The organism is uncultured Sneathiella sp., from assembly GCF_963976355.1.
GTDB lineage: Bacteria > Pseudomonadota > Alphaproteobacteria > Sneathiellales > Sneathiellaceae > Sneathiella.
Window position 1 is genome coordinate 229,994 of record NZ_CAXBKA010000004.1, and the last position, 57,671, is coordinate 287,664.

Annotated in this window: 55 protein-coding genes (2 of these 55 running past the window's edge); 23 read left to right on the top strand and 32 right to left on the bottom strand. The window is 50.2% G+C overall.

The window, feature by feature from the left end:
- Positions 1-132, top strand: partial view of a DUF4823 domain-containing protein gene (locus AAC599_RS11350; protein WP_340150513.1) — the 3' portion only. It extends 189 nt beyond the left edge of the window; the window shows 132 of its 321 coding nt (coding positions 190-321); the start codon falls outside the window, past its left edge; it ends in the stop codon at positions 130-132.
- Between the two features lie 403 nt (positions 133-535).
- Here AAC599_RS11350 and AAC599_RS11355 read toward each other — a convergent pair whose 3' ends face one another.
- Positions 536-1,450, bottom strand: coding sequence for a LysR substrate-binding domain-containing protein (locus AAC599_RS11355; RefSeq protein ID WP_340150514.1), 915 nt, complete (start codon positions 1,448-1,450; stop codon positions 536-538).
- A gap of 125 nt (positions 1,451-1,575) precedes the next feature.
- Between AAC599_RS11355 and AAC599_RS11360 the strand changes: the two genes are divergently transcribed.
- From AAC599_RS11360 to AAC599_RS11380, 5 genes are all read left to right on the top strand, one after another.
- Entirely contained in the window at positions 1,576-2,541 is a 966-nt protein-coding gene (locus AAC599_RS11360) for an NrtA/SsuA/CpmA family ABC transporter substrate-binding protein (RefSeq protein ID WP_340150515.1), read from the top strand.
- Positions 2,542-2,549: 8 nt separating this feature from the next.
- On the top strand, positions 2,550-3,422 hold the full coding sequence (locus AAC599_RS11365) for an ABC transporter permease (RefSeq protein WP_340150516.1): 873 nt from the start codon (positions 2,550-2,552) through the stop codon (positions 3,420-3,422).
- Positions 3,423-3,438: 16 nt separating this feature from the next.
- Positions 3,439-4,236 (top strand): ABC transporter ATP-binding protein, encoded by a 798-nt coding sequence (locus AAC599_RS11370; protein ID WP_340150517.1) that lies wholly within the window; start codon positions 3,439-3,441, stop codon positions 4,234-4,236.
- Between the two features lie 15 nt (positions 4,237-4,251).
- On the top strand, positions 4,252-5,094 hold the full coding sequence (locus AAC599_RS11375; protein ID WP_340150518.1) for an alpha/beta hydrolase: 843 nt from the start codon (positions 4,252-4,254) through the stop codon (positions 5,092-5,094).
- A gap of 562 nt (positions 5,095-5,656) precedes the next feature.
- Positions 5,657-6,397, top strand: coding sequence for an enoyl-CoA hydratase-related protein (locus tag AAC599_RS11380; protein ID WP_340150519.1), 741 nt, complete (start codon positions 5,657-5,659; stop codon positions 6,395-6,397).
- Between the two features lie 49 nt (positions 6,398-6,446).
- Here AAC599_RS11380 and AAC599_RS11385 read toward each other — a convergent pair whose 3' ends face one another.
- Positions 6,447-8,423 carry an AMP-binding protein gene (locus AAC599_RS11385; RefSeq protein WP_340150520.1) on the bottom strand — a complete coding sequence of 659 codons (1,977 nt, stop codon included), beginning with the start codon at positions 8,421-8,423 and terminating at the stop codon, positions 6,447-6,449.
- A 344-nt stretch (positions 8,424-8,767) separates the two neighbouring features.
- On the opposite strand from AAC599_RS11385, the gene AAC599_RS11390 reads away from it, so the two are divergent.
- Positions 8,768-9,619 (top strand): DUF2189 domain-containing protein, encoded by an 852-nt coding sequence (locus AAC599_RS11390; protein WP_340150521.1) that lies wholly within the window; start codon positions 8,768-8,770, stop codon positions 9,617-9,619.
- Positions 9,620-9,643: 24 nt separating this feature from the next.
- Here AAC599_RS11390 and AAC599_RS11395 read toward each other — a convergent pair whose 3' ends face one another.
- Entirely contained in the window at positions 9,644-10,087 is a 444-nt protein-coding gene (locus AAC599_RS11395) for a nuclear transport factor 2 family protein (RefSeq protein WP_340150522.1), read from the bottom strand.
- A gap of 131 nt (positions 10,088-10,218) precedes the next feature.
- Here AAC599_RS11395 and AAC599_RS11400 point away from each other — a divergent pair, with 131 nt between their 5' ends.
- Genes AAC599_RS11400 through AAC599_RS11410 form a run of 3 tightly spaced genes read left to right on the top strand, consistent with a single transcriptional unit; the run spans position 10,219 to position 13,333 of the window.
- Positions 10,219-11,451 (top strand): cyclopropane-fatty-acyl-phospholipid synthase family protein, encoded by a 1,233-nt coding sequence (locus tag AAC599_RS11400; RefSeq protein ID WP_340150523.1) that lies wholly within the window; start codon positions 10,219-10,221, stop codon positions 11,449-11,451.
- The gene (locus AAC599_RS11405; protein ID WP_340150524.1) at positions 11,448-12,812 is read left to right on the top strand and encodes an MFS transporter; all 1,365 of its coding nucleotides are present in this window, start codon (positions 11,448-11,450) and stop codon (positions 12,810-12,812) included. Before AAC599_RS11400 ends, AAC599_RS11405 begins: the two co-directional genes overlap by 4 nt.
- 29 nt (positions 12,813-12,841) lie before the next feature.
- A complete protein-coding gene (locus AAC599_RS11410) occupies positions 12,842-13,333 on the top strand; it encodes a DUF3833 domain-containing protein (RefSeq protein WP_340150681.1) in 492 nt (163 codons plus the stop codon).
- Positions 13,334-13,360: 27 nt separating this feature from the next.
- On the opposite strand, the gene AAC599_RS11415 is transcribed toward AAC599_RS11410, so the two are convergent.
- The gene (locus AAC599_RS11415; protein WP_340150525.1) at positions 13,361-14,056 is read right to left on the bottom strand and encodes a DUF6134 family protein; all 696 of its coding nucleotides are present in this window, start codon (positions 14,054-14,056) and stop codon (positions 13,361-13,363) included.
- Between the two features lie 94 nt (positions 14,057-14,150).
- Entirely contained in the window at positions 14,151-15,011 is an 861-nt protein-coding gene (locus AAC599_RS11420; protein ID WP_340150526.1) for an alpha/beta hydrolase, read from the bottom strand.
- A gap of 106 nt (positions 15,012-15,117) precedes the next feature.
- On the opposite strand from AAC599_RS11420, the gene AAC599_RS11425 reads away from it, so the two are divergent.
- The 3 genes from AAC599_RS11425 (at position 15,118) to AAC599_RS11435 (ending at position 18,099) form a co-directional block, all read left to right on the top strand.
- Complete coding sequence (locus AAC599_RS11425) at positions 15,118-16,143, top strand: amidohydrolase family protein (RefSeq protein ID WP_340150527.1); 1,026 nt, start codon at positions 15,118-15,120, stop codon at positions 16,141-16,143.
- A gap of 220 nt (positions 16,144-16,363) precedes the next feature.
- Positions 16,364-17,398, top strand: a complete 1,035-nt coding sequence (locus tag AAC599_RS11430) for an amidoligase family protein (RefSeq protein ID WP_340150528.1) — start codon at positions 16,364-16,366, stop codon at positions 17,396-17,398.
- Between the two features lie 35 nt (positions 17,399-17,433).
- Positions 17,434-18,099 (top strand): type 1 glutamine amidotransferase, encoded by a 666-nt coding sequence (locus AAC599_RS11435; RefSeq protein WP_340150529.1) that lies wholly within the window; start codon positions 17,434-17,436, stop codon positions 18,097-18,099.
- 23 nt (positions 18,100-18,122) lie between these two features.
- Here the strand turns inward: AAC599_RS11435 and AAC599_RS11440 are convergent, their stop codons facing one another.
- The 16 genes from AAC599_RS11440 to AAC599_RS11515 all read right to left on the bottom strand — a co-directional run bounded on the left by AAC599_RS11440 (position 18,123) and on the right by AAC599_RS11515 (position 36,146).
- Positions 18,123-21,356, bottom strand: a complete 3,234-nt coding sequence (locus AAC599_RS11440) for an error-prone DNA polymerase (RefSeq protein WP_340150530.1) — start codon at positions 21,354-21,356, stop codon at positions 18,123-18,125.
- A gap of 4 nt (positions 21,357-21,360) precedes the next feature.
- Entirely contained in the window at positions 21,361-22,866 is a 1,506-nt protein-coding gene (locus tag AAC599_RS11445; RefSeq protein ID WP_340150531.1) for a DNA polymerase Y family protein, read from the bottom strand.
- Entirely contained in the window at positions 22,823-23,488 is a 666-nt protein-coding gene (locus AAC599_RS11450) for a hypothetical protein (RefSeq protein ID WP_340150532.1), read from the bottom strand. Before AAC599_RS11450 ends, AAC599_RS11445 begins: the two co-directional genes overlap by 44 nt.
- Before the next feature lie 321 nt (positions 23,489-23,809).
- On the bottom strand, positions 23,810-25,048 hold the full coding sequence (locus AAC599_RS11455; protein ID WP_340150682.1) for a methyl-accepting chemotaxis protein: 1,239 nt from the start codon (positions 25,046-25,048) through the stop codon (positions 23,810-23,812).
- Positions 25,041-25,535, bottom strand: a complete 495-nt coding sequence (locus AAC599_RS11460; RefSeq protein WP_340150533.1) for a PAS domain-containing protein — start codon at positions 25,533-25,535, stop codon at positions 25,041-25,043. The genes AAC599_RS11455 and AAC599_RS11460 overlap by 8 nt, the downstream gene beginning before the upstream one ends.
- A 420-nt stretch (positions 25,536-25,955) precedes the next feature.
- A complete protein-coding gene (locus AAC599_RS11465; protein ID WP_340150534.1) occupies positions 25,956-26,354 on the bottom strand; it encodes a GtrA family protein in 399 nt (132 codons plus the stop codon).
- 19 nt (positions 26,355-26,373) lie between these two features.
- Entirely contained in the window at positions 26,374-27,918 is a 1,545-nt protein-coding gene (locus tag AAC599_RS11470; protein ID WP_340150535.1) for an AMP-binding protein, read from the bottom strand.
- A gap of 95 nt (positions 27,919-28,013) precedes the next feature.
- Positions 28,014-28,811 (bottom strand): GNAT family N-acetyltransferase, encoded by a 798-nt coding sequence (locus AAC599_RS11475; protein ID WP_340150536.1) that lies wholly within the window; start codon positions 28,809-28,811, stop codon positions 28,014-28,016.
- Positions 28,811-29,551 (bottom strand): SDR family oxidoreductase, encoded by a 741-nt coding sequence (locus AAC599_RS11480; protein ID WP_340150537.1) that lies wholly within the window; start codon positions 29,549-29,551, stop codon positions 28,811-28,813. Before AAC599_RS11480 ends, AAC599_RS11475 begins: the two co-directional genes overlap by 1 nt.
- Positions 29,541-29,780, bottom strand: coding sequence for an acyl carrier protein (locus AAC599_RS11485; protein ID WP_340150538.1), 240 nt, complete (start codon positions 29,778-29,780; stop codon positions 29,541-29,543). Before AAC599_RS11485 ends, AAC599_RS11480 begins: the two co-directional genes overlap by 11 nt.
- A 1-nt stretch (position 29,781) precedes the next feature.
- On the bottom strand, positions 29,782-30,456 hold the full coding sequence (locus AAC599_RS11490) for an acetyltransferase (RefSeq protein ID WP_340150539.1): 675 nt from the start codon (positions 30,454-30,456) through the stop codon (positions 29,782-29,784).
- A complete protein-coding gene (locus tag AAC599_RS11495) occupies positions 30,453-31,388 on the bottom strand; it encodes a hypothetical protein (protein WP_340150540.1) in 936 nt (311 codons plus the stop codon). Before AAC599_RS11495 ends, AAC599_RS11490 begins: the two co-directional genes overlap by 4 nt.
- The gene (locus AAC599_RS11500) at positions 31,378-32,358 is read right to left on the bottom strand and encodes a class I SAM-dependent methyltransferase (RefSeq protein WP_340150541.1); all 981 of its coding nucleotides are present in this window, start codon (positions 32,356-32,358) and stop codon (positions 31,378-31,380) included. The genes AAC599_RS11495 and AAC599_RS11500 overlap by 11 nt, the downstream gene beginning before the upstream one ends.
- Positions 32,359-32,369: 11 nt before the next feature.
- Complete coding sequence (locus tag AAC599_RS11505) at positions 32,370-33,062, bottom strand: class I SAM-dependent methyltransferase (protein WP_340150542.1); 693 nt, start codon at positions 33,060-33,062, stop codon at positions 32,370-32,372.
- Entirely contained in the window at positions 33,040-33,972 is a 933-nt protein-coding gene (locus tag AAC599_RS11510) for a glycosyltransferase family 2 protein (protein ID WP_340150543.1), read from the bottom strand. The genes AAC599_RS11505 and AAC599_RS11510 overlap by 23 nt, the downstream gene beginning before the upstream one ends.
- Positions 33,973-34,157: 185 nt before the next feature.
- Complete coding sequence (locus tag AAC599_RS11515) at positions 34,158-36,146, bottom strand: sigma 54-interacting transcriptional regulator (RefSeq protein WP_340150544.1); 1,989 nt, start codon at positions 36,144-36,146, stop codon at positions 34,158-34,160.
- 209 nt (positions 36,147-36,355) lie between these two features.
- Here AAC599_RS11515 and AAC599_RS11520 point away from each other — a divergent pair, with 209 nt between their 5' ends.
- From AAC599_RS11520 to cynS, 4 genes are read left to right on the top strand one after another with little or no spacing between them, the layout of a single operon-like run.
- Complete coding sequence (locus AAC599_RS11520) at positions 36,356-37,750, top strand: CmpA/NrtA family ABC transporter substrate-binding protein (RefSeq protein WP_340150545.1); 1,395 nt, start codon at positions 36,356-36,358, stop codon at positions 37,748-37,750.
- 3 nt (positions 37,751-37,753) lie between these two features.
- Entirely contained in the window at positions 37,754-38,584 is an 831-nt protein-coding gene (ntrB, locus tag AAC599_RS11525; protein WP_340150546.1) for a nitrate ABC transporter permease, read from the top strand.
- A gap of 8 nt (positions 38,585-38,592) precedes the next feature.
- Positions 38,593-39,525 (top strand): ABC transporter ATP-binding protein, encoded by a 933-nt coding sequence (locus AAC599_RS11530; RefSeq protein WP_340150547.1) that lies wholly within the window; start codon positions 38,593-38,595, stop codon positions 39,523-39,525.
- A gap of 27 nt (positions 39,526-39,552) precedes the next feature.
- Complete coding sequence (cynS, locus tag AAC599_RS11535) at positions 39,553-39,993, top strand: cyanase (RefSeq protein ID WP_293958666.1); 441 nt, start codon at positions 39,553-39,555, stop codon at positions 39,991-39,993.
- A gap of 79 nt (positions 39,994-40,072) precedes the next feature.
- Here the strand turns inward: cynS and AAC599_RS11540 are convergent, their stop codons facing one another.
- Complete coding sequence (locus tag AAC599_RS11540) at positions 40,073-40,375, bottom strand: AzlD domain-containing protein (protein ID WP_340150548.1); 303 nt, start codon at positions 40,373-40,375, stop codon at positions 40,073-40,075.
- Complete coding sequence (locus tag AAC599_RS11545; RefSeq protein WP_340150549.1) at positions 40,365-41,012, bottom strand: AzlC family ABC transporter permease; 648 nt, start codon at positions 41,010-41,012, stop codon at positions 40,365-40,367. Before AAC599_RS11545 ends, AAC599_RS11540 begins: the two co-directional genes overlap by 11 nt.
- 142 nt (positions 41,013-41,154) lie before the next feature.
- Between AAC599_RS11545 and AAC599_RS11550 the strand changes: the two genes are divergently transcribed.
- From AAC599_RS11550 to AAC599_RS11560, 3 genes are all read left to right on the top strand, one after another.
- Positions 41,155-41,721, top strand: a complete 567-nt coding sequence (locus AAC599_RS11550; protein ID WP_340150550.1) for a CGNR zinc finger domain-containing protein — start codon at positions 41,155-41,157, stop codon at positions 41,719-41,721.
- 55 nt (positions 41,722-41,776) lie between these two features.
- Positions 41,777-42,730, top strand: a complete 954-nt coding sequence (locus AAC599_RS11555; protein ID WP_340150551.1) for a DMT family transporter — start codon at positions 41,777-41,779, stop codon at positions 42,728-42,730.
- Between the two features lie 179 nt (positions 42,731-42,909).
- Complete coding sequence (locus AAC599_RS11560) at positions 42,910-44,979, top strand: hypothetical protein (RefSeq protein ID WP_340150552.1); 2,070 nt, start codon at positions 42,910-42,912, stop codon at positions 44,977-44,979.
- Between the two features lie 70 nt (positions 44,980-45,049).
- Here the strand turns inward: AAC599_RS11560 and AAC599_RS11565 are convergent, their stop codons facing one another.
- Both AAC599_RS11565 and AAC599_RS11570 read right to left on the bottom strand, forming a co-directional pair.
- A complete protein-coding gene (locus AAC599_RS11565; protein ID WP_340150553.1) occupies positions 45,050-45,868 on the bottom strand; it encodes a class I SAM-dependent methyltransferase in 819 nt (272 codons plus the stop codon).
- 29 nt (positions 45,869-45,897) lie between these two features.
- Positions 45,898-46,584, bottom strand: coding sequence for a WbqC family protein (locus AAC599_RS11570; RefSeq protein ID WP_340150554.1), 687 nt, complete (start codon positions 46,582-46,584; stop codon positions 45,898-45,900).
- Positions 46,585-47,098: 514 nt separating this feature from the next.
- Here AAC599_RS11570 and dctP point away from each other — a divergent pair.
- The 3 genes from dctP to AAC599_RS11585 all read left to right on the top strand — a co-directional run bounded on the left by dctP (position 47,099) and on the right by AAC599_RS11585 (position 50,210).
- The gene (gene dctP, locus AAC599_RS11575; RefSeq protein WP_340150555.1) at positions 47,099-48,139 is read left to right on the top strand and encodes a TRAP transporter substrate-binding protein DctP; all 1,041 of its coding nucleotides are present in this window, start codon (positions 47,099-47,101) and stop codon (positions 48,137-48,139) included.
- A gap of 179 nt (positions 48,140-48,318) precedes the next feature.
- Complete coding sequence (locus tag AAC599_RS11580) at positions 48,319-48,885, top strand: TRAP transporter small permease subunit (protein ID WP_340150556.1); 567 nt, start codon at positions 48,319-48,321, stop codon at positions 48,883-48,885.
- The gene (locus AAC599_RS11585) at positions 48,885-50,210 is read left to right on the top strand and encodes a TRAP transporter large permease subunit (RefSeq protein WP_340150557.1); all 1,326 of its coding nucleotides are present in this window, start codon (positions 48,885-48,887) and stop codon (positions 50,208-50,210) included. The genes AAC599_RS11580 and AAC599_RS11585 overlap by 1 nt, the downstream gene beginning before the upstream one ends.
- 46 nt (positions 50,211-50,256) lie before the next feature.
- Here the strand turns inward: AAC599_RS11585 and AAC599_RS11590 are convergent, their stop codons facing one another.
- The 7 genes from AAC599_RS11590 to AAC599_RS11620 all read right to left on the bottom strand — a co-directional run.
- Entirely contained in the window at positions 50,257-51,183 is a 927-nt protein-coding gene (locus AAC599_RS11590; RefSeq protein ID WP_340150558.1) for a neutral zinc metallopeptidase, read from the bottom strand.
- A 137-nt stretch (positions 51,184-51,320) separates the two neighbouring features.
- Entirely contained in the window at positions 51,321-52,619 is a 1,299-nt protein-coding gene (locus AAC599_RS11595; protein ID WP_340150559.1) for a TRAP transporter large permease, read from the bottom strand.
- Positions 52,616-53,119, bottom strand: coding sequence for a TRAP transporter small permease (locus tag AAC599_RS11600; protein WP_340150560.1), 504 nt, complete (start codon positions 53,117-53,119; stop codon positions 52,616-52,618). The genes AAC599_RS11595 and AAC599_RS11600 overlap by 4 nt, the downstream gene beginning before the upstream one ends.
- An 87-nt stretch (positions 53,120-53,206) precedes the next feature.
- Positions 53,207-54,223 carry a DctP family TRAP transporter solute-binding subunit gene (locus AAC599_RS11605; RefSeq protein ID WP_340150561.1) on the bottom strand — a complete coding sequence of 339 codons (1,017 nt, stop codon included), beginning with the start codon at positions 54,221-54,223 and terminating at the stop codon, positions 53,207-53,209.
- A gap of 35 nt (positions 54,224-54,258) precedes the next feature.
- Positions 54,259-55,989, bottom strand: coding sequence for a thiamine pyrophosphate-binding protein (locus AAC599_RS11610; protein WP_340150562.1), 1,731 nt, complete (start codon positions 55,987-55,989; stop codon positions 54,259-54,261).
- Positions 55,990-56,967: a transketolase C-terminal domain-containing protein gene (locus tag AAC599_RS11615; protein ID WP_340150563.1), complete on the bottom strand. Its 978-nt coding sequence runs from the start codon at positions 56,965-56,967 to the stop codon at positions 55,990-55,992. It abuts the gene before it with no gap.
- Positions 56,967-57,671, bottom strand: partial view of a thiamine pyrophosphate-dependent dehydrogenase E1 component subunit alpha gene (locus AAC599_RS11620; protein ID WP_340150564.1) — the 3' portion only. Its footprint extends 294 nt past the window's final position; the window shows 705 of its 999 coding nt (coding positions 295-999); its start codon lies beyond the right edge, outside the window; it ends in the stop codon at positions 56,967-56,969. The genes AAC599_RS11615 and AAC599_RS11620 overlap by 1 nt, the downstream gene beginning before the upstream one ends.

Consider the following 57,671-nt stretch of genomic DNA (forward strand, 5'->3'; position numbering starts at 1 on the left):
ATCTATGATGCTCACTCCGGAGAGAAGACTGCATCGAAAACAGTAAATGCTAAGATCGGATTTGCGACATTCGGTGAAGATCATCCGTTAGGTTTAGTGCTCAAGACCGTTAAAAATTTCTTAATGAAGTGATGCGAGAAGATTGAAGTGTTCTTCATAAGCAAAAATTGACAAATAGCAGGATGAAACGAGACAGAATAGGACAGAGTTGACGTAACTCCTTGATAGTTAACGAAATGTCCAATGTGACAAATTTCGAGTAGGGAGTATACGGATCGGAGAGAGTTTTTACCGTTCATGGCGGGATGCCCCTACCTAAAGGCACCAAATCCTAGGGCTTCGATATTGAACTAAAAAAACTACTTATTGAACTAAAGAACTACTTCCGGTGATCTATTTCTAGCTTATTGAGAATATTGTTGATCGTCCCTTTGGACCACGGGCGCCCTCTAGGTGACTTTATCTCCTGACTGTAGAGTTCATTGGCAATGAGTTGCAGAGATATTTTTCCTGTGAACTTTAGATCGAAGATCACTTATGGAATTGCTCCGCTACCAGCTTGCGTCTTAAAAGTATTGCGCCCGGTGGGAATACCAGCCCGTGCGAGTTCTTCCGCTATCATGTCGCCCATGGCGTCAACCGCAGCATTTTTGCTATTGCCGGCACGATACAAAACCAGATCTACGCTCGGTAATTCGGGAAAACTGTCCGCCTCTCCAAGAATTCTCATACCATCGATTATGGAACTCTTAGCAATCGCGCTAACGGCGAACCCGCTTAGGACTGCGGCGTGCAGTCCAGAAATACTTGTACTAACCAATGAAACCTTCCATTTACGTCCGGTTACTTCCAAGCCCGCCAAAGCGAGATCACGAAAAACATTCCCAGTGGGCAATAAAGCCAGCGGCACGGGATTTTTATCGTGCATTGACCGGTTCGTGCCCGTGACCCAGACTAATGGCTCCTGCGCGACAATCTGACCTTCACTGAACGCCCGCATGCCTGTCACCAGGGCAAGGTCAATTTCTCCTTTCTCCAATGACGCAATCAGTGGGCTGGAAAGCTGTGTCCGAATCTCTATCTCGACATCTGGAAATGCTGAAAAGAACCGCGACAGAATTTCCGGCATTATATAGGCAGCATAAAGGTCGGGCACACCAAGAACGACCCTACCGCTTAATTTTGGGGCGGCGATCCTAGCCATAGCCTCACTTTGCAGACTCATAATTGTCCGCGCATAACCCAACAACAACTCCCCATTACTCGTAAGAACAAGCTTCCGTCCCACATTGTCAAAGAGCGTTGCGTTTACCGCCTCCTCCAAACGCTTGATTTGTAAAGTCACCGCGGGTTGCGTGCGGCCGATGCGACGTGCGGTTTCAGAAACACTACCGGTCTCTACCAGAATGATAAAGGCCTGCAACAGGCGAAGGTCAATGGGAGGTTTCATGGCTACATATTAATATTATTTATAAAATAAATAAAAACATTAAATTTTTTAAATTGTGCGCTGCAGCATACACTCTCTTCATCGTGATTTAATCCACACAGCAACCCATGACCCAGGAGACTAATATGCAAAGAAGAACCCGCCGAACATTTATGCGCTTCGTATTGACAGCAGCTATTACTGCCTTCGCGGTAAATATAGTCACTCCAGTAATGGCTGAAGACAAGGTGATCAAAGTTGGAACGCTGAAGCTCATCCACGGGGTAACTCCTTATTTTTATCAAAAGTTTGCGCCAGAAGGCTACAAGATTGAAGTTGTTCCCTTTGAAAGCCCGACAGACGGCAAGAACGCTGTTGTCACAGGCACGGTCGATTTTGGTATTTATGGCCTGGCCGCCGCCACGTTGGGCGCAGCCGGGGGTGAGCCTGTCGTCGTCGTCGGCGCCGCGTGTAACCGCGGTATGGCCGTGGTTTCCGGTATCGACTCAGATATCAACACCATCAAAGATCTTGCCGGAAAGAAGGTTGCTATCTGGCCAGGTTCAACGCAGGAAGTTGTTATTCTTGATCGACTAGCCGCGGAAGGCATGAGTATAAAGGATATCAAGCCGATCCGCGTTTCATTTAGTGACATGGCGCCAGCGCTAGAGCGTGGTGATATTGACGCCTACGTAGGTGCAGAACCCGGGCCGGGTATCAGCCTTGCAAAAGGCGTTGGCAAAATCGTCGAGTATCCCTATTCGACACCTACCGGTTCCCTGAACATGGTTTTGACTACCAGCCAGGAAAAAGTAAGTTCTGACCCCGACTTGGTAAATACTCTGCTGACTATCCACAGTAAGGCAACCGAGTACGCTATGAGTAATCGCGACGCGTTTGTGGAAATAGCCATGCAGAAGCTTGGGCAGCCTGAGGCATCAATCGCCAAGGCAGCTCCGAATGTCGAATTGACCTGGAAGATTGACGAACTGTTTTTGGAGCAGGCCCGTTATTACGGAACCCAAATGCTGGACAAGAAGCAAATCCGTGAACTTCCTGACTATGACACATTTATTGTAGCGGACTTCGTCAAAAAGATTCAGGCAATGTGAGCCATCTCATGTCGAATGAAACACAAGTTTTGAGTGAAAAAAGGCATGCCGTGTCTGGGGTTTCCTCCCCGGCGCGGCCCGCGCTTCTCACTACCGTTATCAACCGCGCCCAAAAAATATTGATCGCAGTTATTGTTCCTGTCGCACTGATCGGTTTCTGGTCATTGATGGTAAAGTGGACTGGCACACGCCTGATCCCCCCGCCAAGTGAAGTCGTTCTTATGATGTGGGATTTTACCTTTGGCGGCATCTATGATGATGCCTTCAGTGCAAGCTTACCCATTCACCTATGGGTATCCCTGCAACGCGTTTATGGCGGCTTCTTGCTCGCAGCAGTCGTTGCCGTCCCTTTGGGCATCATGCTTGGTCGATTTGCCTGGCTTCGGGCAATGCTGGACCCGACACTTGCATTGCTTCGGCCAGTGCCCGTCACTGCATGGCTTCCTCTTTCTATGATCTTTTTTGGCCTAGGGCCGAGATCAGCCATTTTCTTGGTATTTCTAGGAGCATTTTTCCCGATCCTTTTGAACACTGTTTTCGGCGTTAAATCAGTTGATGAGAAGCTTTTTGAAGCGGCTTCAATGCTCGGATGCAAAGGCTCTCAACTATTTCGATCTGTTGTTCTGCCTGCAGCAACACCGAGCATATTCAATGGCCTGCGCCTCGGTCACGGGTTTGCCTGGATCCTGATTGTTGTCGGAGAAATGACGGGAGTCCCCGAAGGACTGGGCGCCGTAATCATGGATGGCCGGACGCTATCTCGAACTGAACTTGTCATCACAGGAATGATTGTAATTGGCTTGGTAGGATTCTTCTCAGATCGTCTCATAATCATGCTCAACAACCGCCTTCTAAGATGGAGCCCGCAACATCATGTCTAGAGTTAGCGCCACACGAATGAAAAATGCACCGCCGATCCTGCGGGTTGCCAGCTTGGATAAATTATTTAAATCCGCAGGTGGCGACACGCAGGCGCTTGATAATATCAATCTGGACATAGAAAAAGGCGAGTTTATATGTCTTTTGGGTGCCTCTGGTTGCGGTAAATCAACATTGCTCCGAATTATCGCAGGTTTTGAAAGCGCTACTTCTGGAGAGGCTGCGCTATATGGGCGAGCTATCAATGAACCGGGCCCCGATCGCGGTATAGTATTTCAGGATTATGCTTTATTCCCATGGTTAACCGTATACGAAAATATCGCATTTGGGCCCCGTCATCGCAGCCTTTCGAGCGAGGAAATTCGTCACATTACTGAAAAGTTCCTTAAGATGGTTGGTCTTACGGCTTTTTCCAAGCACTATCCAAGCCAACTTTCCGGAGGCATGAAGCAACGGGTCGCTATTGCACGTGTTCTAGCCAACGACACAGATCTTCTTTTAATGGACGAACCCTTCGGAGCCCTAGACGCCTTGACCCGTGCAAAACTTCAGGAAGAACTCCTTGAAATTTGGGAGCAAACAAATCTAACGGTTATTTTTGTTACACATTCGGTTGAAGAGGCAGTTGTTCTGGCAGATCGGATCGTCGTAATGAGCGCGAGTCCCGGTCGTATTGACAGCGATATTACCGTCGATTTACCACGCCCACGTGATGTATCATCTGAAAAATTTAATGCCCTCCGCCGAACAATAACCCGAAAGCTTAGCAGTAACCTAGGGGCCGTACGCCAAGCGAAATCAATAATTAGCGATTAAAAACTGGATATGAAAATGGTTTCACTTGAAGTCTATCTAGGAATGGACAAGCGGGCTCTTGACGCTGCCTATAACAACTCAGCTGCCGTTAAAGAGAGCGCGAGCATAATTGCTGAATGGGAAAAGCAAGGCCAAAAAATCCGTTCAAAAGCAAACGCCTATCTTGATATCGTTTATGGGCCACTCCCTAGAAATAAAATTGATTACTTTGCCGCACCTAAAATTAACTCTCCGCTTTTTGTGTTCATTCATGGCGGGTATTGGCAACGCAATCGCAAGGAAACTTTTTCCTTTGTTTCGGAATGTCTGGTGGCGAATGGTATAAATGTCGCTGTTGTTGGATATACACTCGCGCCCGAGGCCAGTTTGACCCAAATCGTTGGTGAAATTAATGCTGCGATCGACTTACTCTATGCACGCGCAACAGGCTTGGGGTTCGATCCGACCAGCATACATGTCGGCGGCTGGTCCGCCGGTGGGCATCTCGCAGTTCTTGCGGCTCAACATACCCATGTAACAAGCGTCCTATCGATCAGTGGTATCTTTGACCTGGAGCCTATAGAAAAAACATACATAAACGAGAAACTCCAGCTTTCAAGAAACGAGATAGAAACACTTAGTCCAATTAGAAGTTTACCCTCAAGAAAAATACCTTATTTGTTGTTTGTTGGAGGTAATGAATTATGCGAATTACGACGGCAATCAGAAGAATTCTCCGCGAGATTAAGCCAAGTAGAATTGAGCGCAAAGCTCACTATTCCCGAAGGCCACAATCATTTTACGATTTTAGAGGAAATCGCACGTCCAGACGGATTACTTGTATCTGAATTAAAGAAATTAATTCTACCCAAAAAGTAGTAATAGAATACTGTACTTCTACAAGGCTCCATTATTGGACCTCATTATTTTATATAGATATACGAACGACCGGCTTCAAATCGAGAGATTAATAAGAACCGACATGTATCATGTCTCAGCCAATAGTAAATTCTACATCGCAAAACCCAAAGACGGAGTTTGCGGGAATACTAACTACGCCGGGTCAGGACAGATGACTAAAGCCGACGCAACCATCAAATATACCGCCCTCCTCACAGGAATGCGCTCCAGAGAGCTTAGGGGACTGCCCTGGGCACCATTTTTCCAATACAACAAAAATACGTAACACTATAGTACTCCACTAAATATACTCATTTGACAAAATTTGTCTGTGCGACGAGAACAAGCAATTTTGTTTTAACGGCGGAATAGTCTGACTCCCTTATGGAAGTCAGTTAGACTCCATTGACTATAAAACCTACCCCACATATTAAAGTAAGACTGAAAATCACGACAGGAGAAAGCAAATACTCATCTTTTAGGATGTAAAACTCACCAATCCAACCGCTGCTAAAAAATCTCACTAGAAAGAAGAATAGCCATGAGCGCATCAACCGTAGCATATGAAAGCCGCGATAATATCGCCATCATCACACTCACGGACTCAAAAAATCTAAACATCCTGACCCATGATATAGTTGATGCACTTCACGACGCTTGGCATCGATTTAACGCCTCAGACGATAAAGTGGCTATCCTGACAGGCGGTGGTGACAAAGCCTTTTCTGTCGGCGCGAACCTCTCGGACCCGCCAGAGCTCTGGAAATTTGTCCCCGGCATCGGCGTTGAAGTCGACAAACCTGTCATTGCCGCTGTAAACGGTATTTGCGTAGGTGGCGCAGTGGTCCTGGTTCAGTTTTGTGATCTTTGCATTATGTCTGAAGAAGCCAAATTCACCTATCCGGAAGCCAAGGTAGGCTTGTCCGGCGGGCTAATTACATCGCTCGCAGCCCGCATTCCACATAAAGTTGCCATGGAGTTTATTTATGGCCTCGCAGAGATGAGTGCCGCGCGCGCATATGATGTCGGCCTAGTCAACAAAGTCGTTCCAAAAGACGAGGTTATGGAAGCTGCAATGGCTTACGCCGTGGAATTAAGAGATAGCGCCCCTATGGTACTTTCAATGGTCAAGCGATTTGTTGGTGAGGTGCTAGCCAAAGGTCCGTCAGAACGTTCCGGGCTCGCCTTGCGCGACACCCGCGCGGTATTGGAAAGCGACGACTTTGCCGAAGGCGCGGCTGCGTTCACAGAAAAGCGCGCGCCGAAATTCACTGGCAACTGAACTATCCACGGCGTGAGGATTGGGAGAGTCTCCTCAAATACGAATATACTTATGAATCTGCGTCAGCCTTTGTCAAAAGCCCGCTTTCAACGGCGGCTTGCAACACGGATTCCAAGGCTTCGGGATTAACCAGCGATGAAATATCTCCCAATGGTTTGCCAAGACAAACAGCCCGAACAAGGCGGCGCATCACCTTCATATTGCGTGTCTTTGGCAATGCCGCGACCGTCAGGATGAATTTCGGCCGGTACGGATAACCGAGACCCGCGATAACGGCGTCCGATAGCTCCTTTTCAATGGCTGCGCCGGGTTCCGCGTCCTTGTTCAGCACGACCACGCAGGCGACGCTCTCGCCCTTGATTTCATCCGGGATGCCGATCGCGGCCGCCTCCAATACCTTGCCCGTTTCCGTCAGCAGGGCCTCAATTTCCGAGGGCCCGGTTCGCTTTCCGGCGATTTTAAGCGTGTCGTCAGATCGGCCCAGCACAAACCAGAAACCTTCATCGTCCTGTATGGCCAAATCGCCCTGGCGCCAGCATCCGGGAATGTCCCGCCAATAGCTGTCAAGAAACCGCTCATCGTCATTCCAAAGACTACGACTGAGGCCAATGGATGGCTTGCGCAGGACCAATTCGCCCACATTATTCGGGCCAACCGGGTTCCCATCCATATCAACGATATCGGCGCCCATACCCGGCACCGGACCGGAGAAGGCACAGCATTTCATAGGACGCAGGACGGAGCCTGACAGAATACCGCCGCCGATTTCGGTACCTCCCGTATAATTGATGATAGGCCCTTTGCTTTGCAGAGCATTCTTAAACGTCCACCACCAGGCATCCGGCGTCCATGACTCTCCGGTTGAGACGCAAATCCGTATTGAGGAGATGTCATTATTCCCTAATCCGGCGCCATGCATAAAACCACGGATGAGCGTTGGAGAAACGCCCAGAAAGGTTGCACGATTCTTTTCGACCAGCGACCACATGCGCGTAGAGTTGGGGTAATCAGGCGCTCCGTCGGCCAACACGAAGGAGGCTCCAATTAACGTTGCGCCAAAGGCCAGAATCGGCCCGACCAGCCAGCCCATATCCGAAAACCAGATGATCCGGTCGGTCGGCTTCATATCCATCATAAGACCGAGATCGAGCGAGAGCTTCGCCGCAAAACCGCCATGGGTATGTACCGTTCCTTTCGGAAGGCCTGACGTGCCAGATGTAAAGACGAGCAGCGCAGGCGCTTCCGCCGGAAGTTCGAGGTTAGGCATATTGGCCGGTTTGTCCTTGCACAGCTCCGCCCAGTCGACATCCTTTTCGCCCATGGTCACCTGAAGACCTGCGTTCATCAGGCAGATGACATTTCTGACATCGGGGGCCAGAAGAACGGCCGCATCGACAAATTGCTTCATTGGTGCTGTTTGGCCACGTCGTGTAGTGCCATCTACCGTCAGGATCGCAACAGCGCCGGATGCCTTCAGACGAGCAACGATCGCGTCTACCCCGAAGCCGGAAAAGAGCGGCATCGCTACAGCACCGATCTTGGTGATTGCCAGAAATCCGGCGACAGCCTCATTGACGTTGGGCATATATATTGCGACCACCTCACCAGGCGTAACGCCGAGGGATTTGAGGCCTGCCGCCAGCCTCGACACCTCCTCACTCAACTTCTCATAGGTCCATATCCGGGTCTCCCCGGCCTCGGATTCACCAAGGATTGCGGGCGACGTCCAGATATCGGTATCGCGGTGGCGGTCCAACGAGTTTTCGACGATATTGGTTGTTCCTCCGACAAACCAGTCAGGAAACTCCACCCCTTGCGATATATCCAGAATCTTTTCATAGGGTTTCATAAACTCTATGCGATCTGCAATGACGCCCCACCACCATTCCGGCTCTTCTTCCGCGCGTCGCATCAAGGTTTCATAATCGGGAATATTATGCTCTCTCATAAAAGCCGTGAGGTTACTTTGCGCGATGATATCCGCATCTGGTTCCCAGACTATTGATTGGCGTGAAACTTCGTTCATTGTTTTTATCAACTCCCTATTTCCCTCGTCTGCACGAGAAGAAGACTATCATCAATCGAGCTTAAAAGCCTTTCGGCGCGACTAAAATCCAACCTGGAAATATTATAACGGTGTGTGATGAAAAGATTGCCAGCCTGACAGTCGGTATTTTGTTATTTTTATGATCCTTGAGACTATCATGATGATAAATTGCCGTTTGGCAAGCCTTGAAGGCCTGAAAAGTATGTGTTTCGATATAGCTCGCCTCCGGCCAAGATTGCCCTTCTGTCGTTGTTCCGGTGGCTTTACTGAAACCTGAAATACTTTTAAACTTTTCGGGTATGCATATGCTTTGGGAGGGAAGCATGATGAACGAAGAAAAAGCCGCTGATGGTCTGAAAAGAGACGTTTTGCTGGTCAAGGAAATGGCTCTGGTGAGGGACGTTTACACCGAAGATGTCTGGAAATGGCTCGCTGCCGGATGGGCTGATCTGAAAGCCAATACCGCCGTTAGCATCAGCTATGCCGCTTTATTCATTATCTGTGGGATGATCTTGTCCTTTGGTTTCTACTTTATGGGTTGGCCATATCTGATTTTGCCAGGCCTGACTGGCTTTCTGCTTGTCGGCCCTGCTGTTGGTCTCGGGTTTTATGAAATCAGCCGCCGCTACGCCGCGGGTGAAAAAGTGACCCTTATGGCGGCGGTTACCGCCGCGCGTTACAACAAGCTTGGGATTTTTGGCTTTGGTGTCGCGCTTGCCTTTGTCTTCCAAGTCTGGATTCGCATTTCCTTCACGGTATTTGCGCTGAATTTCCCCGGCATCATGCCCGACTGGGGCATCATTCTGATGCGCGCGCTCAGCATGGAAGGTGTCTATTTCGGGATATCCATTGCCGCTGTCGGTGCCGTTTTCGCGACCTGTATCTTCTTTATCGGTGCTTTCTCCATGCCAATGATGATGGACAGGAACTCAGTATTGCTGTCGTCCCTCATCACCAGCGCCTATGCGGTGGTCCGCAACCGGAACGCCATGATCCTTTGGGCAGCGACAATCGTGATATTTACCGGAATAGGCCTTGCTACCGCCGGTATTGGACTGATCGTGACACTCCCTCTGATAGGCCATGCGACCTGGCACGCATATAAGCAGGTGATGTCTGGCGATCTCCGCGCGGGCGAGACACATTCCATCGCCTCAATTTCCGCGACAGAGTAATTTTCAAAGACTTTACGTCGAGCTCTATTTCAGGATTTGCCGAAGGTATCCGCGTGCCTCATATGGAAAATCCCAAAGTTCCAGGTTCTTCGGGTCATGTAGATAGTAGTTGTTATGGTAACTTCGGATTTCCGCTATCTTGTCGTCTTTGAATAGATACCATTCCGTGCCGCGCAGCACCTGCCGTTTTTGGTCCTGAGGGGGCGTCCAGGGCATACTCCATTCGATCACTGCTTCCGGCTCCTGAACGAGAATATGGTCCAGAGTCCATGATGCCTGTGTTTTAGGTCCGACTTTCACCCAATAATTCGCCAGCGCCGCAGCCCCGCGAACCGGACTATGGTCGACAAAATAATGCACAACATCCGGAACGAATGTCGACATCATCAGATCGAAATCCGCTGTGGAGCAGCCGTGATAGTATTGCTGTATAATTTTTCTGTACCAGTGTTGATTTTGAGATTTCACCCCAATCCTCCCAACAGTTCTTCTACTTTTTGAAGCTCCAATGCTGTCCCGTGCATAACAAGTGATCCATACAGGCTCATGCCGCGTAAATCACAATAACGACTATTTCACATCGCGAGGCAATGTCCAATATGAAGAATTCCGCGACAACGGCCGCTGCATCTCCTAGTATTTCTGATGGTACCGGCAACGCAGATCTGAGAGCACGCTTGCTGAAATCCTGGCTGAGACGCATTCGTCATGGAACAATAACGGTGAATATGCCGGGCGGCCACAGCTTTACTTTCGAAGGCACGATCCCGAGACAGCATGCCCATCTCGACATTCATAACATGCGGGTCGTTACCCGGACGCTATGGGGCGGTGATACCGCTTTTGCCGAGAGTTACATGGACGGAGACTGGGATTCACCGGATTTGACAACGCTTTTAATGCTTGGTCAGAACAATGCGGATGCCTTGTCGGCATCACTTGGCCCTACTTGGGCAATGCGGTTAGCAGGCCGCCTTCGCCATGCCTGTCGAAGAAATTCCAAAAAAGGGAGTCGCCGGAACATCGCTGCCCACTACGACCTCGGCAATGATTTTTATAAACACTGGCTTGACGAAACGATGACATATTCATCGGCGCTCTTTGAAGATATGAACGAGGAAATGGTTCCAGCGCAGCGCCGAAAGTATACGCGGTTGGCTAAAAAACTCGATCTCAAACCCGGAGATCGGATTCTGGAAATAGGCTGCGGTTGGGGTGGCTTCGCGGAAATTGCGGCTCGGGAATTTGGCTGCCACATCGTCGGCCTGACACTCTCCAGGGAACAGGCGGCATTTGCAAGGGACCGCATGGCACGACAGGGATTGTCGGAAATGGTCGACATTCGAATTCAGGACTATCGTGATATAACCGAGACTTTCGACAAGATCGTTTCTATTGAGATGTTTGAAGCTGTCGGGGAAAAATATTGGCCGACATTTTTCAATGTAGTTGATAACTGCCTGAAACCCGGCGGAAAGGCTGCCTTGCAGATCATTACGATCGACGCCGAAGCCTTTGAAAATTACAGACGTAATCCGGACTTTATCCAGCGCTATATCTTCCCGGGCGGCATGTTGCCAAGCCCGGAAGCCTTCGCATCTGTTGCCAATCAATCCGGATTCCGGCTTTCGGACGCATTCTTTTTCGGAAAATCCTACGCCGAAACCTTGCGGCGTTGGGAACAATTATTCTGTAAAAACTGGCCGCGGATTTCCCCGCTTGGATTTGACGAGCGTTTCTATCGCATGTGGCGCTACTATCTCAGCTATTGTGAGGCAGGGTTCGACCACGGCACCATTGATGTCGGTCAGTTCATGATCGAGAGAGCATGACACCCAACGCCAATAAGGGCGTCCCGCGCGGCCGGTTGATCCTGTATGCCCTGACTGCCTTTGTAGTCGCCTTGCCGACCATTCCGGTCTATATCCATCTTCCTGCGCTTTACGGTGTGGAACTCGGCCTTGGTCTCGCGGCAACGGGCCTGTTTCTGCTGTTGGCACGCCTGTTCGATACGGTCAGCGATCCGGTGATTGGTTATTTAAGCGATCAATATGGATTTCGAGGGGCCAGGCGCAAACCCTGGATTGCCATCGGTGCGGTTGTTGCCGGTTTCGGCCTATACAAAATCCTTAACCCGCCGAGCGATGTTGGCGGCCTCTACCTGCTTTTATGGTCGATAGTTCTTTACACTGGCTGGACCATGGTGTCGGTCCCCTATCTGGCATGGGGCGCCGAGCTGGTCGACGATTATGACGATCGCACGCGTCTGACCTCCTGGCGGGAGGCAATGACATTAGTCGGGATTTTCGGCGCTGGCGCCCTCGCAGCGATAACCGCCGATATGGGGTGGGCTTCTTCAGAATCCATCGGTGCCATCGCCTGGCTCGCCATTGGACTTGGTGCAGTCGTAATTCCTCTGTTGCTATGGTACGTGCCGGACGGGCCCGTTGAACGTCAGGGGCAATCGACCTTGACAGGGGCATATTTCAGTTCGGTGATTTCCAACGGACCATTTTTGCGGTTGTTAGGAGCCTGGTTCCTGAACGGCTTGGCAAATGGCATTCCTGCGGCCCTTTTCTTTATCTATCTCGAATTCGGACTAGGTGCGGGAGAGGAAATCCGGCCACTGTTCATTCTTGCCTATTTTGGTGCAGGCATTGCGTCAATCCCGATCTGGCTGAAACTCAGCAAGCAGTTTGGAAAACACCGGACCTGGTGCTGGGCAATGGCCGCAGCCGCGCTTGCCTTCATCAGCGTGCCCGTCTTGCCAAGCGGTGCCTTTACGGCATTCGCCATCGTATGTCTGATTACCGGCATGGCACTTGGCGCAGACCTGACTTTGCCTCCTGCCATGCAGGCCGATGTGCTCGACTATGACCGCTGGCGGTTTAAAGAGGAGCGTGCCGGCATACAGTTCGCCCTATGGGGGATGAGCACCAAACTTGCCCTTGCCCTCTCCGTTGGCCTCGCGCTGCCGGCCCTTGAAGTTCTGGGGTTTGATCCTGACGCACCGACCGAGGCCGGAAAATCGGCAATCACCGTGATCTACGCCTTTGTTCCCGTCGTAATAAAAATAGCCGCCATCACAGTTGTGTGGCGTTTTCCACTAACCCGGAAACGCCATGACATCATTCGGCACCGGCTGAAGAAGCGTCAATTTAAGCTCGGGAACATGAAGGAGTTGACACAGTGAAAGCCCGTCTCTTTACGGCCCTGATAGTGATGATAACTCTCACGGGATGCATGCAGATGAAACCCACCGATTTTAAAGATGCAAAACCAAGGTTTGTACTTGAGGAATTCTTTGAAGGACAGACCCAGGCATCCGGTATCTTCGAGGACCGTTTTGGGAACCTTCGCCGTGAATTCACGGTCGATATCAATGGTGTTTGGGACGGCGAGAAACTGGTTTTGAATGAGGAGTTTTTCTATAGCGACGGCGAACGGGAGCGCCGTGTCTGGACCATCGAGAAAATAGACGATCATACATATCAGGGGCGTGCTGACGATATTGTCGGCGTTGCCACAGGCGAAAGTTACGGAAATGTCCTGAACTGGCAATATTACATGGATCTGAAGGTAGACGACAGCACAATCCGTGTTCATTTTGACGACTGGATGTATTTGCAGCCGTCCGGCGTTATGTTGAATCGGGCGAAAGTCAGTAAATGGGGAATTGAGCTCGGTACCGTGACATTGGCTTTTACGAAGTAATTGGTTGTTTGGAGTGTGATCACTCTCCTATGAAGCGCCACCCTGACAGCGTCGGCAGACATAATCTATGATGGAGTCGTCAGTGCCTTTAAAGCGCATTTTTACCCATCGGCCTGCATCATCATACCAGACTTCATTTTCCAGATCCCCAGTGTAAGCGAAGTGTGTCGCCTGAATGGGTCCCCTTTCGGTATCGACGGTCTCGCGATCTCCGTCAACGATCTGCACATCATTGATACGCCCCGTCAAAGTATTCAACACTTGAGTCTGGTTCAGAACGCCAGCATGCCAGTGGTTCGTCGGAAACAGTAAAATCTCGGAATCAGCCTGTCCATTAACGCTCTCGATCCGCATACCGTCACCCTCCTGAACGGCTCTTACGACGGACAAGCCTCCATTATCATCAACCCGCGCCTCCAGCTTTTGCAGCTGATCATTCCGCCAGCGCGCATCCGATTCATAGAGATAGCTATAGGCGGTTATAAACAGGAATTTAATGTCCAGTTGAAACACACTTCGGACATTCAAATATCCGTCACTTTTGCTGAATTGGACTGTGTGGGATCCGACCAGGGTTCCCTCTCGATAGACATCGAAAACAATTTCGTTGCCATAGAGTGACATTGGATTGACGGAGCGAGGGCTATCCTTTGCCAGACCATTTACCGGTTGGCTCATTATCATCGATAATCCGACCATTCCTCCGAAAAGAAATTTTTTCACGCCTCTATCCTTCCTTAAGGTTTAATAGAGATACGCGATAAATCTGCCGCCGGATCACAAGAAGAGGCGATCGAGCTCGCCTCTTCTCACACCATTATAAAAACTCCCTCATATCCGAAACGAAGCGTTCAAACTGGTCATGGTGGAGCCAGTGGCCGGCATTTTCGTAGTTCTTGACGATCGCATTTTTGAAATACTTTATGCGTCCGTCTTCGACTGGGTTCGAGGCCCAGCTGTCATTGCCATAGCACAGCATTGTCGGGCAGGTAATTTCACCCCACAGCTTTTGCGTTTCCTCCTGGGCAATGTCAAAGGGGGCCCAGACACGCATATAGTTATCAAACTTCCAGCTGAACGTGCCATCTTCATTCTGATTGATAGCGTGGATCGTCAAATGCAGGGCCTGCTCATCCGATAAATGTTTATTCTCGGATTTCATCCGTGCGAGCGCATCGTCAAATGTTTCATATCTGCGATGCGTACGGGCACTTGCCGCACGTTTCTGATCAATCCAGTCCCGCCAGCGTTTGACGGCTGGTGTTGCCTGGGCTTCCTTGATCATCTTAGGAGACGGACCAAGGCCCTCAATTGCGACAATCTTTCTGACAGTCTCCGGATAGAGACCGGTATAGCGAAGCGCTACGCTGCCGCCCATGGAATGAGAAACAATTGATACCGGACTTAATTCTTTCTGATGGATTAGCTGCGCAATATCATAGACATAGCTCTGTATGCTGTAGTTGCCGTCAGTCGACCAACCGCTGTCTCCATGTCCCCTCAGATCCGGCGCAATGATATGCCAGTCATGACGCAGTTCTTCCGCCACCCAGTCCCAGTTTCTGCAATGGTCCCGCCCACCATGTATAAGCAGTAGCGGCGGCGCGTCCGGATTTCCCCAGTCCACGTAATGAAGCTTGATACGCTGTGAAATATAACTGTTTGAGGTTGGACCCATGGACGGCTCCCGGTATGAGTATCAAATCGGTTAGGTATTTTATAACAGGACTCTCGGTTTCTTTTTTGATATTAACTTAAAGCGCTTTGGGAAAGTAAGAACAAAAATGACCGGTGTCCCGACTAACATTGACTGGTTAAATGCGACTCAGGAAGAAACCCTGGATCCTGCATTGCCGATTTGCGATCCCCATCATCACCTGTGGGATCTGCGGCCCGGCAGGATAACAGAGCGGTATCTTCTGGATGAGATTCTTGTCGACGTAAAGAGCGGGCATAATATCGTCTCTACCGTTTTTATAGAATGCGGGGCCATGTACCGCGCAACCGGTCCGGAAGATATGAAGCCGGTTGGTGAAACCGAATTCGTCAACGGTATTTCCGCAATGAGTGCATCCGGGCTTTATGGCGAGACACATGTTGCCGCGGGTATCGTAGGCGCCGCGGATCTCACGCTGTGCGAGAATGTCGGGCCTGTACTGGATGCCCATATTGCGGCCGGCGGCGGACGATTTCGCGGTATTCGCCATCGCGCCTGTTGGGATCCGAGCGATGACATACCAAACTCCCACCCGACGACAATCAAAAGCATATATCTGGATACCGATTTTCGCAAAGGATTTACGGAGCTGGCCCCCCGGAGCCTCAGTTTTGAAGCATGGTGTTATCATCCGCAAATTCCGGAGCTGACCGATCTCGCCCGCAGTTTTCCGGACACGACAATAATCCTCAATCATTTTGGCGGACCTTTGGGGATCGGCCCCTACGAGGGGAAGCAAGATGAATATTTTCCGGCCTGGAAGAAATCCATAACTGAGTTGGCGAAGTGCCCGAATGTCGTGGCGAAACTCGGCGGTATCAATATGGAAATCAACGGCTTCGGCTGGCATCACATGCAGCGCGCACCCTCCAGCATGGAATTGATGGAGGCAACCCGACGGTTCTATGATCATACAATCGAACAGTTCGGGCCTGACCGCTGTATGTTTGAGTCCAATTTTCCGGTCGACAAGGTGAGTTGCAGCTATAATATTCTATGGAATTCATTCAAGCGGCTGACGGCCGATTATAGCGCAGCAGAAAAGGCGGCTCTGTTCCATGATACTGCAAGCCGGGTATACCGGCTGGCATAACCCGCAAATGATCAAATGACTGTACGCTGGCATTGCGGCGGCGTGATGCCACCCGGACAAGCCATCACACTTGGCGCATGACCATACAATCTGTATGTTTGCGGTTTAAAGTTCCATTTCGCGCACCATGCCTCCTGTATCTCATGCAATGGCAGGACTTCCGAGGAGATCAAGAAGGTTTTGCACAAATTAAGGGGTATCTTTTTGTTGGAGAATAATCTTGAACGATGAACGCTCAGGCGTACGCACTCCTCCCAGGACACATAACGTGTCGGGAAACACCCGCCACGTCGGAGTGGAACTGGAGTTTGCCGGCTTGTCATCTGAACAGGCCGCCGAACAGGTGGCCGCATGCTTCCATGGTACCGTGAAACCGATTGAATTGCCATTTGTGCTATCCGTTGTGGACACTAAATGGGGCGAATTCCGCGTTGAACTTGATACGCAGTTCGTTCACCCGAAAAGAGACATCGGAGATATATTGAAAGAGAGTCCCTTGCCGGTCAGCAAAGAGGACATTGAAGCCGTCCGCAATTTGAACTCTCATGTAAGGCAGCACTGGGTCGGCAAAGCGATTGCAGGCGTAGTCCCCACGGAAATCGTTACACCGCCAATTCCCTGGGATGAGCTGGGAGAGCTCGCGAGTCTGGTTGAAGCCCTCCGGACGCATGGCGCCAAGGGTACCGACGACAGCCTTGTGTATAGTTTCGGCGCCCACCTCAATCCGGAAGTTGCCAGCGAAAAGGTTGAATATTTGCTAGCCGTCCTGCGTGCCTATATTTTGCTGTCGGATTGGCTGCGCGATGAAATCCGCATTGACCTCATGCGGAAAATCCTCCCGCATATCGATCCATTTCCCCAAGACTACGCTGTTAAGATATTGGCGCCTGATTATGAGCCGGACCTAGAGGCTTTTATTAAGGATTATTATGCAATGAACCCAACGCGTAACCGGGAACTTGATATGCTGCCTCTGTTTAAACATTTAGCGCCTGATATTTTGGCCAACCTTACGGATGATGACCGCATAAAAGCACGCCCGACCTTTCATTATCGGCTGCCGAACATGTGCCTTTCCGATCCTGATTGGAGTGTTGTCCGGGAGTGGAACCGCTGGGTTGCGGTGGAAGCCCTGGCGGCGGACAAGGAAAATCTCCGGAGGTTGGCCGACATCTACCTCGCTAACGCCAGGAGCTCCATAGGGGAGCGGCTGAAGGAGGTCGGCCGTTGGCTCGAAAATCTCACAAGCCCATAATAGGAATTACGGTTTCCCGCTATAAAAGCAGAATCATGCGGTTTTTCGACTGGCTGGCGGTATGGCGCGCTGGCGGAAAAGCCGTCTTCCTGTCTCCGGGACGCGAGTTTCCATCCGAGCGGTTGGACGGCCTGATCATCGGCGGGGGTGATGATATCGGTGCTGATCTGTATGGCGGCGAAATCAACATAGATGTTCGTATTGATCCCGAACGCGATGTGTTGGAGTTGGAGCTGCTGCGTTTTGTAATCGACACGGATCTGCCGGTTTTAGGCATCTGTCGCGGTGCGCAGATGATGAACGTGTTTTTCGGCGGCACATTGTTCAGCGACATACGCAAGATGCCGCGTGAAAAGACGAATATCCGCACCGTGCTGGCCCGTAAAATTGTATCTGTAAAACAGGATACCAAAGTACGTGACATCCTTGGACAGGATATGGTTCGTGTGAATAGCCTGCATCATCAGGCCGTAGATATCCTTGGCAACGGGCTCTCCATATCCGCCTGCGATCAGGGTGATTTCGTCCAGGCGCTGGAGCACAATGACAAACGGTTTTTCATTGGGGTGCAATGGCACCCGGAATTCCTAGTTTTTGATAGTCATCAGCAAGCCCTGTTTCGTGCCCTTATTGAAAATGCGCACCACGGAGAGAAAGTCGATACGACCTCATTTAGCAAAACCCATTCTCCAGCTTTGTAAATCCGGAGGATATTGACGTCACATCAATGAAAATCCCGGGAGGGAAACAGTGACTTTGTCATATCACGCGGGTGCCTCTGCGGGTTGATCGGCTTCTGACGGGACGTGTTTTGCGGGTGCGCGGAATGTCCTGAACCTGCTTCTGACCTCCCTGACAAAAAATTCTCATCATCAAGTTTTTCAAGATAATGGGAAAAATCAGTAATACGGTTTGCAATCAGATGCGTCACAATTCCCTTTCGCTCCAAAACGCCCGATATTCCGACCAGCCGTCCGGTCATCACTTCCCGGCGATAGCGTTCAAATATTTTCCGCCAGACAACAACATTAATGCTTCCTTCCTCATCCTCCAAGGTCATGAAAATAACGCCCTTGGCAGTTCCCGGGCGCTGACGGGCAAGCACGAGGCCGGTAACACTTACAGAGTGTTTATGAGGAGTATTAAGCAGGGCTTTGGCCTGCACTGTACCGGGAAAACGCGGCCGAAGCAGCTTGAGCGGATGGTCCCGCAAGCTCAAGCGAAGAGATTGATAATCCTGCAGGACATTTTCACCGATATGCATCGGCGGCAATGTGACGCTGGGGTCAAGTGATTGCTCATCTTCTTTGGCGTAAGCGAAAAGCGGTAGCGGGCTCTCCCCTTTTATTCCGCTTACCTGCCAGATTGCATCCCGTCGGGACAGTTGAAGCGAGGCAAACGCATCTGCCTTTGCAAGCCGTTTTAGAACTGCGGGTCTTATACCAGCGCGAAACCACAAATCACGAACCGTCACATACCCGTTCTGGCGGGCTGCGGCAATCCAGTCTGCATCTTCCTCATTCAATCCCTTGATCTGACGCAGTCCCAACCGTAAGGCCAATCCGCTTTCGCCAAGTTCCAGAATACTGTCCCAGTTCGAATAATTAACATCCGGCGGCCTGACCTCTATGCCATGCTCACGGGCATCACGGATAATCTGGGCAGCGGCATAAAACCCCATGGGTTGGGAATTCAAAAGGGCGCAGGCAAATACATCGGGATAATGACATTTCAGCCAGGCGGACACATAAACAAGCAAAGCAAAGGAAGCCGCATGGCTTTCAGGGAACCCATATTCCCCGAACCCTTCAATCTGTTTGAAGCACCGCTCTGCAAACTCGATCTCATACCCGTTCCCGACCATTCCCTGAATGAATTTATCGCGGAAGGAATTAATGGTGCCCATCTTTCGAAAGGTCGCCATGGCGCGGCGTAGCTGATCGGCCTCGTCGGGACTGAAGCCAGCACCGACAATCGCAATGCGCATTGCCTGCTCCTGAAAAAGCGGTACGCCGAGCGTCTTTTTCAGAACATCTTCCAGTTCTTTCGAAGGATATGTGGCTTTTTCTTTCTTATCTCTTCGGCGAATATAAGGATGGACCATATCGCCCTGGATAGGTCCGGGGCGAACAATTGCCACTTCAATCACCAGATCATAGAAGTCACGTGGCTTCATCCGCGGAAGAAAGGACATCTGCGCCCGGCTTTCCACCTGAAAGACGCCAATGCTGTCGGCCCGGCCCAGCATGTCATAAACCGCCTCGTCCCCCTCCGGCACCGAAGCCAGAGTATGGGAAACACCATAATGAGTTTGCAAAAGCCCGAAAGCCTTGCGAATGCAGGACAACATGCCAAGGCCCAGCACATCGACTTTCAGAATTCCCAGCGTATCAATGTCATCCTTGTCCCATTCGATGACGGTACGGTTTTCCATTGCCGCGTTTTCCACGGGAACAATATCATCAAGTCGTGATTTGGTGATCACAAACCCGCCCACATGCTGGGATAGATGGCGGGGATATCCCATTATTTTCTGCGCCAGCTCCGAACAAAGCGTCAGCCTTTTATCATCCGGATTGAGGCCTGCGGCTCGTATCTGCTCGCGGCTGGTTGCCGAATCCGAACGCGACCATCCCCAGATAAGGCCGGTCATAGAAGAAAGGGAATCCTGCGACAGGCCCAACGCCTTACCCACCTCGCGGATGGCGGACCGGGCGCGATAGCAAATGACGGTTGCCGATAAACCGGCACGGTGTCTCCCGTATTTCTCATAGATATACTGGATAACTTCTTCGCGGCGTTCATGCTCGAAATCCACATCGATATCCGGTGGCTCGTTACGCGCGGCAGAAATGAACCGTTCAAAAACCATATCAAGCCGGTCCGGCGAAACAGATGTGATCCCGAGAATATAGCAAACCACTGAATTGGCAGCCGACCCCCGCCCTTGGCAGAGGATTCTCTGTTCCGTCGCAAATTGGACAATGTCGTAAATGGTCAGGAAATACGGGGCGTATTTCAGCTCCTTGATAACGGCCAGTTCCCGCTGGATAAGTTCCGTGACTTTTTCCGGAACGCCAAGCGGAAATAAATGCGGCGGATATCGGACAGGCAGACGATGGGTGACCAGCCGTTCCAGCTCCGTTTGCGGGTCCTGGCCGTTTGATACCTCATCCGGATATTCATATTTCAATTCACTGAGACAGAAGTTGATCCGGCGGCTGATTTTCTGGCTTTCCCGGACGGCGGCTTCATATCCGGCAAACAGTTCCAGCATTTCAGTCGTACCTTTAAGGTGCCGTTCCGCGTTTTTTTGTAGGCGCCTCCCGGCCTGTTCAATCGTACAATGCTCCCGGATACAGGTGAGAATATCGGCCACCTTGCGATTATCCGGCACATCCATCAGGGCATGGTTGCTGGCAACCATCGGGATGTCATGGGTCTTCGCAATCTCATGCAGTTGCGCCAGACGCATATCATCATGGCCCAGCAATAAATTCTCCGCCGCCAGATACAAACTTGATCCCAGTTTTGCCACCCAATAGCGGAGATTTTCTTCAAAAGAGAAATCGAGTATTTCCGGCGCCTGCAAAATGAAAAGAATACCCTCACTCCAGTCAAGCACATCCTCCTTATGGATCAGGCATTGCCCTTTTTCGGTCCGCCGCCGCCCGAGGCTGATCAGACGGCATAGCCGGCCATAAGCATCCCGGTCGGTGGGCAGGGCAACGAGACACTGCCCGTCGGAAAGAGCCAACTCCGAGCCAATGATGATACGCTGATCGATCTTTCGGGATTCTGCATATGCCCGGACGACCCCGGCCAGCGAGTTACGATCCGTAATGGCAACGGCTTCCAACCCCAATTCCTTTGCCCGCCGGACATAATCCTCCGGATGCGAGGCACCTTCCAGAAACGTAAAATTGGTTGTCGTATGCAGCTCGGCAAACCGGAGCATCTTTTTAACTTCCAAGCCCGTGAACAAACCATTGATCTGTCTGTCCGCAGGAGACGCCGTAAAGCCAGACTATTGCCCCGGACTCGGTTTTTGCCCACCAGTAATCCCGCTCTCCGCTCTGCCACTCGGGATCTTCCCGCCACCAGTCAGGCGCAATCCGCTCCGGGCCTGCCAAGGCTGTCAGACGACATTCCTTACCGCCCCAATAAACCGTTTCCGGCAGTTTTTTATCCCCCTTGTTACGGATTAAAACGGACGCCGGCTTTTTAAGCAAACGCAGAGGACGCTTGATCTGAGGCCCGGTCCAGTTTTGCGCTCTGCTGGTATAAAGAGCCGTCCGCCGGTGGAAAGCACGCTCGGGAAGATGACTGTCAGCCGGAGAAAAATGCTGAACATGCCGGTTACCGAACATGTTGGAAAGTTCATTGACTAGCTTATTCAGCGTTTCATCATGGCCATGCTTTTTTGAATCTTCCAGTCCCAACTGATGACAGGGTAAGGTCGCCGTCTGCTCCGCCGCCAGGATCATGCGGTCAATTCCGAAGCCAACATCAAGCTGTTCAAAATGATAAAAGAACATTCGCTTCAGGGCGTCGATGTTAACGCTCGGCTGTATCATCTCAATGGAGAAGGATAACGTCTTATGATCCACTCTCTCGAGCCGGAGACTTGCTTTGCGGATTCCCTGCTGCAAAGACGTCAGGCGCCGACATAACTTCTCCAGCAATGCCTCCAGTGCCATCTCCACTCCGGCGTTTGTGGCCAGCGGATCAAAAAACTGCCTTTCCTCGATCAATCGCTCTCTATGGCGGGCAAACTGCTTCGCGTCTGCTGCCCGTCCAAAAAACCGGTCAATCCGGCTAAGGTCCCGCCATCCAATTCGGCTGGTCAGCGATGCACGGGGCAAATCAAGCAAACTTCCTATCTGTTTCAGCCCCAGTCTCTGGCAAAGGATTGTGGAGGCGTAGGACATACCCAAAGCTTCAACCGGCAGGTCTTTCGAGGCATCACGTAAGGCCTCGCCGATGATATTACTCCTGCCCTTGCCATAATGGGCAAATCCCCACGCCGCCGATCGGTTGTCGGCAATCGCGAGGCGGGCCGTAAATCCAAACCGTTTTAGTTGGGATTGAATTTCATTTAAAAGGCGATCTTCTCCACCGAATAAATGACTGGCACCGGCAACATCAAGATACAGGTTGTTGCCGTCCTCCCGCGCGACCCGGGGTGTAAACCGGCTGGCCCAGCGCAGCAATCCCCGCAGACACCGGATATCCTGTTCGGGATTCAAGTCATAATAAAGTATATCAGGCACAGCTGCGCGGATGTCCGTCAGACTCATTTCGGGCATAAACCCCATACTGACGGCTTTCTTGCTCAAAGCGGAGGCGAAGACACGATTTGCTTCACGAGTGATCAGAACAAAAGGTTTCTGCAACAATTCGGGGCGCTGCCTGATCAATCGCTCACTTTCCAGAAATGGGAACCAAATGCAAATGATGCGTTGCATGGTCAATCTCCACAATCCAGTGACACGGAGAACCGTGCCGGTTTTTCGTTAAATGCAGTTCGATTTGTGTCGTTTCATATGTCCAGTGCAAAACCCGCACATACCAGCGGGTCAGTGCTGAACCCAGCAGGCCTTCAGCTGCGGGGATGGCAGACCCTGTGTAGTCCGTATTAAGCACAAGACCTACGGTGCAGGTATTTTTCACGGCAATCTGCAGCTTTCTCATCTGCGTTTGTGTCAACGCCTTTTGCACCTCAAGCAGCACATACTCCACTGCGTTTGAGGCCAGAACTTCATAAGCGGCTTTCAGTAAATCCCTGGATTTTTGCGGGCGGACCACAATAAACCGCTCCGGGCAAGTTTCGGATTGCAGCAATCCATGGGGATAATATTCCTCATTCAGATTTTCCATGGACAGCCAGGCGACCTTTTCCTTTTTTTGCCGGATAATCACTTGCGTAAAAAGGACGGCGGCCGGTCCCGAAATTTCGTGCATAGCCCCAAGGTCGAGCCCGCCCTGTAATGCCTCATCGATACCAGGCAGATCGAACGGAAGGACCTGCCGCTCACTCCGTCCCAATTCCAATGCGATAATCTGCTCCCTTAATGCGTCATGCCTCATCGCACCCTCTCTAGTGTTCTTGTTTTGTTCTTATACAAAAATGTAAAAAGAGTCAAAATATAGAATCGCTACCTTCCGATTTTCGTCAGGAACTTTGCAGGATATGTACCGTCCTGCATCATCACAGCGCCGTCAGATTTTATGGGCATCTGAACATCAGGCTTTCTATGATCATATCTATGACACGATAGAAGCGGATGAAGAGGCAGACGAGATCTGATTACGATAGCTCTTGTACAAGACCTGGTTCATCTTGCCGAATAGATTCCTCGGGAAAGCTGATCTGCCGTCGCCTGAAGCGAACAGATCAGCTATATCCTCTCAGCCTTCCTTAATGGCTTTAAGGAAAGTCTCCGCTTCATTTTGCAATGTCTCAACAGTCGAGTTCAACTGCTGCACCGATGTGTCGAGATCATTCACGGCCTGCAATGTCTGTGTTGATGATTCACTGACTTTGGTAATGTTCGTTGAAACTTCGCGTGTCCCTTGGGAGGCCTCCTGAATGTTTCTGCTGATTTCAAGCGTAGCGGCTGATTGTTCTTCTGTCGCTGACGCAATGGCAGCCGAGATTTCATTCAGTTGGTTGATTTTCTCTGTAATCTGAGCCGCCGCATCAACGGTAGTGTCAGTGCTCAACTGAATAGAGTCAACCTGCGATCCAATTTCGCCGGTTGCATTGGTTGTTTGCAGGGCAAGCAATTTAACCTCGGAGGCCACGACCGCAAAACCCTTCCCGGCTTCACCGGCACGCGCCGCCTCAATTGTTGCATTGAGTGCCAGAAGGTTCGTCTTTCCGGCAATATCCTTGATTAACTCAACCACCTGACCGATTGTGTCAGACGCGTCTTTCAAGGACTGAATTGTTTGCGAGGTTTTCTCCGCCTCACCCGAAGCCTCAACTGTTTTCTCGGATGACGAGGCGACCTGACGCGTAATTTCCTGAACGGACGCGGAAAGCTCCTCTGCGGCCGCGCTGACAGTTTGAACATTCACAGTCGCCTGTTCCGCTGCCGCGGCGACTGTTGACGCAAGGTTTTGGTTGTCAGTCGCGAACCCTTTAAGTTGCTGTGATATGGCGCCAACGCTGGTTAATGCTTCAACAAGGGTCTTAACCACCAGCCCGACATTTTCTTCAAAAGTCGTTGCGATGGCGAGGCGCGCAGAGACTTTTTCAACCTCTCGGCGCTGCATCTCCTCGCTGGTTTTATTCATGAAACGGGCACCTTCGGCAAAACTGCCCGACATGCCGGTGGTCAGAAATTTACGGTAGAAATTGCCCGAAGTTGCCGCGCTGAGCGACGCTGTAGATTCCCGAATGAAACAATCCGTCAAATCCAGCGCCCGGTTAAAATCCGCCAGCGGCTCGTTAAGCGGACCATAGCAGTCCCAGTCCACAATACGAGCTTCCATATCACCGGCTTTCAAGCGGGTCGTTACCTCTGACAGCGCAGCAAATGCTGATTTGTAGGTTGCGAGTTCCTGACGTACTATGTCCAGTTCATCCTGCGCATCCTGTTGGCTCTCTTGATGCGCCTGCTTTTTCAAAAATCCTTTAAGCATCTTCACTCACCATTTCCCAGATAAATTCTTCGTAATTTTTACCGCTAGCGGAGATCCTGTTCTCAAGAAGCCCAAAGCTCTTTTCCAGCCCCTCCTTGGGATTACTGCATCCTGCTTCCGTTTTCAGGAGTTCGTTGTAAAGCGGGAGAATATTCTGAATGCCTTCCAGGTTGGGATAACGCCGGTTGGAGTGATATCCGATGATATTATTTGACCGGTCAAACGATGGGGTCACATGCGCGATGACCCAATAATACTTTCCGGTCGCCGACATATTCTTGACATAGGCGAAAAGTTCCTTGCCCTGCTGCAATGTATCCCACAGCAGTTTGAAAATTGCACGTGGCATGTCCGGATGCCGAATGATATTATGCGGTTTACCAAGGACTTCCGAAGCTGACATCTCGGCCACCCTACAAAAAACATCATTGGTATAAGTAATACGGCCCTTAAGGTCGGTCTTGGAAACAATAATTTCGTCTGCCATAAACTTGATCTCTTGATCAACTGGCACGGGCCTTCGATCCATCGTAGCTTCTCCTAAACATACCGATCATTGAGGGAATATCTATTTCAAGGCAGCGCCCAGATATTATGAAATCCCTCAAATATGGAAATAATTATCAACAAAGAGAAATATACAATAATTGAATTAAATATTTGTTATCGATCAAAATAGACCGAATATTTATCAATATTATATGACAATGAGTATAATTCGCAGGTAGCAACTTATTGATATACTGAAAAATCTCACACGAATGTTCCGCGAACACTCCGAATTCTCGCCTCAACACTAGATTGCAATCGTCACGTCAGAGAGTAATTTTCTGCGGATATGGGTGACATATTTTACCAGAGGCAGCTTTGAAACAAAGAGCGACGTTCAATACTGTGCGATCATTATTCATTCTTTATTCGAGGCTGGCCAGAACACAAAGAACTTCAGCAGCAGAAAAAGAACGCCCCCCACGACAACGATGGCGACAGCCTGAACTATCTGATGGGGATATCCCAGCTTGTCTGAAAAGAAGTACAGCATGGAAAGATTGAGCCAATAGCAAATGAAATAGGAAACAAAAAACCGCACGATGGCCCAAGCATGATCACCTTGATGGGAAAATGAATATTTCGCATGGCTGAAATAAGCGATCAGAACACCAATAGGATAAAGAATAGTAACAGCGACTTTTGGCTCCAGCCAGAAATAGGTGACAAGCAGGTAAACAACATAGCCCAACAGATTGTTCAGCACGCCTACAATTGCGTACCGGAACATTTGGTAGATATCTGCAATTTTTATCATTAATGACTTTACGGCATCTTCAGATCAATTTGGCGAGGGTTTGTCTGTCAACCTTCCCGTTCGCGTTCTTCGGCAGTTCGGATTTAACAATGATAGTGCTTGGTATCATATACTCCGGCAGAAGGCTGCCCAGTTTTGCCTTTAAATCCTTCTCATCGACTTCATCCGAACTTGCGATAAAACCAATGAGCTTGCCATAGGCAACATTCGCTCTGTGATAGACGACGGCTGATTGATGTACGCCGGGAAGTTTGGCCAATGCGTGCTCAATCTCCTCCAGTTCGATGCGATACCCCATATGCTTGATCTGGTTATCTTTGCGACCGCTAAAATAAAGCATGCCTTCAGACTCACGGACAATATCTCCGGTGCGGTACATATGTTTCATGAAAAACCGGGAGGAGGACAATGTATGAAATGACGCGGCCGTGCGTTCCGGGTCATTAAAATAGCCGGCCGCGACATTGGGACCAATCAGGCACAGCTCCCCGACATCAGCATCTTCATCTTCATCATCCAGAATACAATAATCAAAATTTTGATTTAACTCCCCGAGCGGGGGAAGCCCATCCAGATCCTTGAAATCACGATTACTGATATCGTAAGCACTACAGATGCAGGTACATTCGGTCGGCCCGTACACATTTACCAAAACCGCCTGCTCGTGAAACAGATCGAACAGCTTTTTCAATTCGGCCTTTGGATAACCTTCGCCACCGAAAATAATACGCCTCAATCCGGGTAGCGCTGTTGGAGTCATGGCCTTCATGGCCATAAGATAAATCAACATGGATGGTACGGAAAACCAGATGGTACAGCCCATGTTTCCCACATGCGTCACTAGGTCATACGGACTGGTCAGCAGTTCACGAGAGACCGGCGTTAGCGATGCGCCAGAAAACAGGCCAACATAAAAATCAAATACGGAATTATCAAAATACATTGGGCTGATATTGGCAAAATTGTCCTGATTGTCGATCTGGAACCGTTCCACCCCCCATGAGATGAAATGCAGGACATTCTGATGCGTGACGGCCACTCCTTTTGGTTCACCCGTGGATCCCGAGGTAAACATCACATAGGCGATTGTTGCGCCATCCACCTTTTGCATCAGGTTCTGCTGCAACTCCCGATCTGCGGAAGTAACTTTCGGAAGTATGTCAAAATCCAGGAGGGACGCGCTGCAATCGCAATTGCTCGCCAGTTCTGCCATTGCTTTCGAATATTCAGGATCGTCGTGGAAGATGTGCTTTGCGCCGCTCAGCTTTGCAATACGCAGGTTTCTGGATAAAGGCGATGCGACGTCGAGATTGACATATACAACGCCTAAGCGTAGCGCCGCGAGCATCAAGGCATAGGTAAGAGGACCCTTGCTGTTGCCGATGGCTATAACATCGCCCCGTTCCAGTTTGCCTGCAAGCAGGAGAGAGGCCAGCTTTTCAACCCAGATCAAGAGATCGGCGTAGCTATGTTGGCTATCCGCGTATCGCAACGCAATGTCGGCGCCGTGTCTTTTTGCCGTATCGGAAAAACACGATCCCAAGTTATAGTAGTACTTCGTCATTCTCTGCATCCATCATATGGCGACAATCCTGCTATATCGATTAAGCCAGATATTTTGAAAGCTGATGTTTTCAAGAAATGCAGTCGTACACTATATTATTTGTTAATTGTGAAAAAATCATACGGCAAATTATACGGGACAAAACCTGTTGCCGCCGCCAAAGCCATCGAGCCTTCATTATTTGTATAGCAGTCCCACAGCGGTATAACGCCTGCGGCGTGGCAATTTTCAACGAACCCCGTTACAGCATGACGTGCCAATCCAAGCTTTCTGTATTCCGGCAATGTCGCGACATCAATTTCGGCATATCCATCCGCTGTCGCGGCAGAATAACAGATTGCGGCAAATTTATTCCGATAGGTTATCAAGCAAGAATTTGCTTTCTTCAGGAATGCTTCCGGGCTTCTCCAAAATCGATTGATGACCTGAAAGCTCTCTTCAATGGCGAAAAGATCGTCCCCCGATATTTTATGCGTCCTGATATCTGCGGAAATATTCGCCATGGAAACCTTGTACTGTGCCAAAAAGCGATCCTGATCGAGATGAAACCGCTGTCTTTCGGAAAGAGCTACATTTTCCGTCTCAGACAGGAATGAGCCGGATGGCGAGGGCGAATATAGCCGGACTTTTTCCGCGCGAAACTGCTTTTCTATCAACAAATAGGATTCCAATTTCTCCAGAAATCCGCTTGGCTTCATTGAATTGCCAAAAAACTGCGAGAATCCGAAGGCATGCTCAACATAGGCCTGCGTTGGCGAACGCCTATGATCCGCATACACAACGCCATCCTGCTCATCCAGCAAGACCGAAGCAACGAGAGGGAAAAAATAGTCCAGATCTTTGTATAGCTCATACACAGACCCATAGTCTTCTCTCTCAAGCCGCAGCATCATTAAATCGTAATCCCGCCATTTACTTCCAGGACGACGCCATTAATGAAATCATTGCTTATGACACTGGCAACCGCTGCCGCGACTTCTTTGGCGTCCCCCAAGCGCCGGACAGGCGTGTTCGCTACGATATGATTTATCGTCGTTTCATTGAGCGCTGAATTTGTGGACCCGGTATCGATAAATCCCGGCGCAATGGCATTACATCGGATACCCATTCGCCCGAGCTCTTTCGACCACGTAACAGTCATGGCATTGACACCGCTTTTTGCAGCTGAATAGGCTGTCTGCCCCTCGTTCCCATGCGCGCTGATTGAACTAATATTGACGATGCAGCCTTTTACTCGGCCTTTGATCATATGTTCAACAACGGCTCCGGTCATCAGAAACACGGAGTCCAGATTGACGACAATCGACTTTCGAAAGCGATCATAGTCATGGATCATGCCGTTCGGGTTCATGATATTCACCAGAGGCTCATTAAATATGACGCCTGCATTATTGACCAGAATATCGATACGGCCGTGCTTCTGAACAATATCGCTTACGACTTTTGTAATATTATCCAGGCGAGTTACATCCAGCAGATGACAATCAAATTCTTCCGGGAGACCAGCCAAAGCATCTTTGTCCAGATCCGCAACGACCACCTGAGCTCCCTGCTCGCCCAAGAATGTCGCGATCGCATGCCCCAGTCCGTTGGCGCCGCCGGTCACCAGCGCTATTGCCCCCTTAATCTCCAAGATCGATGCCCTTCTGCTTCAGGACTTCAATAATCTTTGCGACAGAAATCAGTTGAACGATGTCTTCAATGGCGAGAGAAATTCCATATTCCCGCTCCAGCGACATCACGAGATCCAGCTGCTTTAACGAATCCCAACTTCCCACATCCTCTTTAGTGAGTTCAGGCTCGATCTGATCAGGCTTTAGGTTAAATACATCAGCAAGAACTGAGGCCAATTTTTCATTCATACTATATTCCAAAAAACTTCACATACTCTTCAGAGGAAAAACGAAGCTCCTCGCCTGACCGCGACAAATGCACAGATGAGGGCTTGGTATCCTTTGTAATCAAAGCTCCAGCCCCAATGATGCAGTATTCTTCAACGGTTTTATCATTAACTATCGTTGCATTTACACCAATAAAGCAGTTGTCTTTGATCCGCGCCTGACCAGAAATGACGGCACCGGACGCAATCCAACAGTTCCCAGCGACGCTACAGTGATGTGCAAGCGTCGTATTGCTCCAGATCATCGTATTTTCGCCTACCTTAACATGAGGTTCAATGACTGCCGAGGGGAGCACGACACATCCTTCCCCCAGCGGATGCTCGGAATATAGACGGGCGTCTGGATGTATATAGGTTTCGATGCGATAACCCATGTCCTTCAGACGCCGAAACATGGATTGCCTAGTCTTGTTTAAATCATCATAGCCCATCGCCATGATGATCGCACAATCTCGCGGACTATAGGTATCTTTCAGGTTGGATAACGCAATACTCGTCTCAAATCCGGACACGCTTCCGTGACCTACATAGTCGTCATCGACAGTAAGGCCGATAACGTTATAGCGATCATCGCGGACAAGATAGGCATTCAGGATATCGGCTGTTGTCGCATTTCCGGCCAGAATGACATTTTTCATGTTCGATCCTCGAGCACAGCATATCCAAAGCCCGTGCTTCCGTACCCGTTTCCATTATACAACATATATTTCCGTCCTTCATGAGCGAATACGGAGGGGTAGCAAATCATCTCTGAGTCCCACCCCGTGGCAGAAACGTCAATACCCGACACAGCATCGTTTCTATCCCAGTTTATGCCATCTTTCGATGAGGCAAACCCCATGCGATAGGTATCAATTTCTTTGGTCGCACGATGCGCAAACCACATATGAAATAAATTATCCCAATAAACAACGCTCGGGCGCCCAAAAGCATATTCATATTCATCGGCAAACGGAATGCACATTTCTGTTTCGCATATCCAATCGACCCCATCATCGGATTCCGCATGATGAAATCCATATCGATGGTGCCATCCCTCTGCTGTTTTTTTCCAGTAGATGCCTGAATTGAACCATGCATGCCAGCGTCCCTCGTCATTGACATGAAAAGCGGTGGCGGCGGCAAATAACGGGTTGGTTTTATCTCTACCCAAGACAGGCCCCGGATATTCTTTTCTCGCCTCCAGCTTTTCCATATCCACAATCGCTCTGCCGGTATCGCAAATCCACATTTCCTCCGGCAGGTTTTGCCAGCCAACAAAGTACAAGTAACAAGTTCCTTGATGTGGTACTAGGCATCCGCTGATTACGCCGTCACAATCAAAATATCCGGGATCTCCTGGCGAAAGGGCAAGTTCAGGCTGCCCTGTAAGCGTAATCACTCCATGCGAAACATTTGCATTCGACAAGAATATATGGGACCGTTTCTGAGCATCACGACAGGTAAATGCCACCAAAAACTCATTACCGCTTTTGTGGGTGATACATGGATGAGATCCATGGGTGAAGCCGGGAATGACCGGCTCAAACAACAAGCCTTTTTTCTCCCAATTGAACTTGTTAGTTATCATTTTTATTGTTTTCCAACCCGCTCCGCAGAAGCTCTTCAAGAAAGGATACTCTGTCTATGCCTTTCCTTTTTGCTGCTGTATACAGCGCCTCCTTGAGATCAGGGTCAACCCCCTCCAATTGCCCAAAATAGCGGGTGCGGATAGACCCGCCGCGCATACCAACATGCGGAACATCGATATCTAATGGCAGTGGATTTTTGACAGCTGTGTAATCAATGATATAAAAACAATAACTCGGATCCCAGGACAAGTTCAGATTTCTTGCGGTTGTCGGAATATGTTCAAGCGGTGCCGAGAAATTTAACAATGGATTGTTGTTCACGATCATACGCCCGTAATCCGTATCCTTCAGCCAGGGCGCAAGGCCCTCATCACCAAAGACGACCCTACCGCCATCTTTGACAACCCGGTTCATTTCCGAAATGCCGGCCGCAATATCAGAAAACAGATTCAAGCCGCCGAAGTGGAAAACGGCGTCGAACAGATCTTCGTCGAAAGGAAGATTTGTGGCGTCACTTATGGAAAACTCGATGTCATAGTCGGACAATCCATATAGTTCTTTTGACCGCTTAACAGCAGATAGTAACATCTCACCCGCATAATCCTGGGCAAATATGGTGCCGCTCTTCCCTACTTTTTTTGCGAGGTAGGGAAGATCATTTCCGGCGCCGGCGCCGGTTATCAGAACTTTCTGCCCCTCCTTCAACTGCAACCTGGACAGGAGATTTTCTCTGAGTTCTTCCTCACTAGTGCTGAATGTCTTGAAAACCCACCTCAAGGCATTGTCATGTATTTCCGCTGCATTTGAGATTGTGTATTCATTAACATCGTTGCTTTCACTGGCAAATACCGGCACAGAAGTGCCGTCAGCATATTTAAACAAATGCGCATTCGAACATTTGAGACCGGCACCTGGCTCGATTGCTAATTCAGATTTGCAGACAGGGCAGCGATATGGCGTGTTTTTCATACTGCTAAGACTCACTTCTTCTGGCAAACAACCCAGAATAACTTTTCGTTTCGACCGTAATAGTCATTGTTGGCATGCCCGAAAGAAAAATTTTCAAAATAGGTGGAAAAATATTCTTCGATATCATTCTGCGAAGAAAAGCCATGGAGCCGATATCCATTGCGATTTCCATACGGGTCACCGGCAATTCGCATCGAACCATCTTCTACTGCTTCGGCATTCTGAAAAATGTATGATGTTTTATCCGCAACCGATGTTATCAATGCTCCGCCCGGTTTCAAAACCCGTTGATATTCATTGAGATTATCAAGAAGTGTGTCTCCTTCATCGCAATAATAGCAGCAATGACAGGCGAGGATGTAATCGAACGTTTCATCCTCGAAAGGAATATTACTGTTTCGCCCGACACGCAGATCAGGCTCATATCCAAGTGATTTAAGCCGCTCCCCCGTCTGCTCAATGATACCGCCAGAGATTTCAATTCCGGATACGTTTAACCCTAAATCACACAGGAAAACCGTATTTCGACCGTCGCCAAAGGCAATATCCAGAATTGTGTTGCCTGGCTGCGGCTTTGGGTAATTCAGGCCGGGATAGTCGGCCAGCAATGTCCGCACGACAAACTCGGTCGGATATACTTTCGCATGCTTTCTGGCCGCATAAAATTCGGTGTATTTCTCATCAATTTCTGCCGTATTTCCCATAAAGGCCCCTGATAATCACGTTCGGACGTTCTTTCGTTTCAATAAATATCTTTGATAGATAGATTCCGATTATTCCTATAAAGGAAATTATTATCCCGCCCAACAACCAAATTGATGCCATGACAGATGTCCACCCCTCAAGAGGTGTCATAAACAATACTCGATTGAGCACAATAAACGCGACGTAAGCCATCGATAGCAAGAAGATAATCACGCCCGTAAAGAAAATGAAAATCAGAGGTCTGCTGCTGAATGACGTAATCACATTCACAGCATGCGTTAATTTATGCAGCAAACTGTATGTTGTCGGGCTACTGGACGTTTTTGTCACCAGTTGAGGAGACTGATCAAATCCCGTTAGTGCCCATAAACCGGAAATAACGATTGCCCGCTCCTTATGAGTGAGAAGGGCATCGACATACCGCCGTGTCATAAGCCTGACCGTCGTTATATTCGCAGGATGATCAATATCCACCAGTAGCTTGAAGATGCGATAATATAAATTCCCCGACCATCTTTCAAACCACCCCCCCTTACGTCGTCTTTGCACTCCATAGACAACATCGCAATTTTTCTCAGTCATTTGCTGTGCAAAAGCATCAAGCCATGCGGGATCTTCTTCCAGATCAGAATCAATCAGGAACACATGCTCTCCTCTGGAGTGGGCGAGCCCGGCCATCATTGCTTGGTGATGACCGAAATTTCGAGACAAATCGACAATCAGGACATGGTCATCCTTATCCGCGATCTCAATGGCCATCTCAAGGCTGTTATCCGGAGAGCCATCATTCACCAGTACTATTTCATAGTCCTGCCCTACCAGTTCATTGGCGGCTTTGCTGGCGCGCTCATGGAATTCAGCAATGTTGGCAGCAGACCTATATAATGTGGATACAATTGATAGTTTCATGGGCCTTGAATTTCGTATTTTTTCGACAGGAACTATTTCGGCTAAATAACAAGTATAGCTTCTCACGCTATCGGTGAACTTTTCTCAAAGCAGAGGGTATACAGGGTAATCGGAAAAACTCAACCGGGTCAATTTGATATCGGACCGTTAATACTACTAGATCCAATTCGAACAGACATAGCGAGTTATTTCGCTAACTCACCGATCTTTTTTAACCGGGAATAAAGAGTGGTCGTCTTCATCTCAAGGAGGGCAGCGGCGCCGTCCGGGCCTGATACTCGGCCCCCGGCGGTTTCCAGCGCGCGTCTTATATTCTCTTCCTCCAGAGCTGCCATCTCCGCTGCTGTCAATATAGTACTCTGCTCAGCCGACTCTTTCGCCGCCGCTTTTGAAACCGGCATCGGAGAAATATCTTCACCTGCCGGCAAATTGAAGCTTAACTTACCTTCTCGCGACAGGATGGCGGAGCGCTCGATGACATTCTGCAACTCTCGCGCATTCCCCGGCCAGTCATAGTAAAGCAATGCCTTGATATTGGACTTGGTCAGCAATGGCTTCTTTATGTTCAAGCGGCTGCAGACGGTTTCGAGAAAGTGATCGGCAAGTATCGGAATATCGGAAGGGCGGTCCCGCAATGCCAGACATTCAATCGGAAAAACGTTCAGGCGGAAATAAAGATCTTCCCGGAAGCGCTTTGCGTTTGCCTCTTTTTTCAGATCGCGGTTTGTCGCAGCGATAACACGCACATCGACTTCCCGGGTTTTCTCCTCGCCAACTCTTTCAAAATGCTGATCCTGCAGCACTCGAAGAAGTTTGGATTGGAGGTCCAGCGGAATTTCGCCAACCTCATCAAGGAAGATCGTGCCACCATTCGCCAGTTCAAACCGACCGATGCGGTCACGCAGGGCGCCGGTAAAGGCGCCTCTGACATGGCCAAAAAACTCACTTTCGAAAAGCTCCCGCGGAATGGCCGCGCAGTTGACTCGAATAAGAGGTCGATCACGGCGCTCGGATGCCTGATGTATGGCCCGGGCCACAAGTTCTTTTCCCGTACCGCTTTCCCCGGTGATAAGAACATTGGCATCTGTTGGCGCCACCAGCTCTATTTGCTTCAGGATATTCTCAATTGCCTGGGAATTCCCCAATATATTGTAATGATTAATATGGCTACGGATTTCCTCCTGCAAATAGGCGTTCTCCATTTCAAGCCGCTCTCGCAACCGGGCGTTCTCTTCCAGCGCCGACTTCAGCTGCTTTTCATGCCGCTTTCGTTGCGTAATATCCCGAAAGACGATCACGGCCCCGACAACAGACCCGCCGTCCACAATCGGTGTTGACGTATACTCAACCCGGATACTCGTATTCCCCTTGCACCAGAAAACCTCGTCATCCACCGTGTGCAGCGTTCCTTTACGAAATGCATTATAGATCGGACAATCCATTTCATCATAGCGAGTGCCATCCGCTTTATGGTGGTGGATTACCGAGTGCATATCCTTTCCGACAAGCTCGCTCGCGCTATAGCCAAGCATTTTTTCCGCTGCGGGATTCAGAAAGGTCGTTATCCCGTCCGCATTCACACCGTAAATTCCTTCGCCGGCCGCCGCGAGGATCAATCTGTTTTCCCGCTCAATTTCACGAAAATACCTTTCGGCTTTTCTCCATTCTTCAAGGCCGTTGCGGTGATATGTATTAGCCTCGTCATCGACCGAGCGCCGCTCAAAATTGCTCAGATCCGTAATCGTCAGGACAATCCGGGTTTTTCCCTGCAATGAAACCGAAACCGCGGCATGTTCAAGTCGCATGGGCTTTCCATCCGGTCGCTGGAGCGTCAACTCCCGCGTCCAGGCATACCCGCGATCAAGGGCCTCTTCGGTAAATACATGTAGATGCCCTCTCTCGTCGGAATAAAGCTGGCCAATGGTCCGCCCAAGGATATCGTTCTCCGCAACTTTGAAGAATTCCAGCGCCGCCTTGTTTGCACGAAAGATGATCCCGGAGAATGGATCAAAAATCAGTCCCGGTTCAGGATGCTTGTCAAATGCCTGCCGTAAAATCGCATTTGAAAGGTACCAGTCATCCTCCCACAACAACGGACGATTTAGCTCATCCGAAGCGCCGGAATGCCCCCGCTTCATACCCGTCTGGCTTTTCGATTTTGTGAAATCGTTCATAACGTGCTTCCTTACGATAAATCGTAAATTTGATTATGTAAAATCGTAATTTATGAATCTCCGTAAGTCAATTTAATTTCATATAAATCACAATACACTGAAATCATTGGAAAAAAATTTTCCGCCGTTCTGGCACACCCTTTGCGATGTGTTTTCCATGTTTACCGAGCAATGAGCGACTTCTGAACAAACACGAAGGAGAAATTTAGATGGCATCAAAAAGTCTAGGCAATCCATACGACGGAGACGCGGATCTGCGGCATGGCGCGAACTGTGGGTGTCATGAATGCTGGGGCAAACCTGGCAACAACCTTGAAACCCATGTTGAAACAGAAAGCTTCCAATCCAGCGACGAGTTGATGGAAAGAGTCGTTGAAAGCGCCGTTGTCCGGTCCGTATTTGGAAACAACGAACTGTCACGCCGATCCTTTGCAAAGATGCTGGGCGGAACAACTTTGGCCGCCGCCGTCGCCGCCGTCTTCCCGATGGACAAAGCCAAGGCCGCTATCCTAGATAATCTTGGAACACCGGAAAAATCGAAGCTGAACGTGGGCTTCGTGCCAATTACCTGTGCGACGCCCATCATCATGGCAAAACCGCTGGGGTTCTATGAGAAGTACGGCCTCGACGTAGATGTCATAAAAACCGCAGGCTGGGCCGTCGCCCGCGACAAGTCTCTCAACAAAGAGTATGACGCCGCGCATATGCTCACCCCGATGCCTCTGGCGATCACGATGGGCGCCGGTTCTACCGCGACACCATTCCTGATGCCCGCCGTTGAAAATATCAACGGACAGGCCATTGTCCTGCACAACGATCATCTGGATAAGAACGATCCGAAAATGTGGAAGGGGTTCAAATTTGGTGTTCCGTTTGAATATTCCATGCATAACTTCCTGCTTAGGTATTATGTGGCGGAAGCTGGACTGGATCCCGATCAGGATATTCAGATTCGTGTCGTCCCGCCGCCGGAGATGGTTGCAAACCTGCGTGCCGGCAATCTCGATGGATATCTCTCTCCCGATCCGTTCAACCAGCGTGCTGTCTGGGAGAAAATCGGGTTCATCCATAAACTAACAAAAGAGATCTGGGACGGACATCCCTGCTGCGCATTTGCCTGCAGCCAGGAATTTGCGACCACGATGCCAAACACATATGGCGCCTTGCTGAAAGCACTGGTGGACGCAACCCAATATGCGCACAAGAGTGAAAACAGGAAGGAAATCTCTGCCGCCATTGCGCCGACAAACTATCTCAATCAGCCCGTCCCGGTGATCGAGCAGGTCCTGACCGGACGCTATGCCGATGGTCTGGGCAATATCAAGGATGTTCCCGACCGCATCGACTTTGATCCTTTCCCCTGGCATTCAATGGGCGTCTGGATCCTGACCCAAATGAAGCGCTGGGGCTACATTGAAGGTGATGTCGACTACAAGGGCGTAGCCGAGCAGGTCTACCTTGCCGGAGATTGCGCCAAGATCATGACTGACCTTGGCCTGACCCCGCCCACGGAAACCTATAAAAGCTACACGATAATGGGCAAGACCTTTGATCCGGCCGAGCCGGAAGCCTATGTCGACAGCTTCGCAATCAAAAAGGCGTGATACATGTTCACGTCACTTAATCTGAAGGCTCTGTTCCTATCAATTATCATTCTGGTTTTTGGTCTAGGAATATGGGAACTTGCAACACCAGCGGTTAAATCCGCTGGTGAACTTACCGAGTATGAGAAGCTCGTCGGCGCCGCCGATCAGAAGGCGCGCGTACCGCCCCCGTCAGCGATCATTGTCAGGGCATGGGAAGAACTCTCGAACCCTATCTATGACAATGGCCCCAACGACAAGGGTATCGGCATCCAGATTGGATATTCCCTGTTTCGCGTCCTCAGCGGCTATTTCATGGCCGCCCTGATTGCCATACCGGTCGGTTTTTTGATCGGCATGTCACCGCTCGCTTACAAAGCATTCGATCCTTTTATCCAGGTTCTGCGTCCCATTTCTCCGCTGGCCTGGATGCCTCTTGCCCTCTTCATTATCAAGGATAGCCAAGCCTCGGCTATCTTTGTGATCTTCATCTGTTCCATATGGCCCATGCTGATCAACACGGCCTTCGGTGTCGCCGGCGTCAGGAAAGACTGGGTCAATGTGGCCCGAACCCACGAACTCGGATCCTTGCGAACGGCCCTCATCGTTATCCTGCCCGCAGCCGCCCCGACCATCCTGACGGGAATGCGCATCTCAATTGGTATTGCCTGGCTGGTCATTGTAGCTGCAGAAATGCTCGTTGGTGGCACAGGCATCGGATATTACGTCTGGAACGAATGGAACAACCTCGACCTGACGAGCGTAATTTTCTCAATCCTTGTTATCGGAGTCGTCGGCATGCTTCTTGATGCCGCCTTCGCCTGGGTTCAGCGATCCGTTCAGTATCAGGAATAGGAGCAATCATGACTGACAAACCTTTTCTTGAAGTAGACTCGCTGACAAAGCGTTACCCCTCCCCTGATGGCGGGGCTCCCCTGACCGTGTTTGAAGATGTCAATTTCGATATCGATAAGGGGGAGTTTGTCTGCATCATTGGCCATTCAGGTTGTGGCAAATCGACAATCATGAATGTCCTGTCAGGCCTCGACTCCCCGACCAGCGGCGGCGTAACGATGGATGGCAAAGAGCTATCGGGACCGAGCCTGGATCGTGGCGTCGTTTTTCAGAACTACTCCCTGCTTCCGTGGCTCTCCGCCCTGAAAAACGTCATCTTCGGCGTCAAGGCGCGGTATCCGGAATGGTCGAAAGAGAAAGTGCGGGAGCATTCCTATCATTATCTCGAGCTTGTCGGCCTGGTAAACGGGGCAGAACATCGCAAACCCTCCCAGCTTTCCGGAGGCATGCGCCAGCGCGTATCCATTGCCCGCGCTTTTGCCATTCAGCCAAAACTGCTCCTGCTGGACGAACCTTTCGGCGCTCTCGATGCCCTAACCCGGGGAACCATTCAGGATGAGCTTATCCGCATCTGGTCCGGGTCCGATCAAACGGTCTTCATGATTACCCATGATGTGGATGAAGCCATATTGCTGGCGGATCGTGTTCTTCTGATGACAAATGGTCCGTTCGCGCAAGTTGCTGAGAGTGTGACAATTGACATTCCTCGCCCGAGACGCCGCGCAGATATCATTCATCATGACGGTTACTACAAAATTAGAAACCATCTGGTCGAGTTTCTCGCAAAACGATCGAAGGATTTGGCGAGCGGATCAGAAGCGCTGGAAGAAACAAACAACGGCCCGCACAAGCCGAAAATTGTCCGGCCCGCCTTCAGCACACCCTCTTCATCCGAGACGGAGTCGATCGTTCCTCCCAATCTGATGAAGATCAAAGGATAGCCTCATTATTACTGAAAGGAAAAAAGCGTGAATAAAGCAGACGTTACCGAAATGATTCTGGAAAAGAAGCGTAATGCCGGATTAACCTGGGCAGGCATTGCGGACTCAATTGGCATGTCGGAGGTGTTTACGACGTCTGCCTGCTTCGGAATGAACTCTTTTCCGAGAGACAAAGCGGACTTGCTCGTGAAAACTCTGGGCCTTCCACAGGATGTCGCGGTAATCCTCGCGGAGTATCCAACAAAAATGTTCCCGCAGACCATTCCGACAGATCCCTGTATTTATCGTCTATATGAGATTGTCGGCGTATATGGCGATACCATAAAGGAGCTCATCCAGGAAAAGGGGGGCGACGGAATTATGAGCGCCATTGACTTCGATATGACTGTCGAAAAAGTACCTTATGAAAAGGGAGATAGGATAGAAATCAAGATGTCTGGGAAGTTCTTATCCTATAATCAATGGTAATGTTGGGCGCTGGTGGGTTGATAGTTTGAAGGTGGTCGATAGCGATATCTTCTTCTCACCAACCCGCACCCTCTAAAGCTTATTGAAAGTTACTAAACAGCACCGCGCAGATGACCCCTGCGGAAATCGCGATCAGGGATCGCTTCAGAAGAAACATTACAATCATTGCCACCGCGACCGAGACAATGGTGCGAAAACTTCCCTTGGCACATTCTGAAATCACAATCGCAACCAGCACAGAGGATGCCATCGATTTTAAAACAGCCTCGAGACGCGGGGTCATTTCAAACAGGCTCATCAGTTCAGACCCTGCAACCCGCGTGAAGTAAACGACCGCCCCCATCAAACCAATCATCAGATAACCATACAGACTAGCGTCCATAGGTCAGCCCTCCCACCAGGCCGCCTGACAAAGCGGCAACAACGACATTCCAGCCGGTCGGCAGCAGATAAAGCCCCAGAACAGCAACAAGGGAGGCCACGATCGCAGGCAGGTAGGTTTTCACACCTTCCCATTCGACACGCCACTGCATAAGCACCAGAACAGCAAAATACGACGGCATCAGGACGTCAATTCCGAAACGATCCAGATCTCCGAATGCTTCGCCGGCAAACGCACCAATAACAGTACCGATCACCCATGTCGCCCACAGCGTGAGGCCGCCACCAACAAGCCGACCTACGTCACGTTCGCCGGCCCGAAAGGCACTGAAACAGTCCGCAAAGTTTGCATCGCTTAGCACCGAAAGCGCCGACAGCCTTGTAGGTCGACCCAGCTTGTTTACCCAAGGAGAAAGCGCCGCCCCCAGCAGGATATGCCGGGCACTTACTGCCAGAACCACCAGGAATAACGAGACATATGACGACGACGACCACATATCTATCGAAGCAAACTGCGCAGCACCAGAAAAAACCAGAACGCTCATCGTGATCGCCTGTATAACCGACATGCCGCTTTCAATTGCCGCCACGCCAAAGGCCATGCCGAAGGGTATAATAAAAAGTGAGAGCGCAAACATTTTTCGCACCCCTCTCCATATGCCCTGAAATGTAATCTGAATCTCGTTGCCGGAATGCGAAGTCATCTCAATCTAACCATTAAAAGGTTATGTTATATAGATAAATCTTGATGGTCAACCATAACAGCGGTTATAATAGAGCATGAAGAAAGAGGATACGCAATTTCGTCTTGTCGGCGGCCGACTGTGTCTGGACTTTGTGAACACGGCAGACTGGAGTGCGGAAGGTGCGGTCATTGAAGATAAGCTTAATAATATCAATGATATCATCTCCTGGCGCGCGGCTGTCGAGCTTCATAACATTCTCATTCCGGACCACAGATCATTTCGGGACAAGGTCCTGCAACTAAGAATGAATCTGCGACAGATATTAGTATCCCTGATAAACGCTGAACAGCCAGCGCCCGGGCTTCTTGCAGAGTTCAACAACAACTTCCGGACAAGCAGTGCCGTCTCTTTGGCAAAAGGCCCAAAAGGATCGTTGCAATACGGACCGGAAACGTCCCTTGCCAAAGCGATAGAAATATCGGCAGCGGCCGTGCTATCAAATCCTTCCGAGATTGGCCGGGTCAAAATATGTCCGGGAGATAACTGCGGCTGGCTCTTCCTGGATGAAAGCAAAAACAGACGCCGACAATGGTGCGCCATGGATATGTGCGGCAACCGGGCCAAGGCGAAAAGATTTTATTATCGGCATTTGAAAACATAGGGACTAAGTCAGCCCGTCCATTATCCAGCTTGTGTTCCTGAAGCTCTCGGATAGAATGGCGGCCTCGGGGGATTTGTTTCTTGCTTTCACCAATGCCATTTTTCACAACAAGCGTCATCGTTTCGTGACGGCGGTATCATCAGATAGTAACGCCATCAAGGGCATGCTGTGTATGATTGCCGGGACATTCCTGCTGACCACACAGGATGCCATCACCAAATGGCTGACCGCGGATTTCCATGCGGGAGAAATTCTATTCTATCGCGGAATCTGGATGTTTCCGGTACTCGCAGTCTTAATTCAGTTGAATGGCGGTGTAACGATATTGCGCCTGAACCAGCCAAAAGGCGTCTTGCTTCGCAGCATTGCTGCTCTCGGTGCCAGCCTGTTTGTCACAATTTCTCTGATCAATCTTCCGCTTGCAGAGACCATGGCGCTTGTTTTCTCGGCCCCTTTGTTATTGACTGCCGCCTCCCCCTTTTTGTTGCGCGAACCGGTTGGATGGCACCGCTGGCTGGCCGTTCTCGCTGGCTTCCTTGGTGTCCTCATCATGATCCAGCCCGGCGTCGAGGGTTTTAACGGCTGGGTCATCTTTGCCATACTCGCCGCTGTCAGCTCCGCCTCACGGGATCTAATTACCCGTCGTCTCGGCACCGCGGACAGCGCCGTTACGGTCATGTTCTATACCAGTGTCGTCGCGCTAATCGCGGGCGCCGTTACCCTTCCCTTCGGCACCCATATGCCCACTGTGCAGCAATGGGGCTGGTTTATTTTGGGCGGAATCCTTGTGACTTTTGCTCATCTTCTGGTTGTCATGGCATTCCAGCTCACCGAAGGCGTTATTGTTGCACCGCTGAAATACCTCTCTCTCATATGGTCAGCCGTTATCGGCTATCTGGTTTGGGGAGATATCCCGGGGCCGATGAAATTTGCGGGCGCGGCCCTGGTCGTCGGCGCCGGACTGTTTATTCTGTATCGGGAAACGAGATTGCATCGCGCAAGAATGTAGGATGCAAGCCTCTTGAGTAGACGCAGCAAGGAATGAAAGAGTGAGGCTGGGAAATTTTGGAACGTAACTGTATAGCCTCCACTTCAAATTCCAATTATCTTGTCATAAGACAAAACAAGCAACGAGAGCGATTCCAATCTCAGCACCGTATCTGTTTGCGTTAAGAGTAGTAGTTTGAAATGACTAGTGGCCGTTCATTTTTCTCAAAAGACAAGCTTTCAAGAGGGTTCTCGTCCTTCAATGGAAAGACGATCTTTCTGGTTGACCAAATTCTACAGCTTATTGATATCAAGGTTCTCGCCTCAATAGTCATCCTTACTTTACTGACGTTGGGAATATCCTATTTTTGGGTACAGCAAACGCCGCAAAATATTATATTCACGCCGGAGCAGATATCCTATCTGACCATGCCGGATACCCGGGTCCAGGCAACATTCTACAGTTTTCTCTGCATAGCAGTGTTTGGGTTTTTCCTCACCGCAGGATTATTCACCCCCAACGCCTTTCGAAAACCAAACAACACTCACTGGGTTCTCTCATCCAAAATTCCGCCATGGCTGCGACCCTGGCTGGGTATAGTTTTCTGGGCCGCTGTTTTAATTGTCTACGAACCAAAAGCCCGTGATTTCCTGCTGGCATTAGTCGCCGCCTATTTAATGGCAGAGGTTATCAAGGGCCGATTTAAGACAAGGTCAATCGCAATTGCGGCGCTTATACTCATTTTTCTCACTTGTATTTTGCCGTTTGGTGTTCAGCAGGAAATTGAAGATGGCCGGTTGTGGACAATGGATATTCATTGGTCCGCCGTCTTGGGTACCGGATTATATACAAAGACAGCCGCCAGCATGGAATTCGACGCGTTTGCCGGCTATGGTGTCCTGCTCAATGATATGATTGCAGGGTTCCGGATTGTTCCGTTTTTCGAAACGTTAGGCGGAACCATGTCGCTGTTGAAACTCATCAATGTCTTCTTTTGTGCATTGATCATAGGCATCATTTACCAGCGCCTTAATGGAAAGACCAACCAGTTACTATGGGCGGCAATCATTCTCGTTCTCTTCGTCTTTTCGGGAATGATGTCCGGAGTTGCCGATACATACCACACCCCCAATCTGTTGCCGGTTCGGTTTCTGATGGTCCCGGTGACAGTCCTCCTCGCTTATTATTTGGCAAGATCTGGATGGCTCGCCAGTGCGGCAATTTCTGGAGCAGTCTCTCCGCTGTTTCTATTTTATAACTTTGAAACCAGCATATACTGCATTCTTGCATTGGGATTTGCTCTCTTTATTCAAAGTGCAAGACAGGGATTTTTGAGCCTGATGGTCTCAGGCATCGTCTTCGCATTCTGCCTAGTAATATCCAGCGCCCTGTTTATCGCTATTCTCTTTGAGGGATCGCTCGTTTCCACATCTGCCGAGTTGCTCCAGATTATGCGTGAGAAAATTGAGAGTGGTTCAAGCGGGTTCGCAGGGCTCTCGGCCTATCTCTTGGCGCCCTTCGTGATAGTGATGATTCATATTTTGATTTTGTTCTCCCGGTATCTGATCTCGATAAAGGATAAAGATCCCCTTTCCTCAATCGAGTTTCAAAATGTTGTCATTGTCGGTTTGATCATTGCTATCGGTCCCTACGTAATGAACCGCTTTCATATTTTGAATATGTGGATACCGTTCCTCCTCTATACCTTACTCGTCCTGCCGAAGCTTTCTTTAGGGCTCAAGACGGACCGGATAGTCTGGTCCTTTATCCTGATCTTGCTGATAATACCGTTTATTTTTGGCAATCCGGTGAGACGAGTGATTTCCAAAGATTTTGTGTCCGCGGTCTCCGAAAGAATTGATGGTCATTTAAGGCCCTGCCTGGACGGTATTAATGCCTCTCCTGAACTCTGCACCTACACACTCGAAAAAGCCGAAGAGTTAAAAAATCTGGAAACAGAGAGCCCGGGGTTGAGATGGATCAGCGGACTCGCCCTTAACATGGTGCGGTTGGCAGGGACTCAGCCTGCACTCACTCAAAAAGCGCCTTTCTTCTTCGGCCATCGCGAGGAAACGCGTAATATACTGGTAACGTCATTGCGCCAACTTCAAGCACCTTTCATAGCGTTTGACAATGCAACCCCAAATAATATTGCGGGCCTTCCAACCTATGTAGAACAATTTCAACAAAATCTTGTTCGGGATGCAGGCTACGAAATCATTGAGAGTACCAAATACTGGGTTATTGCCCGCAAGCTTGACGAGAGTTGATAAAAGATAAACCGATGCAATCGAGTTGGGTAGCACCATCTTGTCGCCAAACCCTTCATGCAGCCAGCATTTAGATCGATGCAGTAGAGGTTTTTGCGCGAATAACGGCTTTCATATAGGCCCCCCAACGCGCGGGCAAACTACGCAGGACGAACCCGGCGCCACACCGATTGGCTATGATGGCAATAGTGGCAAGCGCACTTTGTCGCTTCTTAAACTCAGGGTCTTCATCCAATCGGTCGAGCATGCGAGCCATAACCGCCGTATCAAACTCGAGAGTATAATCTCTTGAATGACAGTATTTTTTTATTTGCGGCGCTGTGACAAAATTTAAAGATTTCCATAATCCGTGCGCGTCATATGCCTCTTCCATTTCCAAAATTTTTTTTGAAAATATTTTATAGGTAAGAGACTTGGACCCGATAATAGGAAGCGAGAAATGGGACTCATACGGTATCCAGTAGTTCGGGCACAAAATGACCAGACGGCCGTTTATATTCAACATTGATAAACATATGTCGATAGCTTCCCGCCAATCATCCAGATGCTCGAACACATTGACCGAATATATCAGATCATATTTTTCGTCGCTCTTCACATCCTCGATACGCTTGCGGATAAAGGTTATATTTGTGTACCGGCTTTCAATAGCATTCAAGGTATCTTCAAACTGCGAAAAGCCGGAGCCAATCGGCTCAACGCCCGAAAATGAACTATCTTTATACTTTTCAGCAAGCTGCGATAAAAGAAACCCGGTGCCGCATCCAACCTCAAGAACAGAGCCCGGCAGGTTATCATCTTCAAAAAACGGCTGTATTTCACGCTGACCGAATTCGGCCTCAGCCCTCAGGCGTGCACTCTGCTCCTCGTCTTTGAATATTTCAGCCAACTCCAAATCCGGAATCCTTCTTCAAAAAATCAAACATTCTTCATATAGTTTGGAGCCGTTAAACCTGTATTTGAGATCAGATCCAAGATGCTTACCCCGTGCTCGAATTCGCCCCAAAGCTGATCGTAGATCGGATATCCTGAGTAATCAAACCATTCAACCTCGACGCCCTTCTCTGAAAATAGCGATATATCGAGATAATCGCGCGCCAACGGACCAGAAACATATACGTCTGCACCAACCTGCTTACACAGGTCCGCCAGACGCGCGCTCGGCCCGTCGACCAGATCATAATCCGCTGAGCTTTCTACGATTGCATCAATATTCAGAAATTCACAAACTTTACGAATGAGTTTAGCGTTGAGTTCAGATAGAAAATCCGGGATATCTTTTTCATACGCAGGCCTGAAAATATCTGCCATCATTTTGAAATGAGGCGCGCGCGCATAATTTGTTTCAATTGATTTCCAGTGCTTTGCTGCCCATGCCGTCCCATCTATTCGGGTATCTTTAATAGTCTGAAAATATTTACCTTTTGACAGAACCGGCACAGTTAGCCATGTCAAGCCTTGTGGTGTCTTGATTTTGTTTCTGTTACGCCAGTCCCGACGTGTAAATTGCATATCATCATAGAGAATAAACCGGTCCACTGAAGCTATGAGATCGAAGTACCCCTTCCAGGGTATATAGTTGGACTGTACGATTGCTACGCGCATTAATTCTTTCTTTCATACACCTTAAAATTACGCTTCGTATAATGACTTGCTATTTCAGCTGTCAAAGCAACTGATACGCATAGCGCAAAGCCTCCTTCAATCTGAAACCAGAAAAAGCTCATATGTCAGATCAGCATAAGGCCGTCCAGATTAGTTATATACATCCTGCACTAACGCCGTAAAGGGACCTGAACCGGATAAGACATTCTAAATCCGGATTGTGTTATCTTTGTAATATATTGGCAGACGGCTTTCGCAGTTATCTCTTTAATGGCCTAGAATTTGAAAACTGTCTGTTCCCCAAAGGCTTGTCAATTCTGATCCTTTATTATATCATCTTAGCGGAATGTATTGAGATCGGTCTTTACGATAAAAGAGAAAAGCAAATTTTCCGTTCGTGTTGCCGTTGCTCTGATGCATATTCCCAAAACTAAAAAAACGCTGCGGTATAAAAACTAACGAAAAAGATGAATGTATTGGTGGGACAATACAATCGCACAATGGGAGGAATATCATGACAAAGGAAAAAACACTTATTAGTCGGCGTGGTGCGCTGGCTGGTGGTGCAGCGGCTCTTGCTGCGCCTGCTTTTATCGGAAAAGCGACGGCCGCCGAAAAGGTGACCTGGAAAGTTCAATCACATTGGCCAAAAGCCTCGTCATCTTTTGGCGATAGCCTTGCTGTCATTGCAGAAGAGCTTAAAACAAACACTGAAGGTCAATTCGAACTCCAGCTTTTTGGCGCGGGCGAATTCGCCAAAGGCGGCGAGATTTTTAATATCGTACGCAAAGGCGTGGTTGAAATGGGGACAATTTCCCCGGGCTACATTCTTGGCGAGGCCTCAACAGCCGGACTGGCTTTGGGCGTCCCCGGAACTTTCCGTGAACCATGGGAGTTTGCGCATTACCTCAAGAACATGGGTTTTGAAGCCATGTTTAACGAGGATCTGGCAATCCACGGCGTCGTCAGCCGTGCGGAAAAAGTCTACCCGACGGAACTGGTTGTCTCAAAGCCTATCAATTCAATTGAAGATTTCTCTGCGTTGAAATTGCGCTCTTCCGGCAGCTACCTGAAATTCCTTGAGGCCGCGGGAGCGTCGACACAGAATATTGCCGGCCCCGAGTTGTACTCGAGCTTGGCGAGCGGTGTCGTCGATGGTGCCCATTGGGGAGCGGCACAGGGCGCCCTGTCCATGAGCCTGTGGGAAGTCGCCAAGTTCCACATGAAGCCGACCATGGGCCTCGCCATGGACACGCTGATTATGAACCAGCAGGCCATAGATAATCTGTCTCCGGACCTTCGATCAGAATTTTTCAACCTGCTCGATATGCGCTTCTGGAAACGCACGACAGAGTATCAGTATAAAGAAAAGCTGGCGCTCTCGAAGGGGCTTGCTGAGCAAAATGTTACGGTCAGTCAATTCCCACCAGATGTGCTTGCAAAATTCTCTGAAGCCTCAGGCGCTATTCTGACAGAAGAAAGTGCTAAGGGAGGGAATGCGACGAAAGCAACTGAAATGCTCGTCAACTTCCTCAAGGGAATGGGGTACGTCTAAGAACACCCAGTTCTGTCAATACTCGGCACAAGCTGATTAGCTCATTTTACGGAAGCTTTTGCATATAATTGCAAAGGCTTCCGCATAGAGCAAGAATTGCACACGACCTTAAAATGACTGGTCGCGCTTATGCCGGTGTCTGAAAATGCCCAATTGATCAAATTGAACTGGAGGCTTTCATGGATGCCATAACCGCATTTGCCCGTGCAGTTACTAGGACAAATGTATGGATCGGTCGGATTGCCAGTTATGCGGTCCTAATCTTGTTCATACTGCTTATGAGCGACGTCATCATGCGTTATATAACGCAAAGCCCAATATCCTGGTCGGCTCTGGCATCGAAAATGATATTCGGTGTTTATGCAATTATTGGTGGCGGCTATTTGCTTGCACGCCGTGATCATGTCAACGTCGATTTGTTTTACGCTCATTTTTCGGCGCGAAAGAAGGCACTGACCGACATTGCAACTTCCTTCCTGTTCTTCTTATTTCTCGGCGTTCTGTTAAATGAGAGTTATTCGATGGCTTATGACAGTATCTCGCGACTTGAGGTCAGTTACGAAACAACCTGGCGTCCTCCGATCTGGCCCTCCAAATCCATGATTTTCGTTGCGGCGATCTTATTGCTGTTACAGGGCATCGTGAAGCTGATTGCGGACATCATGATCCTGCTTGGTTATGACGTAGACGAAAGCGCCTTTGGACCAGTTGTTGACGACGCTGTCGATGAGAAGGAGTCGGTATAATGTATGAGCTCCTGAGTATTGAGACCCTTACACTTCTCTTCTTCGGCTTCCTGTTCTTTTTCATAATGCTCGGCGTGCCATTGGCATTCGTTCTGGGCGGCCTGTCCGTTATCTTTCTCTACTTTGAGCAAGGTCCCATTGCATTCTATCTGATTGCTTCAAAAATGTGGGACCTGATGGAAACATCTTCACTCATCGCAATTCCGCTTTATGTGTTTATGGCAATGCTTCTCGAGCGCAGCGGGGTCGCGCATGATCTTTACCGCATGATGCATTTATGGTGGGGAGGCGTGCGTGGCGGTTTGGCTATCGGCACTGTCGGCATCTGTACAATCTTCGCGGCCATGTCGGGCATTTCAGGCGCCGCTGTGGTTACGATGGGAACCATAGCGCTCCCCCAAATGCTCAACCGTGGCTATGACAAACGTCTTGCTCTGGGGGCAATTAATGCCGGCGGTGGTTGGGGAATACTGATCCCGCCTTCCATCCTGATGGTCCTGTACGCCCTGATTACAGAGGTATCGATCGGAAAGTTGTTTGCGGCCGGCGTTTTCCCGGGTTTGCTCCTGTTTGCTCTGGTCTCAATTTATATCGGTGTAAGATGCTGGTTTCAGCCTCACCTTGGCCCTTCCCTGCCGCCGGAAGAAAGAGCGAGCTGGGGTGAGAAGATAAGCGCTCTGCGGTCCGTCTTTCTGCCTATTTTCATTATCTTCATCGTCCTCGGCGCCATTTTTGGTGGTTATGCGACGGTCACAGAAGCCGCCGCAGTTGGCGTTTTCGGTGCACTGGTTGCCAGCGCGATAAACCGGAAACTAACCTGGAAAGTGATCTCACAATCTTCTCTTCGTACTTTCCGGCTGACAACGATCATTACCTGGATTGTGTTTGCGGCCCATGCTTACTCGATGGCCTATACAGCAATGGGAGCGGAAGAGTTTATCACTCACATTACGGAGCAGATACCGGGCGGGAAATGGGGTGCGCTCGCCTTCATGATGTTTGTCCTGTTTATCCTCGGAATGGTCCTTGATCCGGTCGGCATCATGCTGATTACTCTACCGGTTTTCCTACCACTGGTCGCAAGCCATGGCTTCGATCCGGTCTGGTTTGGCATTCTCTTCGTCGTTATGATGGAGATAAGCTATATGACGCCGCCGTTCGGGTTCAACCTTTTCTATTTAAGATCGGTTGCTCCTCCGGACGTCACAATGAAGGATATCTATTGGTCCGTCGGTCCATATACAGTGGTCGAGCTGGCAGGGCTATTCCTGATTGTATTGTTCCCGGCAATCGCCTTGTGGCTGCCGAATTACCTGTTCCAGTAGAAATTCCCGGAGCGGAGGCTGGAGGCCTCCGCTCCGGACGAATTTCTTATAGGTCGCCTGCGGAAAACGTATCGCAGCTATTTACATTTCCGTCTTTAAAGCCCGTCTTAAACCAACGCACTCGCTGTGCCGATGAACCATGGGTAAAGGAGTCCGGCACGACCATACCTGTCGCCTGCTTTTGCAGCCGGTCATCGCCAATCGCCGTCGCCGCATTGAGCGCCTCATCGATATCTCCCGGTTCAAGTATCTGGCGTGTTTGATCAGCGTGAAAGGCCCAGACACCCGCGAGGCAATCTGCCTGCAGCTCAAGCCGGACTGAGAGCTTGTTGCCCTCCGTTTCACTCAGACGGCTCCTCTGCTCATGAACTTTTTGCGAGATGCCCAAGAGTGTCTGAATATGATGGCCCACTTCATGGGCAATAACATAAGCCTGCGCGAAATCACCGGGGGCGTCAAACCGGTTCCTAAGTTCGTTGAAAAATGACAGATCCAGATATACTTTCTGATCACCCGGACAATAGAACGGGCCCATGGCAGACTGCGCAAATCCACAAGCGGACTGAACCGAGTCGGAGAATAATACCAGCGTCGGCTCCTGATATGTTTGATCTGCATTCGCAAACACGGCACGCCATGTATCTTCGGTGTCCGCAAGCACAACAGAGACGAACTCGGTCAGGTCATCATTTGCAGCGGTACGTGGCAGTTCTGATTGAGACGTTGATTGCACGCCCCCTTGTTGCAGGCCACCCTGCAAAATGACTGTCGGGTCAATTCCAAGAAAAAGGGAAATGCCTACAATGGCAAGAATGCCCACAATGCCTATTTTGCCGCTGCGCCCTCTCGGCAGACGAATAGGGATGCCCCGGCTCCGGCCAAGTCCCCCGGCACGCTGCCCACGTCTGTCTTCTATATTCCCGCTGCGCCGTCCACCCCGCCATCGCATGACGCTATCCTTCGCTGTGTCCATTTCATTAGAGCTCTCGGCAGAGGCGACAGGCTTCTCAGCTCGTTCCCATCTGCTAAACTGAATAAAATAATGCCATGCGTTAGGCCCATTGTCACCAAATGGGCTGCGTCCGGCTCTTCTATCCAAATGAGATAGGGCTAAACCTTGTATCCAAGGACGGAGGGAAGCCACAATGCGATCGACGGAAAGGCGATAACGAGCCCAACCGACAGTATCATGGCCAGAATAGGCCAGATGATCCAGCGCATGGTCGCCTCAATCGGCACATTCGCAATTCTGGCCGTCACCATCAGATTGACGGCAACCGGTGGCGTAAACTGGCCAATGGCCACATTCATCGCCATAAGGACGCCAAACCATACCTGATTCCAGCCAAGAGTGGCCATGATTGGCATCAACAGGGGTAATGCAATCAGATATATGGAGACACCATCCAGAACCATTCCGGCCAGCAGGACAAGTCCCATGACTAGCAGCAGCACAATCATCGGCTCTTCCGAGATAGACAGAATATATTCGGCCGCGACGTCGAATGTCCCGAGGATTGAACCCGCGAAGGCGAAAATCCCGGCCAGTGAGATAATGACCATGACAACGGCAGAAATCTGGGCGGATTCCGCAAGCACGTTATAGATATCCCGAAGTCCCATTGACCGATGCAAAAGCAGACCGACAATCAAGCCATAAAAGACAGCGACAGCCGCCGCTTCGGTCGGCGTGAAAAGCCCGCTTCTCAAGCCACCCAATATGATTACCGGTGCGAACAATCCGGGCAGCGCTCTGACAAAACTTCGGCCGAGAGGCGGGCGGATGGCGGCACCACCCTCTGCACCAAATCCTTGCCGACGGCTGATTATGATTGCGGGCACCGCGATAGCGAGTCCTGCCAATAGGCCAGGGAAAAGCCCCGCGGCGAACAAGGCTCTGAGATCAACTCCCGGCACCATGATTGAGTAAACGATCAGAGCGATGGAGGGAGGGATAAGAATGGCGGTTGAGGCCGATGCCGCAATAATACTGGCGGAAAATGCCTTCGGATACCCCTCTTTCATCATGCTGGGAATCATGACGGTCGCTACTGCCGCGGCATCTGCCGGGCCGGATCCGGACATGCCCCCCATGATAAGGCAGACAAGAATGGCCACGAGCGCCAGACCACCACGGCGAGGACCGACTATTGCCCGCGATAGCTCCACCAGCCGCTCCGCGACACCGGAACGTTCGAATATCATTCCAGTCAGGATGAACAGGGGAATTGCTATAAGCGGATATTTTGCAATGCTGGCATAGGCTATGGTGCCCATATTGGCGACAGCATCCATGTCGAGGCCAAAGAAGATTGCAATAACACCGGACAGACCCAACGCTACGGAAATGGGCGTACCGGCAATCAAAAAAACGAAAAGCGATCCTAAAAGGATGAAATGCGGGCTCATCCTTTTTTCCTCGCTTCAATCCAGGCCACCTGAACTATTCTAAACAGGATGGCGACGGAGAGCAAAGGCAGCCAGATCGTGTACATCCAGGTCGGATAGCCGAGTGCCGGAGAGGTTTCGTCAAAGCGATATTCATCATAGGTCAGATCGCCGCCATAATAGACAAGCATCGCAAACAGGGAAATCGAGGCAAGAAACGAGATTGTTTTAAGGAGCATGGCCCAGCGTCCGCCAAGCCAGTTGACAAGAATTGCAATACTGATATGCCCATTATTTGTATAGGCAAGCCCGGCACCAACAAAAGTAACGATGACAAGGAGAAAGACAGAATATTCTTCGGTAAAGGCAAAAGACACATCCGTCGCATAACGAACGATGACATTCAGTATACTGATTACGCAGATCAATCCCATGGCCAGAGCGCCAATGGCCTCCTCTATTCGAAAAGGCGGTTTTATCGGATCATTTTCATCTGTTTCGGCAGATTGTTGCTGTTCCATAGGATTGTTCTCATTTGAAAAGTGCCGAAGGCTCAAAAATCACGTTGGAATTTTGAGCCCCCGGTTCGGTCGAAATCAAGGACTGGCTTACTTGTTGGCTACGCTTTCTTCAGCGGACTTAACCAGGTCCGGGCCAATAATTTCCGTCCATTTGGCATAGACGTCACGCGTTGCGTCAACAAACTTCTGACGCTCCTCATCCGTAAGATGCGTCACCGTAACACCAAGTCCTTCCAGCTCCTTGTAAAGAGTATCGTCTCCATTGGTGAGACCTTTACGCGCCACTTCAATACCATATGCGCCGGCCTCGACAGCGGCCTGACGAATGATTTCTTGATCTTCAGGCGTGAAATCGTTCCATACTTCGTGGCTAACCGCAAAGATCAGCGGATCAGCAACATATCCCCAGGTTGTCACATATTTCTGACCAACCAGATGCATCTTGGCAATCGTGAAAATCGTCAGCGGATTTTCCTGGCCATCAACAGCACCTGTCGTCAGGGCAGGTTTCGCGTCCGCCCAGCTCATCTGCGCCGGGTTGGCGCCGAATGCTGTAAAGATGTCGTTAAACAAAGGGGATCCGACAACGCGAATTTTCATGCCCGCCAGATCTTCCGGTGCCCGCACTTCCTGTTTTGAGTTTGTGAGTTCGCGGAAACCATTCTCGGCCCAGGCCAGTGGCTCAACACCATTTGAACGAACAATTTCGAAAATCTTTTCCCCGACCGGACCACCCGTGAGCGCGTCCATTGCCTCATAGTCGGGAATGAGGAACGGCAATGCAAAAACGTTCATCTCGGGAATCTGGGGCGACCAGTTGATCGTCGAGCTGACAGACATGTCAATGGCACCGCGGCGCACAGCCGTGAATTCCTTTGTCTGCTCTCCGGCGACGAGTTGAGTTCCCGGATAGGCCTTCATATTCACACGGCCATCGGTCCGTTCCCGAACAAGCTCAATCCATTTGTCCGCAGCGATTCCCCAAGGAAATGGCGCCGGAACGACGGTCGATACCTTATATTCGGATTTATAATCCGCCGCATATGACGGCGAGATACTTGCAACACCTATCAGTGCTGAGGCAATCAAAGCATAGAGTTTCATTTTTTATCCTTCCCTACTTTATTGTTTCCGCGCTTTTATGCAACGCGGTCTCCTTTTTTGACCTGAACGGTCCTGTTGTCCACCGCAGGAAGCATCCGTGCGGGGTCCCTCGTTACGACTACATCTATCACACTTGGGCGATCTTTCTCAGCAAATGCGCTTTGCAACGCCGCTTCAAGCTGATCAGGGCTCTCGACACGCACGCCATGGCATCCCATAGCATTCGCCACACTAGCATAATTCGTTTCCGACAACTCCGACGACTGGTAATTCCCGTCGCCATACATCAGATGCTGTAATGCCTTGACATATCCTGAGGCAGCATTGTTAACCACAATGATTGTCACGCCCAGGTTCATGCGGCGGGCAGTTTCCAGCTCTCCAATCACCATATTGAACCCGCCGTCTCCGGTCAGGCCGACGACGACCGCATCCGGTGCCGCCAACTGCACACCCATGGCGCCCGGCAGACCGTAGCCGATAGAAGCGAACCCCCTGTCAGGCACGAAACCGCGTCCGGCCTTTTTGGTATCGAAGAGCAAGCCGCCCCAATGCGCAGCAAAACCGCCATCCGCAACGAGATAACCATCTTCCGGCAGCAGTCTATTCACTTCCGTAATCAGGCGGGCCATATGGACGGGGCTTTCATCAGAATGCAGACGCTCCGAAACATCTTCGCGCCATGCACCCATTTTCTTGGGAATTTCCGCAACATAGGCTTCCCGCGCTGCGCGCTGCTTTGCGGCACTTGCCTCAAGCAATGCACTCAAATCCCGAAGGCCGGATTTGGCATCACCCCAAAGCTTCAGCGCCGGCTCATAAGTCCGACCCATTTCCTCAGCGACGATATCCAGATGAATAACCGGCCCTTTTGCTTCGGGGATTGTGTATCTTTTAGTGGCGATCTCGCCAAGCTTGCACCCGACGACCAACAGACAGTCACTCTTGGCGATCAGGTCATTGGCGATCCGGTCATAACGGCCAAATAGTCCCGCGTTCAATGGGCTTGCACAAGAAATAGATCCTTTACCGGTTAATGTATGGCATACTGGAATATTGCAGCTTTCAGCAAGCTTTGTGACCTCGTCACACGCATCCGACAAGTGAACGCCGCCGCCACATAGAATCATCGGCCGCTTTGCTTTCGCAATGAGTTCCGCCGCCTTTGCCGTTGCATCTGCATCAGGGCGACAACGAAGTGCCGGTATCGCGGCATGCGCGGGATCAACCTCAAAATCCTCCGGCTCGAAATTATAGGTTCCATGCGCGATGTCTTCAGGCACATTCACAACTACCGGTCCCGGACGCCCCGACGTCGCTATAGCATATGCCCGGCGTAGTATTTCCGGGATACGGTGAATGGCTTCAACTTTCAAAAGTTCCTTACATGCCGGACGCAAGATGGACACCTGATCCGTCTCCTGCGTCATGTTCTTTCCGGCATGATCACGATGCGCATCACCGATGATGGCAACCATTGGTGTACCGGCATTCAGAGCTTCCACCAGACCGGTAACAAGATTTGTTGCCCCCGGCCCCAAAGTTGCGTCGACCAACCCGACGCGATTGGACACCTTTGAATAGGCATCCGCCGCGAATACCGCGCAGCGCTCGTCGTTGATCAGGTTATGGTTAAGCCCGAGACGCCGCGCCGCATCATAGAACGGCAGCAGCTGAAAGCCGCCCATGCCGAACATCGGTCCAGCCTTATGGGCCTGTAACATCCGCACCAGCGCTTCACCACCCGTCATTTCATTTGATATCATTTACTTGCCTTTTTCCAATGTGTCTTTCGCAGCGGCCACAATCATATTTGTCGTAACACGCAGCATATCTTCGAGGTTGGGTGCATAGGGAACCAGGGAACGCGGGGCACCCAGACGACGGACAGGCCCTTCCAACTGATGTCCGGCCTGCTCCGCCACTGTTGCAACAACCTCGGCACCAAACCCTCCAACTGCGACGGCCTCATGAGCAACAACCAGATGCCCGGTTTTTGCAACACTGTTGAGGACCGCCTCCTTATCCCATGGCCAAAGACTACGAAGGTCGATGACTTCGGCGCCAATTCCTTCACGGGAAAGCTTCTCCGCCGCCTCTACAGCAAGGTTGGCGGTATTTGACCAACTCACAATGGTGACATCCGACCCTTCGGTCCGTATGCGTGCCTTGCCAAACTCATATTGTTCATCAAAATCGACATCGCCCTCGTTATCCCAGATACCCTTGTGTTCCAGATAAACAACGGGATCATCACAGGCGATTGCCGCCTTCAGCATGGAATAATTATCCTGCGGAGTTCCGGGACAGGCGACAACAAGGCCCGGAATATGGGCGTACCAGCTTTCCAGAGACTGCGAATGTTGCGCCGCAGAGGAACGCCACAGCCCCATAGGTTTGCGAACAACCATGGGCGCACGCGATTGCCCGCCGAACATAAACCGCGCCTTGGCGATCTGATTGACAAGTTCATCCGTTGCGCAGAGTGCAAAATCGGAAAACCGCATCTCGACAACAGGCCGTGTCCCCGTCATCGCGGCGCCGAAGGCCGCACCCATGATCGCCGCTTCCGAGATGGGCGCGTCGGAAATCCGAGCTTCGCCAAATTCCTCGCGCAAGCCCTTATACTGGCCGAACACGCCGCCCCGACCCAAATCCTCTCCGACGCACCAAACAGTCGAATCCTCCTGCATGGATTGCCGGATGGCAGCAATACTTGCGTCCCGATATGTTAATTTTGGCATCAATAGGCCTCCACTGCGGGACTTCCGATATCCTGCACATCGTCAAACGCGGTTTCCGTCGCCGGGAACGGTGTATCCGCTGCCTGTTTCAAAACATCAATCATTTCGTTCTGCGCATCCTCGTGAAGCTGCTCTAGATCGGCAGGAGTCATACCGGCCTCCTGAAGAATGGTGCGCTGCCGTGCAATCGGATCATTTCTTTTTTCTTCCTCTTCCGGTTCTCCTGCCGGGCGATATCCAGCCGGATCAAAAGACGTATGTCCGGTCCGGCGGTAGGTTTTTGCATGAAGGAACTCGGGTGCACCACCGGCGCGCAGCCGTGACGCAATCTCAGCCATTGTATCGGCAACAAGCTCGACATCATTTCCATCAACTGTCGTTGAGCGCATACCAAGAGAGGCAGCCCGTGCAGCAGCTCCATCACCGGCGGTCATGGTTTTCGTTCTCGTGGTCGCGGAATACTGATTATCTTCGCAAACAAACAGGATCGGCAGTTTGAACACAACGGCCCAGTTTATACCTTCCAGAAACGGGCCACGGTTGATGGCACCATCGCCAAAGATATCAACCACAATTCTTTTATCGCCCGCCAGCTTGATCGCATGTGCCGCGCCCGCAGCAATCGTAATGTTTGCGCCAACGACACCATTCGCGCCAAGCATGCCGACATCAAAATCGGCGATATGCATGGAACCGCCCTTACC

Bases quoted from the DNA above. Each gene is read 5' to 3' on its own strand.
- AAC599_RS11355 (WP_340150514.1), bottom strand. From the start codon at position 1,450: ATGAAACCTCCCATTGACCTTCGCCTGTTGCAGGCCTTTATCATTCTG.
- AAC599_RS11360 (WP_340150515.1), top strand. From the start codon at position 1,576: ATGCAAAGAAGAACCCGCCGAACATTTATGCGCTTCGTATTGACAGCA.
- AAC599_RS11365 (WP_340150516.1), top strand. From the start codon at position 2,550: ATGTCGAATGAAACACAAGTTTTGAGTGAAAAAAGGCATGCCGTGTCT.
- AAC599_RS11370 (WP_340150517.1), top strand. From the start codon at position 3,439: ATGAAAAATGCACCGCCGATCCTGCGGGTTGCCAGCTTGGATAAATTA.
- AAC599_RS11375 (WP_340150518.1), top strand. From the start codon at position 4,252: ATGGTTTCACTTGAAGTCTATCTAGGAATGGACAAGCGGGCTCTTGAC.
- AAC599_RS11380 (WP_340150519.1), top strand. From the start codon at position 5,657: ATGAGCGCATCAACCGTAGCATATGAAAGCCGCGATAATATCGCCATC.
- AAC599_RS11385 (WP_340150520.1), bottom strand. From the start codon at position 8,423: ATGAACGAAGTTTCACGCCAATCAATAGTCTGGGAACCAGATGCGGAT.
- AAC599_RS11390 (WP_340150521.1), top strand. From the start codon at position 8,768: ATGATGAACGAAGAAAAAGCCGCTGATGGTCTGAAAAGAGACGTTTTG.
- AAC599_RS11400 (WP_340150523.1), top strand. From the start codon at position 10,219: ATGAAGAATTCCGCGACAACGGCCGCTGCATCTCCTAGTATTTCTGAT.
- AAC599_RS11405 (WP_340150524.1), top strand. From the start codon at position 11,448: ATGACACCCAACGCCAATAAGGGCGTCCCGCGCGGCCGGTTGATCCTG.
- AAC599_RS11410 (WP_340150681.1), top strand. From the start codon at position 12,842: ATGATAACTCTCACGGGATGCATGCAGATGAAACCCACCGATTTTAAA.
- AAC599_RS11420 (WP_340150526.1), bottom strand. From the start codon at position 15,011: ATGGGTCCAACCTCAAACAGTTATATTTCACAGCGTATCAAGCTTCAT.
- AAC599_RS11425 (WP_340150527.1), top strand. From the start codon at position 15,118: ATGACCGGTGTCCCGACTAACATTGACTGGTTAAATGCGACTCAGGAA.
- AAC599_RS11435 (WP_340150529.1), top strand. From the start codon at position 17,434: ATGCGGTTTTTCGACTGGCTGGCGGTATGGCGCGCTGGCGGAAAAGCC.
- AAC599_RS11440 (WP_340150530.1), bottom strand. From the start codon at position 21,356: ATGCTCCGGTTTGCCGAGCTGCATACGACAACCAATTTTACGTTTCTG.
- AAC599_RS11445 (WP_340150531.1), bottom strand. From the start codon at position 22,866: ATGCAACGCATCATTTGCATTTGGTTCCCATTTCTGGAAAGTGAGCGA.
- AAC599_RS11450 (WP_340150532.1), bottom strand. From the start codon at position 23,488: ATGAGGCATGACGCATTAAGGGAGCAGATTATCGCATTGGAATTGGGA.
- AAC599_RS11455 (WP_340150682.1), bottom strand. From the start codon at position 25,048: ATGCTTAAAGGATTTTTGAAAAAGCAGGCGCATCAAGAGAGCCAACAG.
- AAC599_RS11460 (WP_340150533.1), bottom strand. From the start codon at position 25,535: ATGGCAGACGAAATTATTGTTTCCAAGACCGACCTTAAGGGCCGTATT.
- AAC599_RS11465 (WP_340150534.1), bottom strand. From the start codon at position 26,354: ATGATAAAAATTGCAGATATCTACCAAATGTTCCGGTACGCAATTGTA.
- AAC599_RS11470 (WP_340150535.1), bottom strand. From the start codon at position 27,918: ATGACGAAGTACTACTATAACTTGGGATCGTGTTTTTCCGATACGGCA.
- AAC599_RS11475 (WP_340150536.1), bottom strand. From the start codon at position 28,811: ATGATGCTGCGGCTTGAGAGAGAAGACTATGGGTCTGTGTATGAGCTA.
- AAC599_RS11485 (WP_340150538.1), bottom strand. From the start codon at position 29,780: ATGAATGAAAAATTGGCCTCAGTTCTTGCTGATGTATTTAACCTAAAG.
- AAC599_RS11490 (WP_340150539.1), bottom strand. From the start codon at position 30,456: ATGAAAAATGTCATTCTGGCCGGAAATGCGACAACAGCCGATATCCTG.
- AAC599_RS11495 (WP_340150540.1), bottom strand. From the start codon at position 31,388: ATGATAACTAACAAGTTCAATTGGGAGAAAAAAGGCTTGTTGTTTGAG.
- AAC599_RS11500 (WP_340150541.1), bottom strand. From the start codon at position 32,358: ATGAAAAACACGCCATATCGCTGCCCTGTCTGCAAATCTGAATTAGCA.
- AAC599_RS11505 (WP_340150542.1), bottom strand. From the start codon at position 33,062: ATGGGAAATACGGCAGAAATTGATGAGAAATACACCGAATTTTATGCG.
- AAC599_RS11510 (WP_340150543.1), bottom strand. From the start codon at position 33,972: ATGAAACTATCAATTGTATCCACATTATATAGGTCTGCTGCCAACATT.
- AAC599_RS11515 (WP_340150544.1), bottom strand. From the start codon at position 36,146: ATGAACGATTTCACAAAATCGAAAAGCCAGACGGGTATGAAGCGGGGG.
- AAC599_RS11520 (WP_340150545.1), top strand. From the start codon at position 36,356: ATGGCATCAAAAAGTCTAGGCAATCCATACGACGGAGACGCGGATCTG.
- ntrB (WP_340150546.1), top strand. From the start codon at position 37,754: ATGTTCACGTCACTTAATCTGAAGGCTCTGTTCCTATCAATTATCATT.
- AAC599_RS11530 (WP_340150547.1), top strand. From the start codon at position 38,593: ATGACTGACAAACCTTTTCTTGAAGTAGACTCGCTGACAAAGCGTTAC.
- AAC599_RS11540 (WP_340150548.1), bottom strand. From the start codon at position 40,375: ATGGACGCTAGTCTGTATGGTTATCTGATGATTGGTTTGATGGGGGCG.
- AAC599_RS11545 (WP_340150549.1), bottom strand. From the start codon at position 41,012: ATGTTTGCGCTCTCACTTTTTATTATACCCTTCGGCATGGCCTTTGGC.
- AAC599_RS11550 (WP_340150550.1), top strand. From the start codon at position 41,155: ATGAAGAAAGAGGATACGCAATTTCGTCTTGTCGGCGGCCGACTGTGT.
- AAC599_RS11555 (WP_340150551.1), top strand. From the start codon at position 41,777: ATGGCGGCCTCGGGGGATTTGTTTCTTGCTTTCACCAATGCCATTTTT.
- AAC599_RS11560 (WP_340150552.1), top strand. From the start codon at position 42,910: ATGACTAGTGGCCGTTCATTTTTCTCAAAAGACAAGCTTTCAAGAGGG.
- AAC599_RS11570 (WP_340150554.1), bottom strand. From the start codon at position 46,584: ATGCGCGTAGCAATCGTACAGTCCAACTATATACCCTGGAAGGGGTAC.
- dctP (WP_340150555.1), top strand. From the start codon at position 47,099: ATGACAAAGGAAAAAACACTTATTAGTCGGCGTGGTGCGCTGGCTGGT.
- AAC599_RS11580 (WP_340150556.1), top strand. From the start codon at position 48,319: ATGGATGCCATAACCGCATTTGCCCGTGCAGTTACTAGGACAAATGTA.
- AAC599_RS11585 (WP_340150557.1), top strand. From the start codon at position 48,885: ATGTATGAGCTCCTGAGTATTGAGACCCTTACACTTCTCTTCTTCGGC.
- AAC599_RS11590 (WP_340150558.1), bottom strand. From the start codon at position 51,183: ATGGACACAGCGAAGGATAGCGTCATGCGATGGCGGGGTGGACGGCGC.
- AAC599_RS11595 (WP_340150559.1), bottom strand. From the start codon at position 52,619: ATGAGCCCGCATTTCATCCTTTTAGGATCGCTTTTCGTTTTTTTGATT.
- AAC599_RS11600 (WP_340150560.1), bottom strand. From the start codon at position 53,119: ATGGAACAGCAACAATCTGCCGAAACAGATGAAAATGATCCGATAAAA.
- AAC599_RS11605 (WP_340150561.1), bottom strand. From the start codon at position 54,223: ATGAAACTCTATGCTTTGATTGCCTCAGCACTGATAGGTGTTGCAAGT.
- AAC599_RS11610 (WP_340150562.1), bottom strand. From the start codon at position 55,989: ATGATATCAAATGAAATGACGGGTGGTGAAGCGCTGGTGCGGATGTTA.
- AAC599_RS11615 (WP_340150563.1), bottom strand. From the start codon at position 56,967: ATGCCAAAATTAACATATCGGGACGCAAGTATTGCTGCCATCCGGCAA.